A 54,069-nucleotide genomic window follows, 5' to 3' on the forward strand; every position below is an offset into this window, starting at 1 on the left:
CGAGCGCGAGAGCTTCGGCAAGCCCTTGATCGAGCATCAGGCGGTGGCTTTTCGCCTCGCCGATATGCTGACCCAGATCAGCGTGGCGCGGCAGATGGTCTACCATGCCGCCAGCCTGCGCGATGCCGGCGAGCCGGCGCTGGCAGAGGCGTCGATGGCCAAGCTGTTCGCGTCGGAGATGGCCGAGACAGTCTGTTCCCAGGCGTTGCAGACCCTCGGCGGTTATGGCTATCTCAATGACTTCCCTCTGGAGCGCATCTATCGTGATGTGCGGATTTGCCAGATCTACGAGGGCACCAGCGATATCCAGCGCCTGGTGATTGCCCGCAACCTGTAACTGCCAAGGAGTTCTCGACCGTGTCCTATCAAAGCATCCTGCTCGAAACCCGTGACCGCGTGGCGCTGATTACCCTCAATCGCCCCGAAGCCCTCAATGCCCTCAATGGCCAGATGGTCAGCGAGCTCAATCATGCCCTCGACGTGTTGCATGCCGACGCCGGCATTGGCTGCATCGTGCTCACTGGCTCGGCCAAGGCGTTTGCCGCAGGAGCGGATATCAAGGAGATGGCCGAGCGCACTTATCCACAGATCTATCTGGATGATCTGTTCGTCGAGGCCGATCGTGTGGCCAACCGGCGCAAGCCGATCATCGCCGCCGTTTCAGGTTTTGCCTTGGGGGGCGGCTGCGAGCTGGCGATGATGTGCGACTTCATCCTGGCCGCCGATACGGCCCGTTTCGGTCAGCCGGAAATCAAGCTCGGGGTCTTGCCTGGCATGGGCGGCACCCAGCGCCTGACCCGTGCGATCGGCAAGGCCAAGGCTATGGAGCTGTGTCTCACCGGGCGCTTGATGGGGGCCGAAGAAGCCGAGCGCGCCGGGCTGGTAGCGCGGATCGTGCCTCAGGCCGAGCTATTGGAGGAGGCGCTCAAGGTCGCTGCCAGCATCGCGGAAAAATCCCTGCCAGTGGCGATGATGGTCAAAGAGAGCGTCGAGCGCGCCTTCGAGGTCAGTCTGAGTGAAGGGATTCGCTTCGAACGCCGAGTGTTCCACGCGGCGTTTGCGACCGAGGATCAGAAAGAAGGCATGGCGGCGTTCGTCGCCAAGCGCGAGCCGCAGTTCAAGCATCGTTAAAGCAGTGACGCTGGGATGTTCTTGCGGGCGCCTTCGCGGGCAAGCCTTGCTGCCACAGGTTGCACAGTTCCAATTTGTAGGAGCAAGGCTTGCCCGCGAAGAGGCGGTAAGGAGCGCTGATCACCTGACGGCGATCACTCCACCCGCAGTTCGATCGTCTCGCTCAGGCAGTAGCCGAACCCGCGCAACGTCTGCAGCGCATGGGGCGCATTGAGTTGCCCGAGCTTGCGGCGAAGATTGCAGATATGCCGCTCGATCAGCGTGCTGCGGCTTGAATCATTGCTGCCCCACACAGCTTGCTCGATGGCGTCACGGCTGATGGCGCCGTTTTGCCGAGCCAGCAGGATCAGCAGGCGCTGTTCGGTGACCGTCACGGCCACCACGCCACCGTCCCTGCCGCGTCCCAGCAACAAGCGGCTGTTGGATAGCCACAGTTGCTCGGTGGCAGCGCTGGTGTCGCTGCGATGATCGCGGCTGAGGGCTTCCATTCGGGCCTGCAGCTCGAGCAGGCTCAGCGGCCGTGACAGGCACATGTCGGCCCCGGCACGCAGGGTTTCGATACGGGCCTGGCGATCACTGTCGGTCAACAGCACCAACAGCTCCGCTGCGCCGCGATGAGCGACGCACAGCGCCAGTAATTCCGGCCGCAGCTCTATCAGGTCGAGCAGAATAAAGGCATAGCCACCGCCCTTCAGCGCGCGCTCGGCATCCACCGGCTCCGCAGCAGTGACCCGTTGGCCTTCATTGCACAGACCGTGGAGCAACTGCGCGTCCCGGTGTTGCGCGATATACAGCAGGTTCGTGTTCATACCAGCGCCTTGGTCTGCCGACACAACAAGGTCAAACGCGCGCCCCCTTCAGGGCTGGCGCCGACGTCCAGAGTGAATCCATGCAAATTGACGATGGCTGCGACGATCGACAGCCCGAGACCGAAGCCGCTCTGGTTGCTGCTGTCGTCACTGCGGTAGAAGCGCTGGAAGATTGCCTCGCGCTCGGAGGCCGGAATCCCCGGGCCGGTGTCCTCGACATCGATGCGTGTAGCACCCTGTTCGACACTCGCCCGTACCGTGACCACGCCACCCGCGGGGGTGAACTTGATCGAGTTGCTCAGCAGGTTGCCGATGGCTTCGAACAGCAACGCCCGGTCGCCATGCAACTGGGGCACCGAATTGGGCAGTTGCAGTTCCAGCGTCAATTCGCCTTCCTCGGCCAGGGGCAGATAAAAGTCGTGCAGCTCCTGTAACAGCGCCAGGGGATCGAGCTGGACGAAGCCTGAGCGGCGCCGGTGATCCTCGATCTCCGAAATGCGCAGCAAGCCGCGAAAACGCGCCATCAAGGTGTCGGTTTCGCTGATCACCTCGTCGAGCTGTTCGCCCAACTGCGGGTCCCGGTCGTTTTGCTGCTTGATCCGATAGATCTGCGCCCGCAGTCTGGTCAGAGGGGTGCGCAGGTCGTGGGCGATGTTGTCGCACACGCCCTTGACCTCCATCATCAGCCGTTCGATACGGTCGAGCATGGTGTTGACGATGGCGGCCAGGCGGTCCAGTTCGTCGCGCCGGTCCGACAGCGGCAAGCGCTGGGTCAGGTCACCGGCGACGATGGCATCGGCGCTGTCCTGAATCGCGCGGATACGCCGCAGCGGTCGGCGCCGCAGGAAGTGGAAGGCCAGCGCTCCAGGGATGATGGTCAGCGACATGCCCCACAGCAATGCATGGAGGATGATGCGGGTGACGGCGAACAACGAGCCGTTGTCACGCACCAACACCAACCAGCGACCGTCACGGGTCGGCATGGCCACTGCGTCGCAGGCGTCGTCAGGTATGTTGTCGTTGTCCGAGTCGATGCACTTGTCCAGCTCATAGATCTGCCCGTCGAGCGGCAGGCCTTTAGGGATACGCAACAGCTCGCCCGCCAGGGGATTGAGGCGATCGTCGAACAGGCCATAGGCGTCGAAGGCGCGGTCGTCGAAGGTCGAACTGGCGGCCAGCGCATCTTCCAGATCACGGCCCTGAAAGCGCGAGAACAGCTGTTCGCGCTGCATCAGCGAGTGCCGTGCGAGGCTGTCCAGGTAGGTGAACACCTCGTAGTACATGACGCCCATGAGGATGCTCCCCCAGGCCACGAACAGAAAACTGTAGAGCGCCAGCAGCCGGCTGCTGGAGGAGCGCCAACCCTCAGAGGGGTTCGGCAATGACATAGCCAGAACCTCGAACGGTCTTGATCAGAGGCACGGTGCCGGGGGGGTCGATTTTCTTGCGCAGGCGGCCGATATGCACGTCGATGAGGTTGGTACCCGGATCGAAGTGGTAGCCCCAGACTTCCTCGAAAATCATCATGCGAGTGAGGATCTGGCCAGCGTTGCGCATCAGGAATTCGAGCAGCTTGTATTCGGTCGGCAACAAATTCAGCGATTGCTCGCCACGTTTGGCTTCGCGGCTGATCAGGTCGAGTTCCAGGTCGGCGACCTTCAGACCGTTGCTCGGGGCTGCGGTGGTGCTGTTGCGGCGCAGCAGGACTTCAACACGTGCGGCCATTTCGTCGGAGGCGAATGGCTTGGTCAGGTAATCGTCGCCACCGGCACGCAGGCCGCGGACACGTTCGTCGACATCCGACAGGGCGCTGATCATCAGGATAGGCGTGGAGACGCCGATCGTGCGCAGGGTGGTGACGATCGCCAGACCGTCGAGTTCCGGCAGCATGCGGTCCAGGGTGATGACGTCATAGACGCCACTGACCGCTTTGACCAGTCCTTCACGGCCATTGTCGACCCAGTCGACCTGCAGGCCATGGCTACTGAGTTCTGCCACGATTTCCCTGGCAGTTACGGCATCGTCTTCGATGGTCAATACGCGCGTCATGGTGTGATCTACCCAGAGGTTTCGGCTTTAGACACAATCATTGTGCCAACAAATACTGCATGACATTCTGAAGATTGTTTCATATTGACGGCTGAGGCCAAGTGATGCTAGCCCCGATCCCAGGGTTCTGCCGCTCACGGTTATGTATCTGTTTGTATCCTTGACGTTACCCGATAGTGCTCAAGACCTGCGCCGCCAAGCCGATGGACTGTCCGCTAGAACTCTTTTTCCACTCTAGGGATGAACCCACTATGGTCAGCGTTTCGCTCAGCTCCAGTCAGAGTCTATCGACCCTGGCGCTCACCACTACCGCCAAGGCCAAGGCTGCGGCAGAAGACACTACCGCCAGCACCGATGCCACTGCCACATCGTCGACCACGGCGACCGCTGGCGCCAGCGCTGCTACCAAGACTTCCGCCGGCGCGGGCGCAGGTGGGTCTGGTGACTCTTCCAGCACCGATACCACCAGCGATACCGTCAAGCAGCTAAAGCAGCAGATCGCTCAGTTGCAAAAGCAGTTGCAACAAGAGCAGCAGGCCCTGCAAAAGGCTCAGTCCAGCACCCAGAGCGCAGAAGCCAAGGCCGCCGCCGTCGCCCAGGCATCGGCTCAGGTGAGCAGTGTTTCAAGCGAGCTGCAAACCGCCAATGCCGCTTTATTGCAAGCGTTGACGGACGAAGGCAGTAGCACGTCGGGCACGTCGGTCAGCACCACTGCCTGATGTGTCCTTGTGGCGAGGGGCTGGTCCGCGACCAATCTGCCAGGCGCATACAGGGCGTCAGGTGAATAGGTTTCGCGGGCAAGGCCCCCGTGACAGTGAGCGGGCACGCCTGCATCGATCAGCTAGGCTTAGGGCTTCACCTGCCTGGAGGTTCCGATGCTTGCACCTGCTCAGCCTGCCAACGAGTATCAGCGCATTGCGACACTGCGTTCGCTGCAGATTCTCGACACGCCCCCGCAAGAGCGTTTCGACCGCCTGACACGCCTGGCGCGGCGACTGTTCGATGTGCCTATCGCCTTGATCAGCCTGGTCGACAGCAACCGTCAGTGGTTCAAGTCCTGTTCCGGCCTGGGCGTCAGCGAGACCCCGCGAGAAGTGTCCTTCTGTGGCCATGCCATCCTCAATGATCAGATACTGCTGATCCCCGATGCCGGCAGCGATGAGCGTTTTGCCGATAATCCGCTGGTCACCGGTGCCCCCAACATTCGCTTCTATGCCGGCTGTCCGCTGAAAGTCGGCGACGGCAGCAACGTCGGAACCCTGTGCCTGATCGACACCCGCCCGCGCACCCTGGACGCCGAGGAGCGCGAGTTGTTCAAGGACCTGGCGAGCATGGCCGTGCAGGAAATCGAAGCTGTGCGCATCGCGACCATCGATCACCTGACGCACATTGCCAACCGGCGCGGTTTCGAAACCCTGGCTGCGCATTCCTTGAGTATCTGCAAGCGCATGGACACCCCGGCATCGCTGCTGTTTTTCGATCTGAATCAGTTCAAGACGATCAACGAGCGCTTCGGTCCCGGTGAGGGCGATCGCGCTCTGGTGACCTTTTCCGAGGTGCTGGCCTCGGTGGTGCGTGAGATGGACACCATCGGTCGGCTTGGCGCTGACCAGTTCGTTGCGCTGCTGATGGGCTCGGCAGAGCCGGACAGCCGTTTGATCATCGAGCGTTTTCGCGCTGCGCTGGCGGCCCGGAACGAGCATGAGAGGCGGGGTTACGAGATCTGTTGCAGCATGGGCATGACCGCGTATGACCCGGGCCGGCATGTCACCGTGCAAGCTCTGCTCGGTGAAGCCGACTCGGCGATGCTTCAGCAAAAACTGGCGTCACGCAGACGCAACCTCTAGCGAGAGGGCTTGCCCCTAGTTGTGGTTAACGGCCAAGGCAATGTCGCTGGCGGACCCCTGGGGCACACTCTCCTCGCTACAGGTCACTGCGCCTGTCACTCCATCGCCTGGCGTTCGCCATGCTTGTCGAGCTTGTACTGGATCGCTACCGCCGGAGCTTTGGTGCTCTTGCCGGTTTCCATCCAGCTGCGCATGCGCGCGGCATCGGCGAAGTGGGTGTATTTGCCGAAGGCATCGAGGATCACCATCGCCACTGGTCGCCCGGCCATGCTGGTCACCAGCACCAGGCAGTGGCCGGCTTCGTTGGTGAAGCCGGTCTTGGTCAGCTTGATATCCCAGTTGCTCTTGTTCAGCAGGTGATCGGTGTTGTGGAAACCCAGGGTGTAGTTGGGCTTCCTGAAGGCCACGGTCTTTTCCCGGGTGGTACTCAAGTCGCTGAGCATCGGGTAGCGGCGTGCGGCGATCAACAACTTGCTCAGGTCACGTGCGGTCGACACGTTGTGGATCGACAGCCCGGTCGGCTCCACGTAATGGGTGTGATCCATGCCCAGCGAGCGTGCCTTGGCGTTCATGGCGGCGATAAACGCGCTGTAGCCACCTGGATAGTGATGAGCCAGGGTCGCTGCCGCGCGGTTTTCAGACGACATCAGGGCAATCAGCATCATGTCATGGCGGTTGAGCGTGCTGCCCAGCTTGACCCGCGAGAATACGCCGCGCATTTCCGGGGTCTGGCTGATGTCGACGGTCAGGTCTTCGGTCATCGACTGCTTGGCGTCGAGGACCACCATGGCGGTCATCAGCTTGGTCACGGAGGCGATCGGCAGGACCTGGTCGGCTTTGCTCTGGTAGATGACCTTGCTGGTCTGCAAGTCCACCAGCAAGGCACTGCCCGAGGCCAGGTGCAATTGCGCGGGGTCGCGCTGCAGGGAAGCTTCGGTGGCGAGGGCATTCGACGTCACGGCAGCGCCTGTCAGAACCAGCAACAGGCTCAGAATCGAAAGAGATTTTTTCACGTGTAGCGCTCACCTGGAAAAAGTGGGTAATAACAGCAAATGGTTCTGCGTTTCCGGAGCTGATTGCATGAACGGGCTCTGCCCGCGAAGCCCGGAGAGCTTCACGTGCAGAACCCGCTCCTGCAAGGTTCATCGTTGGCGCAAAAAATAGGGTGGTAAAAACCGTTACATTTTATGAGTATGGCCCCACAACTGTCGATTGGCTGTAGAAGTTAAATCTTTTTCATTGAAAACCAAGACAATTGCCGTTTGCAGGGGCCTCGAAGCGTCGATATCGGTAGGCGGTGGCCATAAAAAACCCCGCACTAGGCGGGGCTATGGGTGAGCAGCGGGCCGGAGCGCTCCCCGGCTCGCTGATTACCAGCGTGGTGGGCCGTAGTAGCCGCGCGGGGCGTAGTAGCCCGGTGGTGGCGGCGGTGGTGCATAGTAGACCGGCGCTGGCTGGTAATAGACCGGCTGTGGTGGCGCCTGTACATACACCGGTTGCGGGGCGACATACACCGGGCGCTGTTCGACATACACGGGTGCAGGTCGGGTAGCCACTACTGCACCGACGACCGCTGCGCCGAGTACAGCACCCAATACACCTGCGCCTGCACCGCCGCCGCCCCAGCCGCCGCCACCCCAATGACCACCATACGGGTGTGCAGAGGCTTGGCCGGCGGCAGCGAGAGCGCCGACCAACAAGGCAATTTTGGGAAGATGACGAATCATGATGGTTCCTCGTATTACGACCTGGCGCTTAAGCTCTCTGTGAGTTCAAGGTCCGCCGTACAAACTATGACAGTGAAATTGTAAAAAATTGCGAAAGGGAACGGTAAATATTGTGTAAGGTCCAACGCCGCTACCGCTGACCTGGCGAATCCCCACACAGGAGTATTAGATGTCGACACCACCCAACAAAGACACAGTGCTGTGCATATCGCTCGCCGGACGGCCCGGTACTTTCGGCGTGCGCTTCCACAACCATCTTTATCAACAGTTGGGCCTCAACTACTACTACAAGGCCATGACCACCACGGATCTGCCCGCAGCTGTGGGCGGCATCCGCGCGCTGGGCATCCGTGGTTGCGGCGTATCGATGCCGTTCAAGGAGGCCTGTATCCCTTTGGTCGATGAAATGGACCAGTCGGCAGCGGCGATCCAGTCCATCAATACCCTGGTCAATACCGACGGACGGCTCAAGGCTTACAACACCGACTATATTGCAATTCGTCAGTTGATCGACCTTCACAATCTGGACCCCGACACCTCCTTTGCCTTGCGCGGCAGTGGCGGCATGGCCAAGGCGGTTGCGTCGGCGTTTCGTGATGCGGGCTTCAAGCGCGGGACGCTCATTGCCCGTAACACTCAAACCGGACCGGCGCTGGCGCGCAGTTGTGGCTATGACTGGCGTCACGAGTTGGGGCAGTTGCGCCCGCAGATGTTGATCAACGTCACGCCGGTGGGCATGAGTGGTGGGCCGCAGGTCAATGACCTGGCGTTTCCCCGTGATGCGGTCGAGGCTGCGCAAACAGTATTCGACGTCGTCGCCTTGCCTGCGCAGACACCGTTGGTGTTGCTGGGGCAGGCGCTCGGCAAGCAGGTGGTTACCGGGCTTGAGGTGATTGCCATCCAGGCGTTGGAGCAATTTGTGCTGTACACCGGCGTTCGTCCCAGTGACGAGCAGGTGCGGCTGGCCACGGAGTTCGCGCGGGCGCAGTGAGCCCTGTGGATGCTGAAAACCGTGTGGAAACGAGCTCTGCCCGTGAAGTCTCGAGACGCTTCGCGGGCAGAGCTCGCTCCACAAGCACAGCCAATGATCAGCCTTCCAGCCGTGCCAGCCGCTCTTCAAGGGCGGCAATTCGCGCTTCCAGTTCGTCGATCCGCTCAATGGCCGCCGCGCTGGCCTGCGCGCGTTCCGGGGTGCCTTGGCGCGCGGCCAGCACGGCTTCGATGTCCGCAGGGTCGCCCAGTGCGTGGCAATAGCGGTCCTCGCGTTGCCCCGCCTGGCGCGGTATCAGCACCGCGAGCCCGCGGCCGATCAAGCGTTCGAGCTGGTGCACTACTTGTTCAGTATCTTCGAAGTCATGCAGGCGGTTGCTGCGCGTCAGCAGTTCGCTGACCGTCTGCGGGCCCCGCAGAAACATCAGGCCCATCAGCGTCAATTGCGCAGGCACCAGCTCCAGCGCCTTGTCCAGCCGCTGCTCCCAGCGATCGGCGCGGCTGCCCATGACCAGGCGGGTCATGCCCCGGCCTTCGAGTGCACGCAGGCTTTGCCCGACCTGTCCCTGGGTCAGCTGCATGACGGGCTCGCGGCTGGTCTTCTGATTGCAGGCCAATACCAGCGCATTGAGCGTCAGCGGATAGGTTTCCGGGTTGCTGGCCTGCTTTTCTATCAGCGAGCCCAGAACACGAATTTCAGTACGGTCGAGCTCAATGGTCGTGGTTGCGGTATCGTGTTCGGCGGACATAGCGCGGTTCCTATGCAGTAATGCCCACAGCCTAGGGCCTGACCCCGATAAAATACAAGCGGGGCGGGCGTTTACGTGATTCTCTCGACCTTTCAGGATGCCCCATGACGATCTCCCTTTACGCTGCCTCGATTCCTGTCTTCAAGCAACTGCTCACCGCCCTGGGCGATGTGCTCAACAAGGCCGAAGCCCACGCTACCGCGCGCAAGATCGAGCCCGACGCGCTGTTGCAGGCGCGCCTCTACCCGGACATGTTCCCGCTGATCCGTCAGGTGCAGATCGCCGTCGACTTCGCCAAAGGCGTCTCTGCGCGTCTGGCGGGTGTCGAGGTGCCATCGTTCAGCGATGACGACAAGACCTTCGCTGACCTGCAAGCCAAACTGGCCCAGGTGCTGGGCTTCATCAATGGTCTGGATGCCGCATTGATCGACGGCCAGGAAGCTCGGGAAATCATCACTCGCCCTGGTACCGACAAAGAGAAACGCTTCACCGGCCAAAGCTACCTGCTGAGCTACGGCTTGCCGCAGTTCTTCTTCCACGTCACCACTGCCTACGCCATCCTGCGCCACAACGGCGTCGAGATCGGCAAGCGCGATTTCATGGGCGCGTTCTAAGTCAGCATCAAGGGGTGAATAGCTCGCGGCGCGCGCCCTCGGTGATGGCGACGATGCCGGGGTGTTTCACCTTGCGGTCCACGGCAATCGCATAAAAGGATTCCGTGACCGCATCGGTGTGGCCGATGAGGCGCACGTTGAGGGTGTGACAGACTTCCTCGGCGATTACGCTGGGGGCGATGAACACCCCGCTGCCCGATTGCCCGAAAGCTTGCATCAACGCGCTGTCGTCGAACTCCCCGACAATGCGCGGTTGCACCCGCTGGTCGCCGAACCAGCGGTCCAGGCGGTTGCGTACCACGGTTTCGGCTCCGGGAATCAGCAGCGGCGCACCTTGCAGACAAGCAGGGAAGTCACCCGCGTACTGCGCGACCAAGGCTGGCGTGGCGAAAAAGCTGATACCGCATTCTCCCAGCTTCTGACTGTATCCTTTAATGTCCAGGTGTGCCGGCATGGGGCGGTCGGAAATCACCAGATCCAGGCGCTGGATAGCCAGGTCCGCCAGCAGGCGTTCAAGCTTGTCCTCGCGGCAGGTAATGCGCAGCGGTTCAGCCAACTCCATGGTGGGCGCCAGCAACCGATAGACGATCGATTTAGGCACTACATCGGCGACACCCACGCGAAACAGAATCGGCTGCTCCTTGGGTTGCGCGCGCAGCAGCGCTTCCAGCTCGTTACCCAGTTGAAACATCTGCTCGGCATAGGGTAGGGCCTGGCGCCCGGTATCGGTCAACTCCAGGTGCCGGCCGACTTTCTTGAACAGCTCGGTACCGAAGGTTTGCTCCAGCAGGCTGATCTGGCCGCTGATGGTCTGCGGGGTAAGGTTGAGCTGCTCGCAGGCGCGCACGATGCTGCCTGTCTTAGCGACGACCCAGAAATAATGCAGTTGGCGATAGTTGAGCATCGAAGATTCCAGCGACAGTTCGGTATCCTCGAAGTATAGCGCTTGAAAATACGAATTTTCCTGATGATTCACGCTCATTAGACTGCGTCCTCATCGACCCCCGACATGAGTGCGCATCCGCATGGAATATCTACTTGAATTGGCCACGAGCCCCGCTGCCTGGATTGCTTTGGCCACCCTGGTGGTCATGGAAATCGTATTGGGCATCGACAACCTGATTTTTATCTCGATCCTCACCAACAAGTTGCCCGTAGAGCACCGCACCAAGGCGCGCCGCGTCGGTATCGGCATGGCGCTGATCCTGCGCCTGGGCCTGTTGAGCACCGTGGCCTTTATCGTCCAACTGACGGAGCCGGTGATCGAGGTGCTGGGTCAGGCGTTTTCGTGGAAGGACATGATCCTGATTGCCGGTGGCCTGTTCCTGTTGTGGAAGGCCACGACCGAGATCCATCACAGCGTGGACCCAGTGGCGCAGCAAGAAGCGCATGTGTCGTCCAAGGTGACCATGGGCTTTGCCGCAGCGATCGGACAGATCCTGATGCTCGACCTGGTGTTCTCGATCGACAGCATCGTCACGGCTGTAGGCATGACTCAGCATTTGCCGATCATGATCATCGCCGTGGTTGTCGCGGTATTGGTGATGTTGCTGGCATCGGAACCTTTGGCCCGGTTCATCAATGACAACCCGACCGTGGTGATGTTGGCGCTTGGCTTTTTGATCATGATCGGCATGACGCTGATCGCCGAAGGGTTCGGTGCCCATGTGCCCAAGGGCTACATTTATTGCGCCATGGGCTTCTCGGCTGCTATCGAATGCCTGAACATCTGGGCCCGCAAGGCTCGCGTGCGCAAAGAGCAGAAGCTCGCCAGCGCTTGATCAACAGCGGGTGGGCTAGCCCCGAAAAATCTGTCGGCCACCAGTCATCTAAGGGATTGCTGGTTTTCGGGGCCAATCCCCCTCGCTACACGGATCGGCGGGGAACCATCAATGCAAATGGGCCACCTGATGCCGTGGCTCCCGCTGCGGTCGTGCTTTGAGCTGCGGGCGGGTAACAGGGTGGTGGTGACGGCGGCTGACGCGCAGCACTCCCCACAACATGGCACCGGCTACGGTCAGCCAGGCGCTGATCAACATCAGAATTGTCACTGTCGGGCTCATAAGGGCCTCCTTTGGCCAAACAAACGCGTGCGCTTGTTATAGATGACATTGTAGGCCAGCCCGTGTTTCAGTCCATTGACCAATGGTATGGGGCGCCTGCATTCATATCGGCACAACCTTTAACGGCGAGACACTGTACCGACGGGCGGCGGCCTTCTATGATCAGCGTTCCGCTCGGGCCCTTAGCCGCCCGGCACCCCCATGGATAGAGAGCGCCAGATGTCGTCGGGATCCACGCACAGCACTTCGTTTTACGCACCCTTGTTGACCCTTCTCGTCCTGATCGGCGCCCTCGGTGGGTGCACTAGCACGCCTGCCCCGGGCATGTCCGGCTTGCCGGATCGGGTCGAGCTCAATAGCGTGCCGTATTTCCGCGGCAAGGCTAACCACAGCGGAGCAATGGCCTTGGCTGCGTTGTTGCGCCAGCAAGGTGTAGAGATCACCCCAGGGCTGCTCGACAAGCCGCTGCACCTGCCGGAACAGGCCGACCAGCTCCAGGTCTCGACCCAGAGGGTCGCGCGTGAATACGGCATGGTGGTATATCCGCTCGACGGAAACCTGCGCGCGTTGCTGGCCCAGGTTGCGGCCGGCTACCCGGTGCTGGTGCGTTACACCGAAGGCTCGCTGTTCTGGTCCGAACCGCGCTATGCAGTCCTGGTGGGCTATGACCGCTTCAAAGATAACCTGGTCCTGCGCTCTGCCGAGGAGCGCCGCAAGCTGATGAAATTCTCCGGCTTCGAATCCAAATGGCGCGATGCCGGCAGCTGGGCCGTGCTGATCCAGCGGCCGACGCAACTGCCCGCCGAAGTGGATCGTCAGCGCTGGTTGACGGCGGCCGACGAGTTGGCCAGGACCGGCCAGGAAAGCGAAGCCGCGAAGGCGGTAAAAGCCATCGCCGGTCATTAAGCCAAAGTTGTCGACTCAGACCCCGAACTTGTCCCGCAGGCTGTAATACCAGGCGCCCAAGGCCGTCAACGGCGTGCGCAGCAATTGGCCGCCCGGGAATGGATAGTGGGGCAGGCCGGCGAAGGCGTCGAAGCGTTCGGCCTGGCCGCGCAGTGCTTCGGCGAGCACCTTGCCCGCCAGGTGTGTATAGGTCACGCCATGGCCGCTGCAGCCCTGCGAATAATATATGTTGTCGCCCAGCCGCCCCACCTGGGGCAGCCTCGACAGGGTCAGCAAGAAGTTGCCGGTCCAGGCATAGTCGATCTTGACGTCCTTGAGCTGCGGGAATGACTTGAGCATTTTCGGCCTGACGATTGCCTCGATATTGGCTGGGTCACGGGCGCCGTACACCACGCCACCGCCGAAGATCAGGCGCTTGTCGGCGCTGAGACGATAGTAGTCGAGGAGGTAGTTGCAGTCCTCGACGCAGTAGTCCTGGGGCAGCAAGCTGCGGGCCAGTTCGTCCGAGAGTGGCGCCGTGGTGATCACTTGAGTGCCGCAGGGCATGGACTTGGCCGCCAGTTCAGGAACCAGATTACCCAGATAGGCATTGCCAGCGACGATGACGAATTTCGCTCGCACCTGGCCGCTGGCCGTATGCACCACCGGGTTGGCGCCACGGTCGATGCGCAGCGCTGCGGATTGTTCGAAGATACGCCCGCCCAATGATTCCACAGCAGCGGCCTCGCCGAGGGCCAGGTTGAGCGGATGGATATGGCCGCCGCTCATGTCCAGCAGGCCGCCGACGTATTGCTCGCAATTCACGCTGGCGCGAATGCGCTGTTGATCGAGCAGCTCCAGCTGGGTGTTGCCGTAGCGTTCCCACAAACGCTTCTGGGCTTGCAGATGGTCCATCTGCTTGGCGGTCAGCGCGGCGAAGATCCCGCCGTCCTTGAGATCGCACTCGATGTTGTAGCGCGCCACGCGGTCGCGAATGATGCGTCCCCCCTCGAACGCCATATTGCCCAAGAGTTGTGCCTGGCTGGCACCGACCGTCTTCTCGATGACATCGATGTCGCGACTGTAACTGTTGACGATCTGCCCGCCATTGCGCCCCGATGCGCCAAAGCCGACCCGCGCGGCTTCGAGCACGGTGACCGAAAAGCCATGCTCGAGCAAAAACAGCGCACTGGACAGCCCGGTATAGCCTGCACCGATGATGCATACATCGGTTTCGAGCTGCTCTTGCAGGGGGGGACGTGCAGGGGCGGGGTTGGCCGAGGCCGCGTAGTAGGACTGGGGATAGGGGGTGTTCGTCATCCTGCAACCTCTGTTCTATATTTTTTACGAGTGCACCGATGCTACCTGAGATAAAAATCGACGACCACCGGGGGAGCCGTACCGCTGCACGGAACGAACTAAAAAATACGCTTATTCATAGGCTTAGCCTAAAAAAACGAGTTGACAGCAGCGCACAGATCCGTAGAATGCCGCCTCACAGCAGGCACGTAGCTCAGTTGGTTAGAGCACCACCTTGACATGGTGGGGGTCGTTGGTTCGAGTCCAATCGCGCCTACCAAATAAAATCCGCTCTGCTGGGCGGTGAAAAAAGGGCGACCCGAAAGGGCCGCCCTTTTTTGTCGTGCGCGTTTCGTCCTGCACGGGCAGGAGGACGCTCCCACCCGCAGCGGTCAATCCAGTTCGTTGAGCTGGCGATACTCGTCCCAGTCCATGCCCAGCGCCTCGGCCACTTCCTGATGCACCTCCAGGCGCATGGCCTTGAGTTCCTCAGGCGACTCGGCGACCAGCTCCAGCACCAGTTCCCACGGCTCCTGGCCCTGTTCCTGGGCGGCATCTTCCAGCGCCCACAGCGTCTGCTCCTTTTGTTCCTTTTCGCTCAGAACCTGGATTTCCTCGCGCAGATCGGGGTGCTGCTCGAGAAATCTTTCGAGGGCGATAGCTTGGCGCTGCTGCTTGGGGATCATGCGGGTCTCTCAGGTGTTGGAAGGTCTCGATGGGAAATGATGCCACAGCGCAGCGCCCCGGTTCGAATCCGATGGTGATAAAATCGCCGCTTTATTTTTCCGGGAGAGGGCGTGTGCGCAGATTGACGGCAGTAGCGGCGATGGTGCTGATGGCAGGGTGCGGCAGTGATGTCTCGACGTCCAGCAAGGCCGTGTCCCAGTTGCTGGAGAACCCCGCGTCGGCCAAGTACACCAATGTTCGCGTCACGCCCCAGGGCAATGTCTGCGGGCAGGTGAAGAGCAAGGACGCTGCCGGCAACTTCGGCGGCTTCCAGAGTTACGTAGCGTTGAAAACCGCCGATGGCTTCAAGGCTATTCTCGACAAGGACGGCAACAACGCCGAGGTCCAGGCCGCCTGTGGCCCGTCGTTGCCGCCGGCCCCCGCGGTCGCCGCCTCCGGTGCCACGGCTGGCTGGGAAGTGCAGATCGTCCAGGGCAGCAACATGGGTGCCTTGAGCGACATGACCTCGCGCCTGGTCGAACATGGCTTCATGGCCAGCATTGCCCAGCGCGATGGCGTGACTCAGGTGTACCTCGGGCCCTTCGCCGACAAGGCCGAAGCGGATGCCAAGCGCGCCGAATTGATGGCCTCCCAAGGCATCGAGTCGGTGGTCGTGGCGCACCAGGCGGTCCCTGCCCAATAAGGCTGATTGGGCTGCTGGCGCAGAAGCGGCCCGGTTCTTGAAAGGGATAGAGTTCTGGAACCAGCATCAACCGGCGTGCCCGATCAAGCGGTCATTGACCGCCATCGGCGCGCCCGCTGACGGCCACTGTCGATGTCGTTTGCGCTGATTTGATGCGGTCACTCACCACCTGCGAGGTGAAAATGGCTGCCTACAACCTTCGACAACTGAAATATTTCATCACCACGGTCGAATGCGGCAGTGTGGCCGAGGCCTCACGCAAGCTTTATATCGCTCAGCCGTCGATTTCTACCGCAGTGAAGCATCTGGAAGAAAGTTTCGGGGTCCAGCTGTTCATCCGCCACCATGCCCAGGGTGTGACACTGACTCCGGGAGGCGCGCGTTTCTACCGCAAGGCCCTGGAGCTGCTGCGGGTCGCCCATGAGTTCGAGCAGAACGCCCTGGCCGACAACGAAGTCGTCGGCGGGCAGATCGACATCGGTTGCTTCGAGACCGTAGCGCCGCTGTACCTGCCGCGCCTGATCGCCGGTTTTCGCGATCGCTGGCCGGGGGTGGAAATCCGCATCCGCGACGGTGAACAGCAGGAGCTGGTCCAGGCGCTGACGTCCGGCAGCATCGATCTGGCCATGCTCTACGAGCACGGTCTGGACAGCACCATCGACACGGTACCGCTGATGGCACCGCAACAGCCCTACGCCTTGTTGCCCGAAGGGCATCGTTTTGCCCGGCAGGCCAAGGTGTCGTTGAGCGATCTGGTGCTTGAGCCCATGGTATTGCTGGATGTCTTGCCAAGCCGCAACTACTTCGTGAGTATTTTCGAGGAGCGTGGGCTGACCCCGAACATCCAGTTCAGCTCACCGTCGATCGAGATGGTGCGCGGTATGGTCGGCTGCGGATTCGGCTTCTCGATCCTGGTGACCCGCCCACACTCGCCCTATACCTACGATGGGCACAAGCTGGTCTGCGTGCCCTTGGCCGAGCGGGTCACCAGCTCGGGCCTGTCGGCGGCCTGGCTGCGTCGCGGGCAATTGACCAAGCCGGCGCAGTTGTTCGTCGATCACTGCCGCGAGGTGCTGGCACCCAAGGTGGCCGAGCCCGTGCTGCTGGCCTGATGGCTCATTTATCGCCAGGCACGCCGTAGCTCGGGGCTTTGGCCGGGTCGAGAGCACGCAGGATGTAATCGTCCATTTGCGGGCGATACGCCGCCCAGAGCAGGGCCAGTTGGCCGATGGGATCCTGCGCCGCCCAGTCGATGCGCAGATCGACGATGGGCCAGGTCAATTCCCCCACCACCACTAACGCCGCCGAATGCACCGGGCCGGCTTCGCCACCCGCAGCGAGTGCCGCTTGCAGCGCCGCCAGTAGCCGATCCGCCAGTTGCCCGCAGGTGGTCTCGAAGCCATGCACCAACGCCTCGATCACCGACGCACTGGCCAGCAGGTTACCGGCGCCCACGCACTGCTCGCCCGCCAACGCGCGATGGGTGCCCAGGGTTTCGCTGCCGGTGAAATGCGCGGTGCGGCCCAGGTGATCGATGGCCGACAGCTGTCGGAACGGGTTGAAGCCGTTGTGGATGAGCGTGCGCTCCAGTGCCTGGGTCGGCTCCAGGCCGGACTCCATGTGCTCAAGCACTTGCGGCCCCAGCGCTGGCAGGGTGATGTTCTGCGTTACCACGGCGCCCACACCCGGCCGCAGCCAAGGGCAGCGAGCGCCTACGGCAATGGAGGAGGAGCTGATCGCAATGCCCAACTGACCGGTTTCGGCGCAACGGCCGACGATTGAGAACGTCATCCAGGTTTTCTCTGTTCGCCAGGTGTGCCGTTATTGTGTCCATAGGCGGTGGCGGGCGAAACGAGCTTTTTTGTAGTGCTTGCCACGCTAAAAGGTCGTTAGCGATGAGGGCGGGCTAGCAAAGCTTTTTCCTGCCTTGGGACCATAAAAAACCTACTTTCGCTATCCCCGTTCTCTCAACAGAATGCAGCGACCAGCCACATTTCTGTAGGTATAGCCAACGCCAGGCCAGCACGGGAGAAATGATATTGAGCACGCTGACCCAGCTACCGCACGCATCGCCAGGCCAAGCCCCTGTCCAGTCCGTCAACGGCGCAGCGGTCAAGCTTCGAGTCGAGGGCCTGGGCAAGCGCTATGGCAATATCGACGCCTTGCATGCCCTCGACCTGCAAGTGCGCAGCGGCGAATTGCTGACCCTGCTCGGGGCTTCGGGCTCCGGCAAGACCACACTTTTGCAGATCATCAGCGGCCTGGTCGCGCCCACCAGTGGCCGAATCCTGATCGATGATCGCGACCAGACTCACGCCCCGGCGCACCAGCGCGACATCGGCGTGGTATTCCAGAATTACGCGCTGTTCCCGCACCTGACCGTTGCTCAGAACGTAGGTTTTGCCCTGGAAATGCGCGGTATCTCTCGCGTCGAAGCGCAACAGCGTATCAGCGAGGCCCTGACCATGGTCGGCCTCGACGCCATGCACCAGCGCTTCCCGCGCGAGTTGTCCGGCGGCCAGCAGCAACGGGTCGCGCTTGCGCGTTGCTTCATCTACAAACCGTCACTGATCCTGATGGACGAACCCCTGTCGGCACTGGATCGCAAGCTGCGCGAAACCATGCAGATGGAGATAAAGCGTCTGCATCGTGAAACCGGCTCGACGATCATTTTCGTCACCCACGACCAGGATGAAGCGCTGGCGCTGTCTGACCGCATCTGCATGATGCACAACGGTCGCATCGAGCAGATCGATGATCCGCAGACGATGTACGAGCGCCCGCGCACCCTCGCCGTGGCGCGCTTCATCGGTATTTCCAACGTGCTGGAAGGCAAGGTGCTGCCCGGCAATCGCCTCGACGGCGCCGACGGCAACGTCGCACTGCCCGAGGGCCATGGCGCGCAGGCGAACCAGTCCGGCGCGCTGGTGATCCGCCCCGAACACCTGCATGCAGTGGCCGCCGAGCAGGGCGCCTTGCAGGGGCAAGTCGTCGACTCGGTGTACGCGGGCGTCGAGACCCGTGTGGTGGTACGCCTGGCTTCAGGCAATTTGTTGGTCGTGCGCCGTTCGGGCGGCGATGCGCCATTGACGATCGGCAGTCGAATCGGTCTCGAATGGCTCGCGCAGCACGCTCGCTTTCTTCCCGCGTAAGGCCGTCGTTGTCGCCTGCGTTGGCTTTATCAGCCTGCCAAATCATTCGAAAGTCTATTTATTCGGGGAAGCAGTGATGTCAGATGCCAAGAGTTTTTCGCGCCGCAATGTGATCAAGGGGGCCGGCGTCGCGACCGCCGGCGTGGCGCTTTCCAGCATGTGGAGCGGTAATCGCGCGTTTGGCGCCGAGACCATCACCGTGGCAGACGTTGGCGGCTCGGTCGGCCCAACCCTGCGCAAGGCGTTTTATGATCCCTTTGAAAAGGAAACCGGCATCAAGGTGATCAGCGTCGCCCATGACTCCGATCCGGTGACCCAGTTCAAGCTGCTCGTCGATGCCAAGACCTACATCTGGGACGTCAGCATGGTGACCCAGGACCACGTGGCGCGCCTGACCTCGCCCAAGAACTACCTCGCCGACCTGAACATTCCTGCCGCCAAAGGTCAGGACGTGCTGCCGGGCATGCTCAAGAGCAACTGGCTGGGCTTCTCGGTGTTCGGCATCATCATGGCCTACAACACCAAGACCTACGCGGGCAAAACGCCGGCCACCTGGGCCGATTATTGGGATACCAAGCAGTTTCCGGGGCGCCGCGGCCTGTACAAGAGCCCTTGGGGAACCCTGGAAATGGCCTTGCTCGCCGATGGCGTGGCCGGTAAGGATCTTTACCCGCTGGATGTCGATCGTGCGTTCAAGAAGCTTGACCAGATTCGCGATGATGTCTCCGTCTGGTGGTCCGCCGGCGCGCAGAATACGCAGATCCTGCAAAGTGGCGAAGTCGACATCGCCGATACCTGGACCTCCCGTGGCTACGCCGCCAAAGTCTCCGGCGCTCCTGTGAACATGGTGTTTCAAGGCCTCTATTCGGTAGATGGCTGGTCGATCCCGGTGGGCACCCCCAAGCTCGACCTGGCGCGCACGTTCGTCGAATTCTGCATGCGTCCCGAGCAGCAGGCGGTGTATTCGTCGCTCAGTGCCAATGGCCCGAGCAACAAGCGCGCGTTCGAATTCATGACCCCTGAGCAGGCTGCCGTCCTGCCCAGCTCCCCGGACAACCTCAAGCACCTCACCGAATTGGATTCCACCTGGTGGGGCAGCAACTACGACGCCGTCGTTGCACGCTTTCAGGAATGGATGCTGGGTTGATCCCGGCGTCATCGCCACACGTCCACTGACTCCAGGAACCTGTACATGAGCACCACTCGACACATGGCCTTGGCCACCCTGATCCAGGGGACCGGCGCCCATCCGGCCTCGTGGCTGCAGACCGGTACGCCGGACGATGCTTCCACCAGCATCGAGCATTTTATCTCCATGGCGCAGCTCGCCGAGCGTGGCTGTTTCGACATCTTCTTCATCGCCGACACCCCCGCTGCGCGCACCGACAATCTGTACGCCTGGAAGCGCTTTCCGTTCTTCATGAACGTGTTCGAACCCATCACCCTGCTGTCGGCGCTGGCAGTGGCGACCAAGCACATCGGCCTGGGTGCCACGGCTTCAACCAGCTTCATGGAGCCCTACAACCTGGCGCGCCAATTCGCTTCCCTCGATCACCTCAGCCACGGCCGCGCGGCCTGGAACGTGGTCACCAGCGCCAATGACTACGCGGCGCGCAACTTCGGCCTCGACAAGCTGCCGCCCCACGCTGAACGCTATGATAAGGCCAAGGAATTCATGGAAGTGGTCGAGGCGCTCTGGGACACCTGGGAAGACGATGCCTTCGTCCATGACAAGGCCAATGTCCTGAACTTCCTGCCTGAAAAACAACACGCGGTGCACCACGACGGCAAGTACTTCAATGTCCACGGTGCGCTTAACATCGCCCGCGCACCGCAGGGCAAGCCGGTCATCATCCAGGCCGGTGCTTCGGAAACCGGCAAGGACTTCGCGGCGAAAACCGCTGAAGTGGTATTCGCCTCCGATCCGACCGTGGACAAGGGCAAGGTCTTCTACGACGATCTCAAGAGCCGGGTAGTCAAGTTCGGGCGTTCTCCTGACGAACTGAAGATTCTCACCGGTCTGTCGGTAGTCATCGGCGCGACCCCTGAAGAGGCAGAAGCCAAGTACCAGCACCTGCAAAACATGATTCATCCCGACGTCGGCCGCATGCGCCTGGCCCAGGACCTGGAAACCGATCTGTCCGATCTGCCGCTGGACGAGCCGATTCCGGAAGAGCGGATCCCGGCGACGTCGAATTTCCATCGCGCATACTTCGATTACATCGTCAACATGATCCGCGTTGAGAAGCTGACCCTTAGGGAAATGTGCATGCGCTACGAGCGTGGCAACGTGACCTTCCGTGGGACCGCCGTGCAGGTGGCCGATCACATGCAGGAATGGCTCGACGGCGGTGCGGCGGACGGCTTCATGATGATTTTCCATACCATGCCGGGCGGCATGCAGGACTTCGTCGAGCAGGTCGTGCCCTTGCTGCAGGAGCGCGGGCTGATGAAGCGCGAATACACCGGCAAGACCCTGCGTGACCACCTGGGCCTGGCGCGGCCTGCCAATCGGCACGTTTGAATCCACCTGCAGGAGGTCGCTATGACTGAGCTGGCGATACAAACCGTAGGGTCCAAGGCCCCTCGGGCACCCTGGCATGCGTTGAGCGCGATCTGGCTGGCAGTCCCGGGCGTGGTGTTTCTCGCTGCGTTTCTACTGTATCCATCGTTCCAGTTGCTGGTGGTCAGTCTTCAGGATCCACGCAGCGGCGCGTGGACCCTGGCCGCGTTCAACAAGGTGTTCGCCGGTGGTGTGTATACCCGCACGCTGGGCGTGACGTTTTCAATCGCCTTGCAAACCACCTTCTGGTGCATGCTTGCGGGCTATCCGCTGGCGTACTGGCTGGCCCGCATGAGCCCCAGGCGCCAGCGGATATCGGCGTTGTTCGTGCTGCTGCCGTTCTGGACCAGCGCGCTGGTGAAGAACTTTGCCTGGCTGGTGTTTCTAGGGCGCAACGGTGTGATCAACGATTTGCTGGCGGTCATGGGATTTACCCATGGCGAGCTGTTGTTTCAGCGTGCCACCGTAGTGTTCTCGATGGTTCATACTCTGTTGCCGCTGGCCGTGGTGGTGATGCTGCCGATCATGAATCAAATCGATCGACAGCTGAGCCAGGCAGCGGATACGTTAGGAGCCAGCGCACCGCAACGCTTCTGGCGGATCTATCTGCCGTTGTCGATGCCGGGGGTGGCGGCGGCCGGTTTGCTGGTGTTCATCAGCGCGCTGGGTTTTTTCATTGCTCCAACCTTGCTGGGTGGGGCGAAGGACACCATGCTCAGTCAGTTGATCATCGTGCAGATCAATCAACTGCAGAACTGGCAGATGGGCGCGGCCATCGCGGTGATGCTGGTACTGGCAGCGCTGGCCACTTGCTTCATCTATGACCGGACTTTCGGCCTGTCGACCTTGTCCGGTGCTTCCAGTGACCGCCATCAGCGTGACGGCCTGACGCGCCGACTGGGGCTTGGGTTAGCGGCGATCATGGGTAATCTGTGCGACGGCCTGGCGCGGGCCTGGTTGCGGCTGTTCGGCGCACGCGACGCGGGCTGGATCCTGTCGAGCTATGCCTGGTTGGTCATGGCGGTCCTGATCGTGCCGATCCTGGCCTTTGTGCCTATGGCCTTCACTTCATCGAATTTCCTCACCTTCCCGCCGTCAGGCCTGAGCTTCAAGTGGTTCGCTCAATACCTGCAGTCGCCGCTGTGGGTGGGGGCGACCCTGCGCTCATTCGGTATCGGCATCGTTACCGCGCTGATCACGGTAATGCTCGCCACCCTGGCGGCGTTCGGCCTGGCCCGTAGCCGCAGTCGCCTGGGTGGCGTGGCGTTTCTGCTGTTCATGACGCCGATGATCGTGCCACCTATCGTCATCTCGGTGTCGCTGTTTTATTTGTTCGCGCACATGTCACTGGTCGCCACCAATCTGGGGATCATCATCGGACACACCGTGATTGCCTTGCCCATGGCCTTCGTGGTGTTACTGGCGACGTTCAAGCACTATGACTGGCGTCTCGATCAGGCTGCCGCTACTCTGGGCGCCGCGCCGTGGCGAGTGTTCTGCAAGGTGACGTTGCCGTTGATCAAGGGTGGGCTGTTCGCCGGCCTGGTGACGGCGTTCCTGCAATCGTTCGAAGAACTGACCGTGGCGATGTTCATCGGCGGCGGGCTCAAGACCACGCTGCCCAAGCAAATGTGGGACGATATCCTGCTGCAGGTGACGCCGACGCTCGCTGCCGCTTCGGTGGTGGTACTGTTGATCGTCTGTGTGCTGTTCTCCCTCATGGAATATTTCCGTCCTGCCGATCATCAAGCGAGTGCATCGTGACTGAACAACTGATTGAAACCCCACAGGTAGCCATCGCTACCTTTCGTGATGCCATGGCCCGTCTGGGAGCTGCCGTGCACGTGGTCACCAGCAATGGGCCGGCTGGGGAAACCGGTTTTACCGCTACGGCGGTGTGCAGCGTGACCGATACGCCGCCGACTTTGGTGGTGTGCCTGAACCGCAATGCCTCGGCGTATGCCGCTGTGGTGCAGAACGGCGTGCTGTGCGTCAACACCCTGGCATCGCAGCAGCAGGAGATCTCGCAGGTATTCGGGGGCAAGACATCCATGGCCGAGCGCTTCGCCAAAGGGCAGTGGACCACCTTGCAGACCGGATCACCGGTACTGCACGGAGCCATTGCCAACTTCGACTGCCGGATAGTGCAGACCTTGCAGGTGGGTACTCATGACCTGTTGATCTGTGAGGCAGTGGCGATCCTCTGCGAGGCCGATTCACCCGGCCTGCTGTACGTGGACCGCAACTATCATGCGGGGCCTGCCGGTCAGTGAGCGTGCTTGCTGCCCCCGGACTTGGTCGGCTCGGCCCTGGGCTTTGACTTGGCGGCGGCAGCGCGTTGGCGCTTCTCGTGGGCGATACAGCCATCCAGGTAGGTCTTGCTGACCACGGCAGGTTTGACGCGGCTTTTGCTGGCAAATGTCTGGTTAGTGATGCCCACCGCCATTTTGCTCATCGCGGGATTGGGGTATTTTTTCTCCAGCAAGTGCTTGCGTGTGCTGTAAAGCGTCTTGCCACTGAGTTTTGCCTGCTGCGCCTGAGCGGCGATACCCGCCCCCCATTTGCACAGTTTGAGATCGGCAGGGGCGATGTCCTTCGCTTCGGCTGAAGCCATGGCCCCTAGGCACAACAGCGTTGCGCCCAGCAATACTGTAAAACGCATGCATCCCTCCTAGTTTTTTCCGACCGCCAGAGTATTGGTGAACTGCGCTTGCATAAAGATCGGCGCGTGGTCCGACACGGTCTTGCGCGCCTTCTCGTGGGTCATGCCAAGGAACGCCGGGTAGTTGAAGATCTGCGTACTCTTCACTTTTATCGGGCTGTCGTTGGCAACGATGATGTTGTCGTACAGATTGGCGAACTTGCCATCCTTGACCGATAGCGTGCTGGCGCCGTCAGTGACCAGTGGCGAAGCGCGGGTGCGGATATCAGCCCAGGCCGGCGATGTGGGTTTGGTGTTGAAGTCGCCCATCAACAGAATTGCTGGCTTTTTGGTATAGGTCTGGCCGAGCCAGTCCCAGTAGTCACCCAAGGCGGTAATTTCCTTGGAGCGGTCCTTGGTGGATTTGCCGTAGACGATATGCACGGTGGCGGCAACGAACGCGCTTTTATCCGCCGTGGATTTGAAGCGGGCCGAGAAGGGCTCTCGGGCGAACAGATCGCGACGGTCAATGTAAGTGGTCGCGCCGTCCAGGTAGGTCACTGCACTGTCGCGCCAGACGAAACCGTACATTTCCTTGTATGAACTGCGCCCTGAGGCATCCGACGCGAGCATCGACCATTTCTCGTGGGTGACTTGCTCCAGGGCATTCTTGAGGGCGAGCAGGCCCTCTTCGCTCATTACTTCCTGGACCGCGAGAAAGTCCACGTGCTGGGCGACCTTGGCAATACTGGGGATGTCCTTGTTGGGGCGGACACTGAGATGCTCGAGGTTCCAGGTGCCGATTCGTACATCGGCGAAGGCTTGGGCAGACAGGGTCAGCAGCATCAGCGCTGCCAGGAAAATCTTTTTCATGGTTATCCGAAAAGCGGGAGGGTATTGACGGGCCGTATCGTTGAAGGCGTGTTTCAGTCTTCCTTGGGAACGGTCCAGAACAGCTGTACACCGCCGTCATCGCGGTGGGCGAGGGTGACGTTGTCGTTTTCAGCGATCTCTTCCAGCAGGTTGCCCCAGTCGTCGTCGGACTCTTGCGGTAGCTTGAAGATCAGCGCGCTTTTGGATTTTTGCGCGTTGGTGCCGTTGATGATTTTTTGTATGCGGGTGCCCATGACTGCAAAAGAGCTGAGAGCGGGGGCTGCAGAAGTTTTCGCCACGAAGCGGCTCCTTGGGTTGCTGTATGTGTATACAGTATTTCACTGCAGAACTTTTCGCAACAGGGAGGAGGGCAACAAGCGCCTCAGACAGCGATTTTGTAATTTTGCTGCAGGAGTTGGGCAAAAAATACAGGGTGAACAAGGAGATAGGGAAAATCGAGGAGTAGCGCCTGGCGCTCGCATGGGCGGGCGCCAGATGGCGGGAGGGCTCAGCTCGCGTGAGAGACTTCACCCGAGGTTTGGGTGTGGGGCACGTGCTGTTGGGCGAAATAACGTTCGAAGTGCTTGCCGACAAACAAGTGCGCGGCCTCGATACCAAGCTCACGAATCAGCAGGTCGATACCGATGATCGCCAGTTCTTCGGGGTTGCCCGGGCTGTAGTTGGACTGCCCCTGAGGCCACGTCGCATCGATTCGGGAGTGTATGGTTACGTTTGCCATGGGGTTCTCGCAGTGCCTGCTGTGCGTGGCGGTGCCTTGTGGCCGAGGCCTTGGGGCGCTGGGTGGCGTGGCGCGGCCATGCCGATCCGATGGGTGCAGTAAACCATTTTGCGCAAGGTTTCGCACCTGCACGTGGGCATCACGCCGACGACATGCCACACTTGGGGCTTTTCGAATTCAGGGAAACTGTCGTGCAGATCGATCTCAAAGAGCCTGACCAATTTACCGAGTCGGCGGTCCGTCTATTGATCGCCAGCGGCCAGGATTCGGTACACAACCAGCTGCGGGTCAGTTCGGCGGGGATGGCCTATCTTTCTGTCGATGCGATAGGTGGGGCGGCGATCGAAGGATTGTGCTTTCGCTTTGAGACCTGGTCGGCGGGGTCCGGCTGTGTCGGTGAGGTTGCGGCGTGTGATGAGGTATGGGTGCGGCAGATCTTCAACGCGCTGCGTGAGCACTGGACCAATCCCGGGCAAGACTACATCGATGTCTATTGAGTTCTTGCGGGGTTGGTAAACATCCTGACACGATTGCGCCGTCATGCAAGGCGTCTATCTCGGGCAAAATTGGGGCCTTTTGCAACATGACGGCAGTGATGTTGTCGCACGAAAGGCAAATTTCACTCTAGGAGGCTTCATGCCCTGCATGCGCGTTTCATCCCTTCCCTTGCTCGCGGTACTGGCGTTGGCTGGCTGCTCTACTGGGGGTGCCGACAAGTCGCCGGCTGCCGATCCTGCATCCGCGCCGGTCGTAGCGACTGATGGCCGCTGCGATTCCGACCTGGCAAAATTCGCCGTGGGCCAGATGGCCAGTTCGGCTTTGCTGCAACAGGCTCAGCAACGCTCGGGAGCGCAAACGGCACGTATTCTTCGGCCTGGGGACATCATGACTTTGGAGTATCGCTCGGAGCGCTTGAATCTCAATGTCGACGCTCAGGGCGTGGTGGCGCGCGTCAACTGCGGTTGATCGAAAGACCGGCATTTGAAGGGTTTTAGGTAAATTACAAGCATAAAAAAACCCGTCCGAAGACGGGTTTTTTCAGTTTCGGGGAGATTACTCGCCGCGAACCTGAGCAGCCTGCATACCTTTCTGACCTTTCTCGGCCACGAAGGAAACAGTCTGGCCTTCTTTCAGGCTTTTGAAACCGTCGGATTCGATAGCTTTGAAATGAACGAACAGGTCGTCACCGCCACCTTGAGGAGTGATGAAGCCGAAGCCTTTCTCATCGTTGAACCACTTTACGGTGCCGGTTTGGCGATTAGACATGGTGAATCTCCAAGAAACATAATATTCAGTAGTGCTGTGCTGCTCAGGCCAACTGGGCACACCGAGCTATCATAGTCTAAATGCCGGCTGTGTAGCTCCCTGAATGCAGTATTTGCGAAGCGTAATCACTCTGTCGGCATCTGGGTTTTGCGAATAGCCCTTATTTTACAGGGGGTTGACGATCGACCGAGGGTGAAAAAAAACCCGTAAATTATTTAAAAAAAATCTCTCCAGGGCAGTTTTTTGTCTGCAATCGGGCGCAAAAAGCCATTTTTGCGCCCGATGCGGGCTATTTTTGTACTTGGCAGGCGCTCACGGCAGCCATCATTCTGCCCTGCAACTCTTCGCTGGGGGCGGTCGGCCCCGTCAACGCTTTTATGTCAGCATCGCTGAGTTTCTTGGCGATGGCATCGGCGCTGCAGGTGCAATGCTGCTTGGCGATGGCGGCAGATACGTGCTGGCCAGCGGTGTCCTCGCACTGTTTCAGGAAAGTGTCCTTGGTGCCCGCTGGCCACGTGCCCGCCTGGGCGCTGGCGAATGGCAGAATGGCGGCGAGGGCGGTCAGGGTGATGAGGGACTGAAGACGCATGCGAAGTGCTCCTTGTTATCGATAAGGATGGTGAGGATTATTCAACACATCAGAACCAGGCAGTGGCGCGCAAGTTCACCGTGCGGCGGCTTTTTGCACTGTTGTGGCGCCTTGTAACAACACCTGCGCGCAATCCGCGCCTCTATCTATGCTAGGATGGCCTCCCGCAACGCTCTGGGGCGCCGCAAGGCACCGTTCTGTTGCGGGCTTAACCCTTTTTCGCACCATCCAGTCACTCTGGTTCGTACTCGTTGGGCTTGGCGACAACTGCCACTGTGAGGCAGGCGTTTGCCATCAAGCAGGCCCGATGCGGATCTTGTACTGGCTCATCCCAACCCACGTGACCTTTGGTAGGGGTCACCACTAGGAGAGGAGGCGCCATGCCCACCATTACTCTTCCCGACGGTAGTCAACGTTCGTTCGACCACGCAGTGTCTGTTGCAGACGTTGCCGCTTCCATTGGCGCCGGTCTGGCCAAGGCCACCGTTGCCGGCAAGGTCGACGGCAAGCTGGTCGATGCCTGTGATCTGATCCAGGGCGATGCCAGCCTGCAGATCATCACGCCGAAGGACCAGGAGGGGCTGGAGATCATTCGCCACTCTTGCGCTCACCTGGTTGGCCATGCGGTCAAGCAGCTGTATCCGACCGCCAAGATGGTCATCGGCCCGGTCATCGACGAAGGCTTCTATTACGACATCGCCTTCGAGCGCCCTTTCACCCCCGACGACATGGCCGCTATCGAAGCGCGCATGCGCGAGCTGATCGATCACGACTACGACGTGATCAAGAAGGTCACCCCGCGCGCCGAAGTCATCGAAGTGTTCAAGGCGCGTGGCGAAGAGTACAAGCTGCGCCTTGTCGAAGACATGCCCGATGAGCAGAACATGGGCCTGTACTACCACGAAGAATACGTCGACATGTGCCGCGGTCCGCACGTGCCGAACACCCGTTTTCTCAAGTCGTTCAAGTTGACCAAGCTGTCCGGCGCCTACTGGCGCGGCGACGCCAAGAATGAACAGCTGCAACGCGTCTACGGCACTGCCTGGGCGGACAAGAAGCAGCTGGCCGCTTACATTCAGCGCATCGAAGAAGCCGAAAAGCGTGATCATCGCAAGCTGGGCAAGCGCCTGAACCTCTTCCATCTCCAGGAAGAAGCGCCAGGCATGGTGTTCTGGCATCCTCAAGGCTGGACGGTGTACCAAGTGCTTGAGCAGTACATGCGCAAGGTGCAGCGTGAAAACGGCTACCTCGAGATCAAGACCCCGCAAGTGGTCGATCGCAGCCTGTGGGAGCGCTCCGGGCACTGGGCCAACTACGCCGAGAACATGTTCACGACTGAGTCCGAGAGCCGCGACTACGCCATCAAGCCGATGAACTGCCCTTGCCACGTGCAGGTGTTCAATCAGGGTCTGAAGAGCTACCGCGAGCTGCCGTTGCGCTTGGCCGAGTTCGGCGCCTGCCACCGCAACGAGCCTTCAGGCGCGCTGCACGGCATCATGCGTGTGCGTGGCTTCGTCCAGGACGACGCCCACATCTTCTGCACCGAAGAGCAGATGCAATCCGAATCGGCGGCGTTCATCAAGCTGACCATGGAGGTCTATTCCGATTTTGGTTTCAAGGACATTCAGCTCAAGCTGTCTACTCGCCCTGAAAAGCGCGTTGGTTCCGATGAATTGTGGGATCGCGCCGAGTCGGCATTGGCCGCTGCGCTGGATCATGCTGGCCTGCCGTACGACCTGCAGCCCGGCGAGGGCGCCTTCTACGGCCCGAAAATCGAATTTTCGCTGAAGGATTGTCTCGGTCGAGTGTGGCAGTGCGGTACACTGCAGCTCGATTTCAACTTGCCGATCCGTCTGGACGCCGAATACGTGTCCGAAGACAACAGCCGCAAGCATCCTGTGATGCTGCACCGTGCGATCCTCGGATCGTTCGAGCGCTTCATCGGTATCCTGATCGAGCACTACGAAGGTGCATTCCCGGCCTGGCTGGCGCCGACTCAGGCGGTGATCATGAATATCACTGATAAACAAGCCGATTTTGCCCTGTCCGTGGAAAAAAATCTGACGGAAAGCGGTTTTCGTGCCAAGTCTGACTTGAGAAATGAAAAGATCGGCTTTAAAATCCGCGAGCATACTTTGCTCAAGGTTCCGTATCTCCTGGTCATCGGAGATCGTGAAGTTGAAACGCAAACTGTCGCTGTGCGTACCCGTGAAGGCGCAGACCTGGGCTCCATGCCCGTCGCCCAATTCACCGAGTTCCTCGCACAAGCGGTTTCCCGGCGTGGTCGCCAAGATTCGGAGTAATTACTATTAAGCGTGAAATGAGACAAGATAAACGAGCTGCACCGAAGGCCCCGATCAACGAGAATATCTCGGCACGCGAGGTTCGGTTAATTGGCGCTGACGGCGAGCAGATTGGCATCGTCTCGATTGATGAAGCGCTTCGTATCGCTGAAGAAGCGAAGCTGGATCTGGTAGAGATTTCTGCCGACGCGGTACCGCCTGTCTGTCGTGTGATGGACTACGGCAAGTCGATCTTCGAGAAAAAGAAGCAGATCGCCGCGGCGAAGAAAAACCAGAAGCAGATTCAGGTTAAAGAAATCAAGTTTCGTCCAGGGACGGAGGAAGGGGATTACCAGGTAAAACTTCGCAACCTGGTACGTTTCCTGAGTGATGGGGACAGGGCCAAGATTTCCTTGAGATTTCGCGGTCGTGAGATGGCGCATCAGGAGCTGGGCATGGAACTGCTCAAGCGGGTCGAACAAGATCTGCTGGAGTACGGTTCCGTTGAACAGATGCCGAAGATGGAAGGACGCCAGCTGATCATGGTCATCGCCCCCAAGAAAAAGAAATAACCACCAGGGCACGGCAGGCCTTGCGGTTATGTTTATCAACTGAATGCGGAGTATCCGAACATGCCAAAGATGAAGACTAAAAGCGGTGCAGCTAAGCGGTTTTTGAAAACCGCCAACGGCATCAAGCACAAGCACGCTTTCAAGAGCCACATCCTGACCAAAATGTCGACCAAGCGTAAGCGTCAATTGCGCGGAAGCAGCCTGCTGCATCCGTCTGACGTTGCAAAAGTCGAGCGCATGCTGCGCCTTCGTTAATTTTTGGTTAAGAATAGAGGAATTTACTCATGGCTCGTGTAAAGCGTGGCGTCATTGCCCGTAAGCGTCACAAAAAGATTCTGAAACTGGCTAGAGGTTACTACGGCGCTCGTTCGCGCGTATTCCGTGTAGCCAAACAAGCGGTCATCAAGGCAGGCCAATACGCCTACCGCGACCGTCGTCAGAAAAAACGTCAGTTCCGCGCTCTGTGGATCGCTCGTATCAACGCTGGTGCTCGTGTTAACGGTCTGTCCTACAGCCGTTTCATCGCTGGCCTGAAAAAAGCTTCCATCGAGATCGACCGTAAGGTTCTGGCTGATCTGGCTGTGAACGAAAAAGCGGCGTTTGCTGCGATTGTCGAGAAAGCTAAAGCCACCTTGGCCTAAGTACCCACGACAATCACTGGCGAGCGCTTCGGCGCTCGGCGGTGTTAAACGTCATAAATAGGGGAAGAGCCTTTAGCTCTTCCCCTATTTTGTATCTGGAGTCTGTACATGGAAAACCTGGATGCGCTGGTCTCTCAAGCTCTGGAGGCCGTGCAACACGCTGAAGACATCAATGCCCTGGAGCAGATCCGGGTTCAATTCCTCGGCAAGAAGGGCGAGCTGACTCAGGTGATGAAGACCCTGGGCAATTTGCCGGCAGATGAGCGTCCGAAAGTCGGCGCGCTGATCAACGATGCCAAGGAACGTGTCACAGAAGTCCTTAACACGCGAATGGCTGCGTTCGAAGAAGCCGAGCTGAGTGCCAAGCTCGCTGCCGAGCAGATCGACGTGACCCTGCCGGGCCGCGGTCAGACCTCTGGTGGTCTGCATCCGGTGACCCGTACCCTCGAGCGTATCGAGCAGTTCTTCACTCACATTGGCTACGGCATTGCCGAAGGCCCTGAGGTCGAAGACGACTACCACAACTTTGAAGCGCTCAACATCCCAGGCCATCACCCGGCCCGTGCGATGCATGACACTTTCTATTTCAATGCCAACATGTTGCTGCGTACCCACACCTCTCCGGTGCAGGCGCGGACCATGGAATCGCAGAAGCCGCCGATCCGGGTCGTGTGCCCAGGTCGCGTGTACCGTTGCGACTCGGATATTACCCACTCGCCGATGTTCCATCAGGTCGAGGGACTGCTGATCGACCGCGATATCAATTTCGCGGACTTGAAAGGCACCATCGAAGAATTCCTGCGGGTGTTCTTCGAAAAGGAACTGGCGGTGCGTTTCCGTCCGTCCTTCTTCCCCTTCACCGAGCCTTCGGCTGAAGTCGATATCCAGTGCGTGATGTGCAGTGGCAAAGGCTGCCGGGTCTGCAAACAGACCGGTTGGCTCGAAGTCATGGGCTGCGGCATGGTGCACCCGAATGTGCTGCGCATGTCCGGTATCGACCCTGAAGAGTTCCAGGGGTTTGCTTTCGGTATGGGCGCCGAACGGCTGGCCATGCTGCGTTACGGCGTCAATGACTTGCGCCTGTTCTTCGACAACGACTTGCGGTTCCTCGCGCAATTTCGCTAGCCGTAACGAATCTTTCAGGAGAGCAGGATGAAATTCAGTGAACAATGGCTGCGTGGCTGGGTAAGCCCGCAAGTGTCCCGGGACGAGCTGGTGGCGCGTCTGTCCATGGCCGGCCTGGAGGTCGATAGCGTGACCCCGGCCGCGGGCGTTTTCAGTGGTGTGGTGGTCGGCGAAGTGCTTTCAACCGAGCAGCACCCCGATGCCGATAAATTGCGTGTGTGCCAGGTCAGCGATGGCGCCGAGACGTTCCAGGTCGTGTGCGGAGCGCCCAATGTGCGCCCGGGCCTGAAAATTCCGTTCGCCAAGATCGGTGCCGAGCTGCCAGGCGACTTCAAGATCAAGAAGGCCAAGCTGCGTGGTGTCGAGTCCAACGGCATGCTTTGCTCGCAGTCCGAGCTGCAAGTGGGCGAGGGCAATGACGGTCTGATGGAGCTGCCGGTCGATGCACCGGTGGGCGAAGATTTGCGGGTGTACCTGCAGCTTGACGACGTTAGCATCGAGGTCGACCTGACCCCGAACCGCGGCGACTGCCTGTCCTTGGCAGGCCTGGCCCGTGAAGTCGGCGCCTTGTACAACTCGCCTGTAACTCGTCCAGTGGTGGCCACTGTGGCCCCGGTCAGCGACGAAGTCCGCTCCGTTGAAGTCGTCGCACCAGCCGCGTGCCCGCGATTCCTCGGCCGTGTGATCCGCAACGTCGATCTGGCCAAGCCTACGCCCCTGTGGATGGTCGAGCGTCTGCGCCGTAGCGACGTGCGCAGCATCGATGCCGCGGTCGACATCACCAACTACGTGATGCTCGAGCTCGGCCAGCCAATGCACGCCTACGACCTCGCCGAAATCGACGGCGGTATTCGGGTGCGTATGGCAGAAGAGGGCGAGAAGCTGGTCTTGCTCGACGGCCAGGAAGTCACCCTGCGCAGCGATACCCTGGTCATCGCCGACCATAGCCGTGCTCTTGGCATCGCTGGCGTGATGGGTGGTGAGCACAGCGGTACCTCGGGCAAGACCCGGGACATCTTCCTTGAGTGCGCCTTCTTCGAGCCGATTTCCGTCGCCGGCAAGGCTCGTTCCTACGGGCTGCACACCGATGCCTCGCATCGTTTCGAGCGTGGCGTCGATTCGCAACTGACCCGTGAAGCTATGGAGCGCGCCACTGGCCTGCTGCTGGAAATCACGGGTGGTGAGCCTGGTCCGATCATCGAAGTGGTCAGCGAAAGCCACTTGCCAAAGATCGAGCCTGTGCTGCTGCGCGCCGAACGCGTCAGCCAGATGCTCGGCATGGAGTTCCCGGCCGCAGATATCGAACGCCACCTGAAGGGCCTGGGTTTGACCCTTGCTTCTCAGGGTGAAGGCCAATGGCTCGTCGGCGTACCAAGCCATCGTTTCGATATCAGCCTGGAAGTCGATCTGATCGAAGAGCTGGCCCGTCTGCACGGTTACAACCACCTCCCGGTCCGTTATCCGCAAGCGCGTTTGGCCCCGCAAGCCAAAGCAGAAGCTGCTGGCGACTTGCCGCTGCTGCGCCGCCTGTTGGTTGCGCGTGGCTATCAGGAAGCAATCACTTATAGTTTCATCGATCCGAAGTGGTTCGAGCTGTTCAACCCAGGCGTGGAACCGCTGCTGTTAGCGAACCCGATCTCTGCCGACATGGCGGCGATGCGCTCGTCGCTGTGGCCGGGTCTGGTCAAGGCATTGCAGCACAACCTCAATCGTCAGCAGGATCGTGTGCGGCTGTTCGAGAGTGGCCTGCGCTTTGTGGGCCAGCTCGAGGGCCTCAAGCAAGAGCCGATGCTGGCCGGTGTGGTCTGCGGTTCGCGTCTGCCGGAAGGCTGGGCGCAAGGTCGCGATGGCATCGATTTCTTCGATGTGAAGGCGGATCTGGAAGCGGTGCTCGGCTTTGCCGGTGCACTGGATGAATTCACCTTCACGCCCGGCAAGCACCCAGCACTGCACCCCGGCCAGACCGCTCGTATCGAGCGTGACGGCCGCGAAGTTGGCTATCTGGGCGCACTGCATCCAGAGTTGGTGAAGGGGCTGGGGCTGGATCGTCCGGTATTCCTGTTTGAAGTGATATTGGCTGAAGTGGCTGTGGGCCGGCTGCCGAAATTCCATGAACTTTCGCGCTTCCCGGAAGTGCGTCGTGACCTGGCGCTCGTAGCTGATCGCGATGTGCCAGCCAGCGCGGTACTGGATGTGATTCGTGAAAAGGCCGGTGAATGGCTGACAGACCTCAGGCTGTTTGACGTCTACCAGGGTAAAGGTATTGATCCGCATAGAAAAAGCCTTGCAGTTGGCTTGACCTGGCAGCATCCATCGCGCACTCTTAATGACGATGAGGTGAACTCCACGACGCAAGACATCCTCACCTCGCTCGAACAAAGGTTGAACGCCACGTTAAGGAAGTAGCGCATGGGGGCTCTGACGAAAGCTGAAATGGCGGAACGTCTTTATGAGGAGCTGGGCCTGAATAAACGGGAGGCCAAGGAATTGGTCGAACTGTTTTTTGAGGAAATCAGGCACGCTCTCGAAGATAACGAGCAAGTCAAATTGTCCGGTTTCGGCAATTTTGACTTGCGCGACAAACGCCAGCGGCCTGGCCGCAATCCAAAAACGGGAGAAGAAATCCCGATCACGGCTCGCCGTGTGGTCACCTTTCGTCCAGGGCAGAAGTTGAAGGCCCGAGTTGAGGCATATGCTGGAACCAAGTCATAACGACGAACTCCCGCCGATCCCTGGCAAGCGCTACTTCACCATTGGTGAAGTTAGCGACTTGTGTGCGGTCAAGCCCCACGTACTGCGGTACTGGGAGCAGGAATTCCCTCAGCTCAACCCGGTAAAGCGCCGCGGCAACCGCCGGTATTATCAGCGCCAGGATGTGTTGATGATCCGTCAGATCCGTGGTTTGTTGTACGAACAGGGTTTCACCATCGGCGGTGCTCGTTTGCGCTTGTCGGGTGATGAAGCCAAGGACGACAGCAATCAATACAAGCAACTGATCCGCCAGACCATCTCGGAACTTGAGGATGTGCTGTCGGTGCTGAAGAAATAAATCCGGAAAAAATCCTTCCATATTTCAAATGGTTAAGGTATATTTTTCGCGCTTTCAGTGGTTTGGGAGCGGCTTTGGAGCTAAGGTTTCAGGGCTTGATTGTAAGAGTTACGCTCGGTCGGGGCGTAGCGCAGCCCGGTAGCGCACTTGCATGGGGTGCAAGGGGTCGAGTGTTCGAATCACTCCGTCCCGACCATTTAATTCAATGACTTAGCCCAACCTTCACCGGTTGGGCTTTTTCATGCCTGCGGTTTTTGAGCGAGTAGTCTAAGCACCCTGTGGTTCGTCAAGGTCTACGCAGTATCAAATCCAACCTCACTTAAACATACCAGTTGGCCAACCTGGCATCCGCCTGGCTTCGGCTTCCCTGGCAAAAACCTATCGCGCCGGCGCGATTGTGAATGCTGGAAGTATATGCTGCTGGAGTTCGTCGATCACCTCCAGGGCCGGTCGGCGTGTGGGTTTGAGGTTCAGTGCAACGTGATTGATCCCGGCCTCCCGTTGACGGGCGAAGAAGTCCTTCAGTGCATGCCGACCGCCGCGCAGCAATCGTCCCGTTTGTAGAGGCGCGTCAGCATTGGTGTCCAGATCGAACATGGCGCCATAGCCAAACGGAACAAATCCTCGCGAAGATGTCACTTCTCGCCAATGCGGGACGGCCTCTGGCATGCGCAGCGGATCCCCGTGCCAAATCCAAGCATCGACATTCTCCGCCAGCCACTCCAGGCTTTGGCCAGCACGGCCTATGGCAATGACAGGGATACGCGGAGCAGCTGGCTTTGGTACAAGATCGATATCCCCCCTTAGCTCGCCAAAATGTTCAGTCTTGAGGCGTGGGAACGACTCTGAAGTCAGGGTTTTGATGAGCGCTACTGCCTCTTGGTAGCGCTGTACGCGGCTCGAGAAGTCGACGCCGAACGCGGGGTACTCCGTTGCGCGGTCACCCGAGGCCATGCCCGCGAGGAAGCGGCCACCTAATAGTTGATCCGCCGTGGCGAGCTGTTTGGCTGTGATAATCGGCTCGCGTAATGGGCTGACGATGCCGGCAGTGCCGACCGCAATCCTGCCGGTCAGTGCGGCTAACCAACCGGCATACACCAATGGGTCGAGAACTTGGCCAGTGTCCCCGAAAGATGGATCGTAAAACGGCACGTCGCGCAGCCACAGTGCCGCCGCATCGCTCTGGTCAAGGCGCTGCACTATCTCCGCCTGGTCCGCCAGGTTCGGGAAGGGGCTGTCTGGATATCCACAGGCGGGAGAGATAAATCCAATGGTCAACTCGCCGGGCTGGAAGGTGCGGCTAAACGTTGTATGGTTCGCCAGGTCATGGGATTGATTGTTCTGAACCATCAGTCGTACTCCATTTTGCAAACAGGTCGCACTATTCTAATGATGAGCCGAACGCCAATTTCCGACCTTTTGGATCGAGAATGGTGAAAAAACTTCCCCAATAGCCGGCCGCGGACATATCGCCACCTTCATTTATTGAAGTCCTCCAGCGCCGTTATCGAGTCAATTCATGCCCAAATGGCACGCGAAACCCCGAGGCGTTGCGGTGACCGCCGCCGCCGTATTGGCTGGCGACTTCAGAGACGTCGACGCCTTGGTCGGTACTTCGCAATGAAAACGATCGCCCCTCGGGCCCATCCGAGTAGCACGCGGCAAAGGCCTCGCCGGCGGTCATGATGTTCCCTGCATCGCTGGCGAACATGCCGGGGATATTGGCGACGGGCACGTCATGCCCGCCGATCACCATCCGCCGCTGAGTGCTCCGTATCAGGTCGGTTACCGTTTTCTGGCGCTGGCGCTCGATGGCCACACCGTCCGAGAGCAGGCTGCTGACCTCGTCGGCAAATAGCCCATCCCAAATCTCGAAATCCTGTGGGTAGCTGAACAGGTTCGCGAGTATTTCGCGGGTGCCTGCCAGCTCAAACCGCCAAAGGTCCCGATCCTCGATATGATTGATCAGGGCAGGGCGCGGCTGACCGGGGAAGAAGAAGTCCCAGGCCAGGCCAGCGCCGGATCGGTTCATGTCGAACAGCGCGTGCAGGCGGCCGTCGCGGTGTTGCTGGTACGATTCGTGCGATGGCCCCGCGCTCGGTACGTCTTGCAGGGCGGCCTGTGCTGTCTTGTGGTGGTCGAGCACCAGCACTGACTCGGCAACATCTGCCATGGCGGTCAGTATTTCGAGGTTGAACGAAAAGTCGACGATGATCACGCGCTTGCCGGTGGCGTCTGGCGCAGGCGCGCCGTGCTTGGCCGCGTGGAAGTCGATGTCGGCACCTAGGGCTTCGCGCACGACCCAGGCGGCGCCGAAGCCGTCGGCGCAGTTGCCATGATAAATGCAAAGGTAGTGCGGTTGATCTTGTGGCATGAGGTTCCTTGTCCGGCAGGTGGCCGGCGGGCTCGAGTGTAAGGGGTAGACGGTTATACCGGCGATGCAATACCTTCAGCTGACGCAGCTTATAGGGGATCGAACTGCGATGTTCGTGTTGCTGGGTATTACCCTCTGGGCCATTGCTCTATTTATGCTGGTAATTCACTTCGAAGCCTCGGCCGCCGCGTTGTTCATGTTCGGCCTCGCGATGATGTGGCCCGCCATCTTCTACGGCAAGCAGGGCAATAAGCGCTTCGCTGGCTGGTACCAGTCCCTGAAGATTCTGTTGAGCAGTTGGCACTGATGGCTGTTGAGTTTCGTGCCATCCATCAAGTTGTCCGAAGCGCCAGTCAGGCTTGAAGGTCCGCCATACGACGCCTCTGGTCAGCTCCAGTCTCGGTCGACAGGCGTGACCACTGGCAGACGCTGCAATCAAGCGTGATAAGGTGACCCCATCTGAATATCTTCGGGGACCGCCGAATGCCTTACGAGTTAGATGGCCGCCTGGTAATCGGCGTGGCCTCGAGTGCCGTATTCAACCTGCTGGAATCCGACGCGATTTTCAAAAGTGAAGGCGAGGAGAAGTACCGAAAGTTCCAGGAGACGAACCTCGACAACCCTCTGCCCAAGGGCATCGCATACCCCTTCATCAAGCGTTTGCTGTCCCTCAATGACCTCTCGCCTGACCCGGCCGATCCGCTGGTGGAAGTCGTGCTGCTGTCCAAGAATGACCCCGATACCGGGCTGCGAGTCATGAAGACCATCGAGCATTATGGCCTGCCCATGACTCGGGCTATTTTCATGCAGGGCCAATCACCTTATGAATACATCCCGGCGCTCAACATTGCGTTGTTCTTGTCGGGCGACAAGGCCGATGTCGAGGCTGCGATCAAGGCCGGGCATCCCGCCGGGCAAATGCTCGACTCCAAGTTCGATGATGACGAAGACGACCAGACGTTGCGGATTGCCTTCGACTTCGACGGTGTATTGGCAGGGGACGAATCGGAGGCGGTCATGCAGACCGCTGGCCTCACTGAATTCCATGCTCATGAAGTCAAGAACGTCATGCAGCCCCATCACCCAGGGCCGCTGAAAGAGTTCATGGTGCGGATTGCCAAAATTCAGTCTGTGGAAGAGGCGCATAAAAAGAATAATCCCGGCTACAAGAACCGGATCCGCGTCTCTATCGTCACCGCACGCAACGCGCCCTCCCATGAGCGTGCCATGAACACGCTCAAGAGCTGGGGCGTGATGGCCAACGATGCGTTCTTTCTGGGGGGGATCGAGAAGGGCAGGGTACTGGGTGTTCTTAAACCGCACATTTTCTTCGATGACCAATCAGGGCATCTCAAGTCCGCCAGTGCGGTTGCGCCATCGGTGCATGTACCGTTCGGGATCACCAATCAGGCTGCACTCGGGCCGTCTGTTGCTGAAGCGCCCGAGCGCATCGAGGACGCCCTCTAACGGGTCAAGATGCCTGCATTGGCAACGGCGCGCTCACTTCTGATCCTCGTCGCCTTTGCCAGACAGGCTTTTGCCCGTGAACAACACCATCAGTACCCCGGCGACCAGCACGATCCCGGCGATCAACGTATAGAGCTGCCGATCCGCCATAAGCGAGACGTTGCTGATGCGGGCACCATCGGCCGTCGCTAGGGTGGTGTCCATCATGAACGCCGCGATCATGGCGATCACGCCGACGACGGTAAGAATCAAACCAAGGCCGCGCATGGCATCTGTTCCTCAAAGGTGAGGCGCGATTCTACCACTCTCGCCATCCGCTTTGATGGCTCAGCTATGTTTACCCGCCGCAACGCTAGGCTCGACCAAGCTCAAATGCCAGCCGTTGTCGTCATGCTGATAGATCGCAACAAGGCTGCCACTTTCTTTGTGCAGCGTGCCATTTTTGCCCGGAACATTCACCGAAAAATCGGCGATGGAATAACCGCCTGCGCCCGTGACGTGGACCTCTTTGATAGTGATCTGGTGACCCTGCGCGCCAGACTTGAAGCGGTCGACATAATAGTCATGCAAGGCCTTTTGCCCCCGAACCAGCGGGCCGGATGGCGACACAAGCACGCCATCACTCGCATAGAGAGAAGCCATGGCGTCCGGGTTTTTGGCTGCATAGTTGGAATCATAACTGTGGCCAAGGCTCACCGCAGCGTTCATCAGTTCCGTTTGGTCAGCATCTGCAGCATAAGCCGAGGACGATGCGGCGAGGGCAGTAAACAATGCGGCAGAAACACAGGTCGGGATTTTCATCTGTCAAACTCCATTTATTATGTGAGTCGATATTTGCCTGCTGAACTGCTTTGCATAGCAGGTTGCTATGTTGTGAGGTGAGGTCAATCTAGCAGTGACCTTTGCTCGATTGGATGTAGATTGTTTTATACAGTTGAAGTGAATGGTCCCCATTGCTAGCGGTCCCGGATAGCAGCCCGCACTACCGGGACGCGCTCCCCAGGCTCAATCCAAAAGCAGCACCACTCCTCCATCCCGCCTCAGGTTTACCCCCAGCCCGCCGATACCACCTCCAGACGACCCCAATAATCAGAAAAACCATCGCGCTCCCAGCGATAAAGTCAGTACCACCTTCTTGCCGCCACCATTTCGCACAAGCCTCAAGCCTTCGGACGGTTTTCCATGAAAAGAACCTTGCGTTTCAGCCACAAGATCCTCATTGCCGCTGCCCTGATCGTCGCCGTAGCCTTCGCCCTGTTCACCAGCTACAACGACTACCTGCAGCGCAACGCCATCCGCAAGGACCTGGAAAACTATCTGCATGAAATGGGCGGCACCACGGCCAACAACATCAGCAACTGGTTCGATGGGCGCATCTTGCTGGTCCAGAACCTCGCGCAGAACATCGGCCTCAACCCCGAGCCTGGCAACGTGGTCCAGTTACTGGAACAAAAGGCCCTGACCTCGAGCTTTCTGTACACCTATCTGGGCACCACCGAGGGCACCTTTACCATGCGGCCCGACGAGGCGATGCCGGCCGGGTATGACGCGCGCACACGCCCCTGGTATCAGGCGGCCAAGGGCACCGGGCCAGCGCTGACCGAACCCTACGTGGACGCGGCCTCGGGCAAGCTGATCATTACCGTGGTTTCGGCCGCCAACAAGGGCAGCCAGGCCCTGGGCGTGGTGGGTGGCGACTTGTCGTTGGAACGCGTGGTGCAGATCATCAACTCGCTGGACTTCGGCGGCATGGGCTATGCGTTTCTGGTCAGCGCCGACGGCAAGGTGCTGGTGCACCCGGACGGCAAACTGGTGATGAAGACCCTCACCGATCTTTACCCTAAAAACACGCCACGCATCGGCACTGATCTGAGCGAGGTCGAAGTGGACGGCAAGACTCGTCTGGTGACCTTCGCCCAGATCAAGGGCCTGCCATCCGTGGACTGGTACGTGGGCATTTCGGTGGACAAGGACAAAGCCTATTCGATGCTCAGCGAGTTCCGCACCTCGGCGATCATCGCGACCGTCGTGGCGGTGATTTTCATCATCGCGCTACTGGGGATGCTGATTCGCGTACTCATCCAGCCCTTGAACACCATGACCCGGGCCATGGAAAACATCGCCGACGGTGAGGGCGATCTGACGCGCCGGCTGACGATCCACAGCCAGGACGAGTTCGGCGTGCTCGGCACCGCGTTCAACCGCTTCGTAGAGCGCGTGCATGGCTCGATTCGCGAAGTCGCGTCGGCCACCGAGCACGTCAACGAGGTGGCGTTGCGCGTTGTCAGCGCTTCCAACTCGTCGATGGTCAACTCCGATGAGCAGGCCAACCGCACCAACAGCGTCGCGGCCGCGATCAACGAGCTGGGTGCGGCCGCCCAGGAAATCGCCCATAACGCCGCGCTCGCTTCGCAACAGGCGAGTTCCGCGCGCGAGTTGGCGCAAGAAGGCCAGCAAGTAGTCGATCAGAGTATCCAGGCGATGACGCGCTTGTCCGATCTGATCAGCACCTCCAGCGGCCATATCGAGATGCTCAACAGTAAAACCGTGAACATCGGCCAGATTCTCGAGGTGATCACCAGTATTTCTCAGCAGACCAACCTGCTGGCCCTGAACGCCGCGATCGAGGCCGCGCGGGCAGGTGAGGCCGGTCGTGGTTTCGCCGTGGTCGCCGACGAGGTGCGCAACCTTGCACACCGCACCCAGGAATCGGCGCAGCAGGTGCAGGGCATGATCGAAGAGCTGCAAGTCGGCGCCCGGGCGTCGGTGAGCACCATGGGCGAAAGCCAGCGACACAGTCAGGACAGCGTCGGTATCGCCAACCAGGCGGGCGAGCGGCTGAGCAGCGTGACCCTGCGCATTGGCGAAATCGATGGCATGAACCAATCGGTCGCCACCGCGACCGAGGAACAGACGGCAGTGGTGGACGCGATCAATATGGATATCAGCGAGATCAACATGCTGAATCAGGAGGGGATGGAAAACCTGCAATCGACGCTGCGCGCCTGCGCGGATCTAGAACAGCAGGCCACGCGGTTGAAACAGTTGGTGGGCAGTTTCAAGATCTGACGGCGACATGCAACCAAAGATGCCGCGATCAACGCGGCATCTTTCATTCAAGCCTTAGCGATAACGCTCGAGCCAATGCGCATACGGCGCCGGCAACGTCCAGGAAGCCTTGTCCACCCCCAGCTCCTTGGCGGCGAAATACGGCCAGTGTGGATCCGCCAGATGCGCCCGGCCAACCGACACCAGGTCCAGATGCCCAGCCTCGATGGCTTCGTGGGCCAGCTGCGGCGTACCGAAGCCCCACGCCGAAGTCACCGGCAGAGCCGCCTCGCGACGCACGCGCTCGGCAATCGGCCCCATGAACGCGGGTCCCCAGGGGATGTTGGTCTCGGGAATGGTGAAGCCCACGCTGACGCTCAACAAGTCCAGGCCACCGGCCTTGAAGCGGCGAGCCAGTTCAATGGACTCGGTCAAGGTCTGCTCATCGCGGCCGTCGTACTCGAGTACGCCAAAACGCGCGGTCAGGGGCAGGTTCTCCGGCCACACTTCACGAACGGCGGCGAGGGTTTCAAGCAGGAAGCGGCTGCGGTTTTCAAAGCTGCCACCGTACTCATCGGTACGCTGGTTGGAGTGCTCGGAAAAGAAGCTCTGGCCCAGATAGCCGTGGGCGAAGTGCAGTTCGATCCATTCAAAGCCGGCATCGCGGGCACGGCGGGCGGCATCGACGAAGTCCTGGCGCACGCGAGCGATGTCTTGCAGGGTCATTTGCTGTGGGACTTTCGGCAGGTTGGCACCGAACGCGATCGCCGAGGGGGCGATGGTCTGCCAGCCACGGGGATCGCTCTCAGCGATGTGATCGTCGCCTTCCCAAGGGCGGTTGGCGCTGGCTTTACGGCCGGCGTGGGCGATCTGAATGCCCGGCACGGAGCCTGCGGCCTTGATCGCCTTGACCACGGGGACAAAAGCCTGGGCCTGTTGGTCATTCCAGATGCCGGCGCAGCCTGGGGTGATCCGGCCTTCCGGGGACACAGCAGTCGCTTCGACCACTACCAGGCCTGCGCCGCCACGGGCCAGACCGGCGAGATGCACATGGTGCCAATCGTTGATCACGCCGTCGTCGGCCATGTATTGGCACATCGGCGGAATCGCGATGCGATTGCGTAGGGTGATGTCCTTCAGGGTGAAGGGCTCGAACAATGCGGACATAGGAAAACTCCAGGCAGGTTTTGATTCGCTTGTTCGATAGTATTCGAAATATGGCTTTAATTGAAACCCCTCGCTATCATCCGACTATGCGAGCCCTCAAACATCCCCCGCCATCCGATTTCGTCCTCGAGCGTCTGCTGTACGCCCTGAGTGATCCCGTGCGCATGGGAATCGTCCGCTGTCTGGCCGCAGTGCCTGAGGCGTCGTGCGGCGAGCTGGATGGTGGACGGCCCAAATCCAGCGTGTCCCATCACTTTCGGGTATTGCGCGATGCCGGCCTGGTGCAGACGCGCAATGTCGGCACCACGCACATGAACTCGCTGCGGTCCGAGGAGTTGAATGCTCGGTTTCCCGGATTGCTGGACTGCATCCTGGCGCAGTCCTGATCCGCGCATCGACCGGCATGTTCGATACACAAACGTGCGCCGCGCGTCCGAAAACCTTTATGCCAATTCCATCGCTGTGCCTTCGGGCCCGCGCGCACTTGTCTAGTCCGCGCGCCTTCCTAGTCGCCACATTCATCGTAGATGTCGGCTAGATACCTGCAATATGCCGGCTTTATCCGTCAAGAAACTGTTATCTCGCGTTCATCTGCGGGTCATCGGACTGCCACACGCTCTCTCTAAGGTCACTCGCACTGCAGCCCGCCATGGACCGGTTGCACCGCTCGGCGATTGGCCGTGGCAAGCCTCCAGACCACAAGACAGAGAAGCCCATGAACGCAGCCATTCATGTCGACCGCTTGAACAAGACCTTTGCACGCAAGACCGCCCTGGTCGACCTTGCATTGTCTATACAACCCGGAGAAATGGTCGCGCTGATCGGCGCCTCGGGTTCAGGGAAATCCACCTTGCTACGCCACCTGGCGGGCCTCGCCTGTTGTGACCGCCGCAATGGCGGCACGGTGCAAGTGCTGGGCCGAGACGTACAGACATCCGGACGCTTGAACAGCCAGGTACGCCGCCTGCGCGCCGACATCGGCTACATCTTCCAGCAGTTCAACCTGGTCAACCGCCTCAGCGTACTGGACAACGTGCTGCTCGGCTGCCTGGGCCGCATGCCGCGCTGGCGGGGCACCCTCGGGCTGTTCAATGCCGAGGAAAAACAGCGCGCCATGGAGTCGCTGGCCCGCGTCGGCCTGGCCGATCTGGCCCAGCAACGGGCCTCGACCCTATCCGGTGGCCAGCAACAACGGGTGGCGATCGCCCGAGTGCTGACTCAACGCGCCGAGGTCATTCTGGCAGACGAGCCCATCGCTTCGCTGGATCCGGAGTCGGCGCGCAACGTCATGGAGATCCTCGCCGATATCAATCGCCGCGACGGCAAGACCGTGGTCGTCACCCTCCATCAAGTCGACTACGCGGTGCGCTATTGCCCGCGTGCCGTGGCCCTCAAAGGCGGGCGCATTCATTACGACGGCAAGGGCGATGCGCTCAGCAGTGAGTTTCTCAATGAGCTGTACGGCGCCGACGTCGAGACCAGCCTGCTGGTCGCCGATCAAGCCCGCAACGCTGGCAAACCGCCGCGGCTGGTACTGGCCCAGGCCTGATTGCAGCCCCTCTCTCATCTTTGGATTCAGGAGCACTCGATGTTCAACCGTATCGGTCGCGCGTTCGCCTCTGCCGCCTTGCTCGCCAGCTGTTTGCTGGGTACCGCGCAAGCCGACGACAAGGTCATCAACTTCGGCATCATGTCCACCGAGTCTTCGCAAAACCTGAAAAGCATCTGGCAGCCGTTCATTGACGACATGTCGAAAAAGACCGGTCTCAAGGTCAACGCCACCTTCGCCTCCGACTATGCCGGCCTGATTCAGGGCATGCGCTTCAACAAGGTCGATGTGGCGTGGCTGGGCAACAAGGCGGCCATGGAGGCCGTCGACCGCTCGGGCGGTGAAATCTTCGCCCAGACCGCCGCCGCCAATGGCGCGCCGGGCTACTGGAGCCTGATCATCGCGCGCAAGGACAGCCCGATCAACTCGGTCGACGACATGCTCAAGCATGCCAAGGAGCTGACGTTCGGCAACGGTGATCCGAACTCGACGTCCGGTTACCTGGTGCCCGGCTACTACGTGTTCGCCAAGAACAACGTCGACGCCGCCACCGCGTTCAAGCGCACCCTCAACTCCAGCCACGAAGTCAACGCCTTGAGCGTCGCCAAGGGCCAACTCGACGTTGCCACCTTCAACACTGAAAGCTGGGACCGCCTGGCCGTGACCCAGCCTGACAAGGCCGCGCAGCTTAAAGTGATCTGGAAGTCGCCGATCATTCCGGCCGACCCGATGGTATGGCGCAAATCGATGCCGGACGACGACAAGAACAAGATCCGCGAATTCTTCGCCACCTACGGTGATACCGACGAAGAAAAGGCCGTGTTGAAGAACATGCAGATGGGCAAGTTTCTCAAGTCCTCCGATGACCAGTTGCTGACCATCCGCCAGTTGGAACTGTTCAAGCAGAAGTCCGAAGTCAGCGCCAGCACCACCCTCGATGCCAACGAAAAAACCGCTCGCCTCAAAGCCATCGACGACGGCCTGACCAAGCTTCAGGACCGCATCTCGGATCTGGAGAAACAAGGCAACGCCAAAGCCGGCTGAACCCGACCGCGCGGTGCTGCGGCGCCGCGCTCGAGGGGCTTTCATCCACAACCAGCAAACGGGATCGTTCATGACTACGCATGCTGCATACGCTGAAGCGGCCGGCACCCGCGGCTGGGGCCGCTACCTGGGCTGGGGCCTGTTCGTCGCCATGATGGCCTGGGCCTGGCACGGCGCTGAAATGAACCCGATAGCGCTATACCGCGACTCGGGAAACATGGCGACCTTCGCCGCCGACTTCTTTCCGCCGGACTTCCACGAGTGGCGCTCGTACCTCAAGGAAATGATCGTCACCGTGCACATTGCGCTGTGGGGCACCTTGCTGGCCATCGTCTGTTCGGTACCGCTGGGCGTGCTGTGCGCCGACAACATCACCCCGTGGTGGATTCACCAACCGCTGCGCCGGGTCATGGATGCGTTTCGTTCGATCAACGAAATGGTCTTCGCGATGCTGTTCGTGGTTGCCGTGGGGCTTGGGCCTTTCGCCGGTGTGCTGGCGCTGTGGATCAGCACCACCGGGGTGCTTGCCAAGCTGTTCGCCGAAGCGGTGGAAGCGATCGATCCGGGCCCGGTCGAGGGTGTGCGCGCTACCGGTGCCAGTGCGTTGCAGGAAGTGATCTACGGGGTGATCCCGCAAGTACTGCCGTTGTGGATTTCCTACGCGCTGTATCGCTTCGAGTCCAACGTGCGCTCGGCCACGGTGGTGGGGATGGTCGGCGCGGGCGGTATCGGGGTGATTCTGTGGGAAAACATCCGCGCCTTCGAGTTCGTTCAGACCTGCGCCGTGTTGCTGGTGATCATCTTCGTGGTGAGCGTCATCGACATCGTTTCGCAACGCCTGCGCAAGCAGTTCATCTAGCGTTTTTACCGACGGGAGAGGGTGTGAACCCTTTTTTTAGCCATGAACTTGTCTAGACAAGAACCGATGTACCAAGCGCTTGCGGATACGTTACGCAGCGAGTTGAGCCGTTTCAGCGCGGGCGACTACCTGCCTGCGGAAATCCAGTTGGCGGCGCGTTTTGCGGTCAATCGCCACACCGTGCGCCGCGCGGTCGACGAGCTGGTGCGTGAGGGCAGCCTGTTGCGTCGTCAAGGCAAAGGCACTCAGGTGTTGGGCCGGCCGCTGGTGTATCCGGTGTCCGCCGACAGCGCCTACAGTCAGTCGCTGTCGGCCCAGGGCCATGGCGTCGAAGCGATCCTGTTGCAGCGGCGCCAATGCGTGGCGACGCGCGAAGAGGCCGAGCAGCTCGGTCTCCCGGAACAGGCGCCCCTGATCGAACTGCAAACCCTGCGCCGCCTTGACGGCCAGCCGGTCAGCCTGATTCGCCACCGCTACTGCGCCTCCCGCACTGAACTGCTGGCCGACTATCAGGGCGGATCGGTGCGTCAGTTTCTGGCAGCGCGGGCGCTGGCCTTGACCCGCACCTTCAGCCTGATCGGCGCTCGTTTGCCCAGCCGCGAAGAGGCCAGCGTATTGCTGATGCCGCGTCATCTTCCGGCCCTCACCGTTCTGACTCTTTCCCGCGACACCGACGGCCATCCCGTGGAGCTTGCGCAGTCCACCAGCCGCTGCGACCGCTTCCAGTACCAGATCGTCACATGATGGAGATGCCTCTGATGCCCGTCTCATCCGCTGTCCCGTCCACCACCGCCGAGCAACACCTGCGCCAGTACTGGATCGGCGTGCTGTCCCGCGCTCGAGCCGCCGATTTCACCGCGCATGAGCCGGCCTTGCGCGATGCCGAATACCAACTGATCCGCGCGCCGGAGATCGGCATGACCCTGGTTCGCGGGCGTATGGGCGGCAGCGGTGCGCCGTTCAATGTCGGCGAAATGAGCGTCACCCGATGCGTGGTGCGCCTGGCCGATGGCCGGACCGGCTACAGCTATCTGGCCGGACGCGACAAGCCCCGCGCCGAACTGGCCGCACTGGCCGATGCCCACCTGCAAGGCCCGCAACAGGCGCGCTGGATAAGCGAGCTGATCGAACCCCTGGCGCGTGCTCACGCTGCGCGCCGAGCCCGGCAAGAAGCCGAAACCGCAGCGACCAAAGTGGAGTTTTTCACCCTGGTCAGAGGAGAAAACTGATGACTGCCACTCTTTTACAGCCCGCATTCGCCGACCCCGTGCTCGACGCTCAGCGCAGTTTTCGCGCCGCCCTCAAGGCCCTGGCGGGCCCCGGCGTGGCGCAACAGCTGCCAGCCGCGCAGTTGCCGCCCCACCTGCAAGGCCTGGCGGCTGCCAGCCACGGCTTGTGCCTTGCGCTGTTGGACATCGACACGCCGTTGTGGCTCGCGCCGAGTTTCGACACCCAGGCGATCCGCGCCAACCTGACTTTCCATTGCGGCTGCCCCATCGTCAGCGACCGGCAAAACGCGCGCTTCGCACTGCTCGACGACAGCCAACTGCATGATCTGAGCGGCTTCGACCTAGGCAACGACCGTTACCCCGATCAGTCCTGCACGCTGCTGGTCCAACTGTCGAGCCTTGAGGGCGGACGCCAGCTGGCCTGGCGCGGCCCGGGTATCCAGAACGAAAACCCGGTGGCGCTGCCTCTGACTGAAGCGTTCTGGCAGGAACGTGAAGCGCGTAACGACTTCCCCCGCGGCATCGACATGTTCTTTATCGCTGGCAATCGATTACTGGGCCTGCCGCGCAGCACCCAGGTCGCGTTTGCGGGAGGTGCCTGATGTACGTTGCCGTCAAGGGTGGCGAACAGGCCATCGACAATGCCCATAAGGTGCTGGCGAAGAAGCGTCGGGGTGACACCTCGGTCGCCGAACTCGACGTCGAGCAAATCCGTCAGCAACTGCCACTGGCCGTGGCCCGGGTCATGACCGAGGGCTCGCTGTACGACGAGCAGTTGGCAGCGCTGGCCATCAAGCAGGCCGCGGGCGATCTGGTCGAAGCGATCTTCTTGCTGCGCGCCTACCGCACGACCTTGCCGCGCTTTACCGCCAGCCTGCCCATAGACACCGCAGACATGCTGCTGACCCGGCGTCTGTCGGCCACCTTCAAGGACGTGCCGGGCGGTCAACTGCTTGGCCCGACGTTCGATTACACCCACCGTCTGCTCGACTTCAGCCTGCTGGCCGAGGGTGAATACCCTGGCCCGCAGTTGCAGGAAGATGCCACCCAGGCCCCCTGTCCTCGGGTGTTGGGCTTGCTCGCCCGCGAAGGCTTGATCAAGGAAGAGGTCGACAACGGTGCAGCCATTGCCGACATCACCCGCCAGCCGCTGGAATACCCGGCCAGCCGCGCGCAACGCCTGCAGGCGCTAGCTCGGGGCGATGAAGGATTCCTGCTGGCGCTGGGCTATTCGACCCAGCGCGGCTATGGCCGCAATCACCCGTTTGCCGGTGAGATTCGCATCGGCGAAGTCGAGGTGTGGATCGAGCCTGAAGAGCTTGGCTTTGCGGTGGCCATCGGCGCCATCGAAATCACCGAGTGCGAGATGGTCAACCAGTTCGTCGGCTCTGGCAGCGAGCCGGCGCAGTTCACTCGCGGTTATGGCCTGGCGTTCGGGCATGCCGAGCGCAAGGCCATGGGCATGGCGCTGGTCGACCGTTCGCTGCGTGCCGAGGAGTACGCCGAAGAAATCCAGTCGCCTGCGCAGCAGGAAGAATTCGTGCTGGCCCATTGCGACAACGTCGAGGCCGCGGGGTTTGTCTCGCACCTCAAGCTGCCGCACTACGTCGATTTCCAGTCCGAGCTCGAACTGATCCGCAAACTGCGCAAGCCCTTCAAGGAGCATGGCCAATGAATGCTGCCACCCAACCTCGCCCGGGGCGCGACGAGGCGTACAACTTCGCCTACCTGGACGAACAGACCAAACGCATGATCCGGCGCGGCTTGCTCAAGGCCGTGGCGATCCCCGGTTATCAAGTGCCCTTCGGTGGCCGAGAAATGCCCTTGCCCTATGGCTGGGGCACCGGCGGCATGCAACTGACGGCGGCGATATTGGGGGCCGATGACGTGCTCAAGGTCACCGATCAAGGTGCCGACGACACCACCAACGCCGTGTCGATTCGCCGCTTCTTTGCCCGCACCGCAGGGGTGGCGACCACCGAGCGTACGGCGCAAGCGACGATCATCCAGACCCGTCACCGCATCCCGGAAATGCCCTTGAGCGCCGACCAGATCATGGTCTATCAAGTGCCCAACCCCGAGCCGCTGCGCTTTATCGAACCGCTGGAAACCGAAACCCGGACCATGCACGCGCTCAACGACTACGGAGTGATGCACGTCAAACTCTATGAGGACATCGCCACTTTCGGCCACATTGCCACCGCCTATGCCTACCCGGTGACGGTGAACGATCGCTATGTGATGGACCCGTCGCCCATCCCCAAATTCGACAACCCCAAACTGCACATGAGCCCGGCGTTGATGCTGTTCGGCGCCGGCCGCGAGAAGCGCCTGTATGCCGTGCCGCCGTACACCAAAGTCGCCAGCCTGGACTTTGAAGACCATCCCTTCGAAGTGCAGAAATGGCAACACGACTGCGCCATTTGTGGCAGCCACGAATCGTTCCTCGACGAGCTGATTCTCGACGATCAGGGCACTCAGCGTTTCGTCTGCTCGGATACCGATTACTGCGCCCAGCGCGTCAGCCAGGGGAGTGATAGCCAATGATCGCGGCCCGTGCAATACATCAGGTGACAGCCACCGACCGCGCCACCGATCGGGCGCAACCCCTGCTCAAGGTGCGCGGTCTGGGCAAGTTGTATGGCCCGCAACAGGGCTGTCAGGATGTCACGTTCGAGCTGTATCCGGGCGAGGTGCTGGGCATCGTCGGCGAGTCGGGCTCCGGCAAGTCGACCTTGCTGTCGTTGCTCAGTGGCCGCTGCCCGCCGGATGCCGGCGTCATCGATTACCGGCGCAGCGATGGCCAATGGCTGGATCTGTACAGCGCCAGTGAGGCCGAGCGGCGCACCTTGCTGCGCACCGAATGGGGTTTTGTCGAGCAGAACCCCCGTGACGGCTTGCGCATGGCGGTCTCGGCGGGCGCCAACATCGGCGAGCGGCTGATGGCCCAAGGCGTGCGCAACTATCAGGCGCTGCGTGCTGCGGGGCTGGATTGGCTGAACCAGGTCGAGATCGACCCCGCGCGGATCGATGATCTGCCACGGAGCTTTTCCGGCGGCATGCAACAGCGTTTGCAGGTGGCGCGCAACCTGGTGTCCGGGCCGCGTCTGGTGTTCATGGACGAGCCGACGGGTGGCCTGGATGTGTCGGTGCAGGCGCGCCTGCTCGACCTGATGCGCGGCCTGGTGCGCGAGCTGGACCTGGCTGTGGTGATCGTCACTCACGACCTGGCCGTGGCGCGGCTGCTGGCGGATCGGCTGATGGTGATGCGTCGCTCGCGCGTCGTCGAGACCGGGCTGACCGATCAGATCCTCGACGACCCGCAACACCCTTATTCGCAGCTGCTGGTGTCCTCGGTCCTGCAACCCTGATCCGCTCATTGGAGTGCCTTTCATGAACACGCTGATCGAGGTCCGTGACCTCTCGAAAACCTTCACCTTGCACCCGCAGAACGGCGTGGTGCTCAGGGTGTTGCGCGGCCTGAACTTCTCGGTGCGCGAGGGCGAATGCCTGGTGTTGCAGGGGCAGTCCGGCGCCGGCAAAAGCACGCTGCTGCGCACGCTGTACGGCAACTATCTGCCTGCAGGCGGCAGCATTCGCATCCAGCACCAAGGCCAATGGCTCGAACTGGTGGGCGCCGAGCCCCGGCAGGTGCTGGCGGTGCGGCAGCAGACACTGGGCTATGTCAGTCAGTTCTTGCGAGTGATCCCACGGGTCTCGACCCTGGATGTGGTCATGGAACCGGCGCTGGCTCGCGGCGTACAGCGTGCCGATGCCGTGGCCCGTGCCGAGCACCTGCTGGCACGCCTGAATATCCCGCAGCGCCTGTGGCAATTGGCGCCGGGGACCTTTTCGGGTGGCGAGCAACAACGCGTCAATATCGCCCGGGGCTTCATGGTGCCATGGCCGCTGATGTTGCTCGATGAACCCACCGCCTCGCTGGACGATGGCAACCGCCAGGTGGTGCTGGCGCTGATCAATGAAGCCAAGGCCGCTGGCGCTGCGGTGATCGGTATTTTCCACGACCGCCAGGCCCGCGAAACGGTAGGCGACCGGCATCTGGACATGACCCCGGCACAGTTGACTGCCAAGGAGTTGCTCGAATGCTGAACGAACAGATTCTCACCAATGCGCGCATCGTTACCGCTGATCGGGTGTTCAACGGCACGGTGGTGCTGCGTGATGGCCTGATCAGTGAAGTCGACACCCGCCGCAGTCGCCTGCCCGGTGCGCAGGACCTCAACAACGATTATCTGCTGCCCGGCCTGGTGGAATTGCACACCGACAACCTGGAAAAACACTTGAGCCCGCGCCCCGGCGTGGACTGGCCTTCGGCGTCGGCGGTGATGAGCCACGACGCGCAGATCATCGCGGCCGGCATCACCACGGTGTTCGACGCGCTGTCCATCGGCGACGTCAACCCGAAGGGCAAGCGCATGCAGCAACTGCCGAGCATGGTCGAGGCCATTGCTGCGGCCAATGCGGCGGACATGACCCGCGCCGAGCATCGTCTGCATCTGCGCTGTGAAGTCTGCCATCCGGACACCCTCAGCGTGTTTCGCGATCTGGTGGAACAGCCATTGGTGCAGTTGGTGTCGGTGATGGACCATTCGCCGGGTCAACGTCAATTCGCGTTGGAGTCCAAATACCGCGAGTACTACATGGGCAAGTACCACATGAGCGGCGAGCAGATGGACGACTTTATCGTCGAGCAAGTGGCCAACTCCAAGACCTACAGCGACCGTTATCGTCGAGCCATTGTCGACATCTGCCTGGCGCGTGGGCTGTCGGTGGCCAGTCATGATGATGCGACGCTCGAGCATGTCGAGGAATCGGCCGGGTATGGCATGTCCATCGCCGAGTTCCCGACCACGCTGGAGGCCGCACAGGGCTGTCGACGTTTGGGCATGAGCGTGTTGATGGGCGCGCCGAATATCGTGCGCGGCGGCTCGCATTCAGGCAACATCGCGGCGGCCAGTCTGGCCCGGGAAGGGCTGCTGGATATTCTGTCGAGCGACTATTATCCGGCGAGCCTGTTGCAGGCGGCGTTCACCCTGTCGGCGCAACTCGAAGACGATGGCCAGGGCGCAGGTTTGGCGCGGGCGGTGGCGACGGTCAGCAGCGCTCCGGCCAAGGCCGCGGGGCTCAATGATCGCGGCGAAATCCGCGTCGGTCAGCGCGCCGATCTGATCCATGCTCGGGCCCACGGCACGCTGCCAGTGGTGCAACAGGTCTGGCGGCAAGCGAAGAGGGTGTTCTGATGGCAGGCAGGTTGATCTATCTCATCGGGCCGTCCGGTTCGGGCAAGGACAGCCTGCTCGATGCGGCGCGGGAGGCACTGGCCGAGCGCGGCTGTCGGATCGCGCGGCGGGTCATCACCCGTTCGGCTGAAGCGGCCGGCGAGGCCGCGCAAGCGGTCGACGTCGAGCGGTTTTTGCAGATGCAGGCGCAAGGCGCGTTCGCCCTCAGCTGGTTCGCCAACGGCCTGCATTACGGTATCCCCATCGCCATGGATGACTGGTTGGCCAGTGGCCAGGACGTGCTGGTCAATGGCTCGCGTGGGCATCTGTCGCTGGCGCGCGGGCGCTATCCCGACCTGCGGGTGGTGCTGCTCAGCGTGGAGCAGTCGGTATTGCGTCAACGCTTGCTGGCGCGAGGCCGTGAATCAGTGGACGAGATCGATGCGCGGCTAGCGCGTAATGCGCAGTTCACCTCGCAGTTGCTCGGCGCAGATCCGGGGGTGGTGATGCTGGATAATTCCGGGGTGTTGACCGGGACCGTCGCGCGTTTGCTTCACCATATCGATCGCGAGGGCATATGCGCCTGACGTTGCTCGGCACCGGCGATGCCCGGCAGGTACCGGTGTACGGCTGCCAGTGCCAGGCTTGTCGGGCGGCGCGCGATGATGGGCGTTGGCGGCGGTTGCCATGCTGTGCATGGGTGGAGTGTGGGGATCAACGCTGGCTGATCGACAGCGGCCTGACCGATCTCACTGAACGCTTTGCGCCGCGCAGCCTGAGCGGCATTCTGCAGACCCACTATCACGCCGATCATGCCCAGGGCTTGCTGCATCTGCGCTGGGGCCAAGGGCTGGTGATCCCCGTGCACGGGCCGGTGGATTCCGAGGGCCTGGCGGATTTGTACAAACATCCGGGGATTCTGGATTTCAGCCAGCCGTTTTCGGCGTTTGAGACACGCCAGTTTGGCGATTTGCGCGTTACCGCATTGCCTCTGGTGCATTCCAGGCCGACGCTGGGCTATTTGCTGGAGGGGGGTGGGCGCTGTATTGCTTACCTGACGGACACGGT

64 protein-coding genes and 2 tRNA genes (2 of these 66 only partly in view) are annotated in these 54,069 nt (G+C 60.6%); 44 read left to right on the plus strand and 22 right to left on the minus strand.

Annotated features, from left to right (window positions below; translation table 11 throughout):
• Both LIX93_RS08725 and LIX93_RS08730 read left to right on the plus strand, forming a co-directional pair.
• On the plus strand, positions 1-337 hold the end of the coding sequence (locus LIX93_RS08725) for an acyl-CoA dehydrogenase (RefSeq protein ID WP_226503594.1). The gene continues 791 nt to the left of window position 1, outside the view; 337 of the gene's 1,128 nt are visible here — the last part of the coding sequence; its start codon lies beyond the left edge, outside the window; its stop codon occupies positions 335-337.
• 20 nt (positions 338-357) lie between these two features.
• Positions 358-1,131 carry an enoyl-CoA hydratase gene (locus tag LIX93_RS08730; RefSeq protein ID WP_226503595.1) on the plus strand — a complete coding sequence of 258 codons (774 nt, stop codon included), beginning with the start codon at positions 358-360 and terminating at the stop codon, positions 1,129-1,131.
• 134 nt (positions 1,132-1,265) lie between these two features.
• Here the strand turns inward: LIX93_RS08730 and LIX93_RS08735 are convergent, their stop codons facing one another.
• Genes LIX93_RS08735 through LIX93_RS08745 form a run of 3 tightly spaced genes read right to left on the minus strand, consistent with a single transcriptional unit; the run spans position 1,266 to position 3,989 of the window.
• Positions 1,266-1,940, minus strand: coding sequence for a response regulator transcription factor (locus LIX93_RS08735; RefSeq protein ID WP_226503596.1), 675 nt, complete (start codon positions 1,938-1,940; stop codon positions 1,266-1,268).
• Entirely contained in the window at positions 1,937-3,328 is a 1,392-nt protein-coding gene (locus tag LIX93_RS08740; protein ID WP_226503597.1) for a HAMP domain-containing sensor histidine kinase, read from the minus strand. The genes LIX93_RS08735 and LIX93_RS08740 overlap by 4 nt, the downstream gene beginning before the upstream one ends.
• A complete protein-coding gene (locus tag LIX93_RS08745) occupies positions 3,306-3,989 on the minus strand; it encodes a response regulator transcription factor (protein WP_226503598.1) in 684 nt (227 codons plus the stop codon). The genes LIX93_RS08740 and LIX93_RS08745 overlap by 23 nt, the downstream gene beginning before the upstream one ends.
• 251 nt (positions 3,990-4,240) lie before the next feature.
• Here LIX93_RS08745 and LIX93_RS08750 point away from each other — a divergent pair, with 251 nt between their 5' ends.
• Both LIX93_RS08750 and LIX93_RS08755 read left to right on the plus strand, forming a co-directional pair.
• The gene (locus LIX93_RS08750) at positions 4,241-4,708 is read left to right on the plus strand and encodes a hypothetical protein (RefSeq protein WP_226503599.1); all 468 of its coding nucleotides are present in this window, start codon (positions 4,241-4,243) and stop codon (positions 4,706-4,708) included.
• Between the two features lie 156 nt (positions 4,709-4,864).
• Positions 4,865-5,836, plus strand: a complete 972-nt coding sequence (locus LIX93_RS08755) for a sensor domain-containing diguanylate cyclase (protein WP_226503600.1) — start codon at positions 4,865-4,867, stop codon at positions 5,834-5,836.
• A 95-nt stretch (positions 5,837-5,931) separates the two neighbouring features.
• On the opposite strand, the gene pbpG is transcribed toward LIX93_RS08755, so the two are convergent.
• Together pbpG and LIX93_RS08765 are read right to left on the minus strand one after the other, a co-directional pair.
• Positions 5,932-6,849, minus strand: coding sequence for a D-alanyl-D-alanine endopeptidase (pbpG, locus tag LIX93_RS08760; protein WP_226503601.1), 918 nt, complete (start codon positions 6,847-6,849; stop codon positions 5,932-5,934).
• Between the two features lie 357 nt (positions 6,850-7,206).
• A complete protein-coding gene (locus LIX93_RS08765; RefSeq protein ID WP_226503602.1) occupies positions 7,207-7,563 on the minus strand; it encodes a hypothetical protein in 357 nt (118 codons plus the stop codon).
• A gap of 169 nt (positions 7,564-7,732) precedes the next feature.
• On the opposite strand from LIX93_RS08765, the gene LIX93_RS08770 reads away from it, so the two are divergent.
• Positions 7,733-8,554: a shikimate 5-dehydrogenase gene (locus LIX93_RS08770; protein WP_226503603.1), complete on the plus strand. Its 822-nt coding sequence runs from the start codon at positions 7,733-7,735 to the stop codon at positions 8,552-8,554.
• Between the two features lie 97 nt (positions 8,555-8,651).
• Here the strand turns inward: LIX93_RS08770 and LIX93_RS08775 are convergent, their stop codons facing one another.
• The gene (locus LIX93_RS08775; protein WP_226503604.1) at positions 8,652-9,302 is read right to left on the minus strand and encodes a DUF480 domain-containing protein; all 651 of its coding nucleotides are present in this window, start codon (positions 9,300-9,302) and stop codon (positions 8,652-8,654) included.
• A 104-nt stretch (positions 9,303-9,406) separates the two neighbouring features.
• Between LIX93_RS08775 and LIX93_RS08780 the strand changes: the two genes are divergently transcribed.
• Positions 9,407-9,916: a DUF1993 domain-containing protein gene (locus tag LIX93_RS08780; protein ID WP_226503605.1), complete on the plus strand. Its 510-nt coding sequence runs from the start codon at positions 9,407-9,409 to the stop codon at positions 9,914-9,916.
• A 7-nt stretch (positions 9,917-9,923) separates the two neighbouring features.
• Here the strand turns inward: LIX93_RS08780 and nhaR are convergent, their stop codons facing one another.
• Entirely contained in the window at positions 9,924-10,820 is an 897-nt protein-coding gene (gene nhaR, locus LIX93_RS08785; RefSeq protein ID WP_226503704.1) for a transcriptional activator NhaR, read from the minus strand.
• 121 nt (positions 10,821-10,941) lie between these two features.
• Between nhaR and LIX93_RS08790 the strand changes: the two genes are divergently transcribed.
• The gene (locus tag LIX93_RS08790; protein WP_226503606.1) at positions 10,942-11,697 is read left to right on the plus strand and encodes a TerC family protein; all 756 of its coding nucleotides are present in this window, start codon (positions 10,942-10,944) and stop codon (positions 11,695-11,697) included.
• Positions 11,698-11,805: 108 nt separating this feature from the next.
• Here the strand turns inward: LIX93_RS08790 and LIX93_RS08795 are convergent, their stop codons facing one another.
• On the minus strand, positions 11,806-11,979 hold the full coding sequence (locus LIX93_RS08795; protein ID WP_226503607.1) for a hypothetical protein: 174 nt from the start codon (positions 11,977-11,979) through the stop codon (positions 11,806-11,808).
• A 324-nt stretch (positions 11,980-12,303) separates the two neighbouring features.
• On the opposite strand from LIX93_RS08795, the gene LIX93_RS08800 reads away from it, so the two are divergent.
• A complete protein-coding gene (locus LIX93_RS08800) occupies positions 12,304-12,885 on the plus strand; it encodes a peptidase C39 family protein (RefSeq protein ID WP_226503705.1) in 582 nt (193 codons plus the stop codon).
• A gap of 15 nt (positions 12,886-12,900) precedes the next feature.
• On the opposite strand, the gene LIX93_RS08805 is transcribed toward LIX93_RS08800, so the two are convergent.
• Entirely contained in the window at positions 12,901-14,184 is a 1,284-nt protein-coding gene (locus tag LIX93_RS08805) for an FAD-binding oxidoreductase (protein WP_226503608.1), read from the minus strand.
• 182 nt (positions 14,185-14,366) lie between these two features.
• On the opposite strand from LIX93_RS08805, the gene LIX93_RS08810 reads away from it, so the two are divergent.
• A tRNA-Val gene (locus LIX93_RS08810) sits at positions 14,367-14,443 on the plus strand.
• Between the two features lie 112 nt (positions 14,444-14,555).
• Here the strand turns inward: LIX93_RS08810 and LIX93_RS08815 are convergent.
• A complete protein-coding gene (locus LIX93_RS08815; RefSeq protein ID WP_226503609.1) occupies positions 14,556-14,849 on the minus strand; it encodes a DUF6388 family protein in 294 nt (97 codons plus the stop codon).
• Positions 14,850-14,962: 113 nt separating this feature from the next.
• On the opposite strand from LIX93_RS08815, the gene LIX93_RS08820 reads away from it, so the two are divergent.
• Positions 14,963-15,532 carry an SPOR domain-containing protein gene (locus LIX93_RS08820; protein WP_226503610.1) on the plus strand — a complete coding sequence of 190 codons (570 nt, stop codon included), beginning with the start codon at positions 14,963-14,965 and terminating at the stop codon, positions 15,530-15,532.
• 182 nt (positions 15,533-15,714) lie between these two features.
• Positions 15,715-16,644: a LysR family transcriptional regulator gene (locus LIX93_RS08825; protein WP_226503611.1), complete on the plus strand. Its 930-nt coding sequence runs from the start codon at positions 15,715-15,717 to the stop codon at positions 16,642-16,644.
• Positions 16,645-16,648: 4 nt separating this feature from the next.
• Here LIX93_RS08825 and LIX93_RS08830 read toward each other — a convergent pair whose 3' ends face one another.
• On the minus strand, positions 16,649-17,323 hold the full coding sequence (locus LIX93_RS08830) for a DUF1028 domain-containing protein (protein ID WP_226503612.1): 675 nt from the start codon (positions 17,321-17,323) through the stop codon (positions 16,649-16,651).
• A 341-nt stretch (positions 17,324-17,664) separates the two neighbouring features.
• Between LIX93_RS08830 and LIX93_RS08835 the strand changes: the two genes are divergently transcribed.
• The 5 genes from LIX93_RS08835 (at position 17,665) to LIX93_RS08855 (ending at position 23,520) form a co-directional block, all read left to right on the plus strand.
• Positions 17,665-18,684: an ABC transporter ATP-binding protein gene (locus LIX93_RS08835; protein ID WP_226503706.1), complete on the plus strand. Its 1,020-nt coding sequence runs from the start codon at positions 17,665-17,667 to the stop codon at positions 18,682-18,684.
• Between the two features lie 76 nt (positions 18,685-18,760).
• Positions 18,761-19,831 (plus strand): extracellular solute-binding protein, encoded by a 1,071-nt coding sequence (locus LIX93_RS08840; RefSeq protein WP_226503613.1) that lies wholly within the window; start codon positions 18,761-18,763, stop codon positions 19,829-19,831.
• Between the two features lie 45 nt (positions 19,832-19,876).
• Complete coding sequence (locus LIX93_RS08845; RefSeq protein ID WP_226503614.1) at positions 19,877-21,208, plus strand: LLM class flavin-dependent oxidoreductase; 1,332 nt, start codon at positions 19,877-19,879, stop codon at positions 21,206-21,208.
• A gap of 21 nt (positions 21,209-21,229) precedes the next feature.
• The gene (locus tag LIX93_RS08850; RefSeq protein WP_226503615.1) at positions 21,230-23,011 is read left to right on the plus strand and encodes an ABC transporter permease subunit; all 1,782 of its coding nucleotides are present in this window, start codon (positions 21,230-21,232) and stop codon (positions 23,009-23,011) included.
• A 53-nt stretch (positions 23,012-23,064) separates the two neighbouring features.
• Positions 23,065-23,520: a flavin reductase gene (locus tag LIX93_RS08855; RefSeq protein WP_226503707.1), complete on the plus strand. Its 456-nt coding sequence runs from the start codon at positions 23,065-23,067 to the stop codon at positions 23,518-23,520.
• On the opposite strand, the gene LIX93_RS08860 is transcribed toward LIX93_RS08855, so the two are convergent.
• From LIX93_RS08860 to LIX93_RS08875, 4 genes are all read right to left on the minus strand, one after another.
• Positions 23,514-23,909 (minus strand): hypothetical protein, encoded by a 396-nt coding sequence (locus LIX93_RS08860; protein ID WP_226503616.1) that lies wholly within the window; start codon positions 23,907-23,909, stop codon positions 23,514-23,516. The genes LIX93_RS08855 and LIX93_RS08860 overlap by 7 nt on opposite strands.
• Before the next feature lie 9 nt (positions 23,910-23,918).
• A complete protein-coding gene (locus LIX93_RS08865) occupies positions 23,919-24,761 on the minus strand; it encodes an endonuclease/exonuclease/phosphatase family protein (RefSeq protein WP_226503617.1) in 843 nt (280 codons plus the stop codon).
• Between the two features lie 53 nt (positions 24,762-24,814).
• Positions 24,815-25,015, minus strand: a complete 201-nt coding sequence (locus tag LIX93_RS08870) for a DUF1654 domain-containing protein (protein WP_226503708.1) — start codon at positions 25,013-25,015, stop codon at positions 24,815-24,817.
• A gap of 254 nt (positions 25,016-25,269) precedes the next feature.
• A complete protein-coding gene (locus LIX93_RS08875) occupies positions 25,270-25,500 on the minus strand; it encodes a hypothetical protein (protein WP_226503618.1) in 231 nt (76 codons plus the stop codon).
• 191 nt (positions 25,501-25,691) lie between these two features.
• On the opposite strand from LIX93_RS08875, the gene LIX93_RS08880 reads away from it, so the two are divergent.
• Together LIX93_RS08880 and LIX93_RS08885 are read left to right on the plus strand one after the other, a co-directional pair.
• Positions 25,692-25,997, plus strand: coding sequence for a hypothetical protein (locus LIX93_RS08880; protein WP_226503709.1), 306 nt, complete (start codon positions 25,692-25,694; stop codon positions 25,995-25,997).
• Positions 25,998-26,136: 139 nt separating this feature from the next.
• Positions 26,137-26,466, plus strand: coding sequence for an I78 family peptidase inhibitor (locus LIX93_RS08885; RefSeq protein ID WP_260524731.1), 330 nt, complete (start codon positions 26,137-26,139; stop codon positions 26,464-26,466).
• Positions 26,467-26,553: 87 nt separating this feature from the next.
• Here LIX93_RS08885 and LIX93_RS08890 read toward each other — a convergent pair whose 3' ends face one another.
• Together LIX93_RS08890 and LIX93_RS08895 are read right to left on the minus strand one after the other, a co-directional pair.
• Entirely contained in the window at positions 26,554-26,766 is a 213-nt protein-coding gene (locus tag LIX93_RS08890) for a cold-shock protein (protein ID WP_003234260.1), read from the minus strand.
• Positions 26,767-27,055: 289 nt separating this feature from the next.
• Entirely contained in the window at positions 27,056-27,355 is a 300-nt protein-coding gene (locus LIX93_RS08895) for a hypothetical protein (protein ID WP_226503619.1), read from the minus strand.
• A 380-nt stretch (positions 27,356-27,735) separates the two neighbouring features.
• On the opposite strand from LIX93_RS08895, the gene thrS reads away from it, so the two are divergent.
• From thrS to LIX93_RS08940, 9 genes are all read left to right on the plus strand, one after another.
• Complete coding sequence (gene thrS, locus LIX93_RS08900) at positions 27,736-29,658, plus strand: threonine--tRNA ligase (RefSeq protein ID WP_226503620.1); 1,923 nt, start codon at positions 27,736-27,738, stop codon at positions 29,656-29,658.
• Complete coding sequence (infC, locus tag LIX93_RS08905; protein WP_226503711.1) at positions 29,658-30,209, plus strand: translation initiation factor IF-3; 552 nt, start codon at positions 29,658-29,660, stop codon at positions 30,207-30,209. The genes thrS and infC overlap by 1 nt, the downstream gene beginning before the upstream one ends.
• Before the next feature lie 60 nt (positions 30,210-30,269).
• Positions 30,270-30,464, plus strand: a complete 195-nt coding sequence (gene rpmI, locus LIX93_RS08910) for a 50S ribosomal protein L35 (protein WP_002553160.1) — start codon at positions 30,270-30,272, stop codon at positions 30,462-30,464.
• Positions 30,465-30,493: 29 nt separating this feature from the next.
• Positions 30,494-30,850 (plus strand): 50S ribosomal protein L20, encoded by a 357-nt coding sequence (rplT, locus tag LIX93_RS08915; RefSeq protein WP_226503621.1) that lies wholly within the window; start codon positions 30,494-30,496, stop codon positions 30,848-30,850.
• A gap of 108 nt (positions 30,851-30,958) precedes the next feature.
• Positions 30,959-31,975 (plus strand): phenylalanine--tRNA ligase subunit alpha, encoded by a 1,017-nt coding sequence (gene pheS / locus LIX93_RS08920; RefSeq protein ID WP_226503622.1) that lies wholly within the window; start codon positions 30,959-30,961, stop codon positions 31,973-31,975.
• Positions 31,976-32,002: 27 nt separating this feature from the next.
• Positions 32,003-34,381 (plus strand): phenylalanine--tRNA ligase subunit beta, encoded by a 2,379-nt coding sequence (gene pheT / locus LIX93_RS08925; RefSeq protein WP_226503623.1) that lies wholly within the window; start codon positions 32,003-32,005, stop codon positions 34,379-34,381.
• A gap of 3 nt (positions 34,382-34,384) precedes the next feature.
• Entirely contained in the window at positions 34,385-34,687 is a 303-nt protein-coding gene (gene ihfA / locus LIX93_RS08930; protein WP_002553164.1) for an integration host factor subunit alpha, read from the plus strand.
• The gene (locus LIX93_RS08935; protein ID WP_226503624.1) at positions 34,668-35,024 is read left to right on the plus strand and encodes a MerR family transcriptional regulator; all 357 of its coding nucleotides are present in this window, start codon (positions 34,668-34,670) and stop codon (positions 35,022-35,024) included. The genes ihfA and LIX93_RS08935 overlap by 20 nt, the downstream gene beginning before the upstream one ends.
• A gap of 119 nt (positions 35,025-35,143) precedes the next feature.
• A tRNA-Pro gene (locus LIX93_RS08940) sits at positions 35,144-35,220 on the plus strand.
• 182 nt (positions 35,221-35,402) lie between these two features.
• Here the strand turns inward: LIX93_RS08940 and LIX93_RS08945 are convergent.
• Together LIX93_RS08945 and LIX93_RS08950 are read right to left on the minus strand one after the other, a co-directional pair.
• Complete coding sequence (locus LIX93_RS08945) at positions 35,403-36,374, minus strand: LLM class oxidoreductase (protein ID WP_226503625.1); 972 nt, start codon at positions 36,372-36,374, stop codon at positions 35,403-35,405.
• A gap of 154 nt (positions 36,375-36,528) precedes the next feature.
• On the minus strand, positions 36,529-37,398 hold the full coding sequence (locus LIX93_RS08950) for a DHHA1 domain-containing protein (protein WP_226503626.1): 870 nt from the start codon (positions 37,396-37,398) through the stop codon (positions 36,529-36,531).
• A 109-nt stretch (positions 37,399-37,507) separates the two neighbouring features.
• Here LIX93_RS08950 and LIX93_RS08955 point away from each other — a divergent pair, with 109 nt between their 5' ends.
• Together LIX93_RS08955 and LIX93_RS08960 are read left to right on the plus strand one after the other, a co-directional pair.
• Positions 37,508-37,705, plus strand: a complete 198-nt coding sequence (locus LIX93_RS08955; protein ID WP_226503627.1) for a hypothetical protein — start codon at positions 37,508-37,510, stop codon at positions 37,703-37,705.
• A gap of 176 nt (positions 37,706-37,881) precedes the next feature.
• Positions 37,882-38,865, plus strand: coding sequence for a 5'-nucleotidase (locus LIX93_RS08960; RefSeq protein WP_226503628.1), 984 nt, complete (start codon positions 37,882-37,884; stop codon positions 38,863-38,865).
• Between the two features lie 33 nt (positions 38,866-38,898).
• On the opposite strand, the gene LIX93_RS08965 is transcribed toward LIX93_RS08960, so the two are convergent.
• Both LIX93_RS08965 and LIX93_RS08970 read right to left on the minus strand, forming a co-directional pair.
• Complete coding sequence (locus LIX93_RS08965) at positions 38,899-39,132, minus strand: hypothetical protein (RefSeq protein WP_226503629.1); 234 nt, start codon at positions 39,130-39,132, stop codon at positions 38,899-38,901.
• 60 nt (positions 39,133-39,192) lie between these two features.
• Positions 39,193-39,666 carry a DUF4440 domain-containing protein gene (locus LIX93_RS08970; RefSeq protein ID WP_226503630.1) on the minus strand — a complete coding sequence of 158 codons (474 nt, stop codon included), beginning with the start codon at positions 39,664-39,666 and terminating at the stop codon, positions 39,193-39,195.
• Positions 39,667-40,047: 381 nt separating this feature from the next.
• Between LIX93_RS08970 and LIX93_RS08975 the strand changes: the two genes are divergently transcribed.
• Complete coding sequence (locus LIX93_RS08975) at positions 40,048-41,934, plus strand: methyl-accepting chemotaxis protein (protein ID WP_226503631.1); 1,887 nt, start codon at positions 40,048-40,050, stop codon at positions 41,932-41,934.
• Positions 41,935-41,988: 54 nt separating this feature from the next.
• Here LIX93_RS08975 and LIX93_RS08980 read toward each other — a convergent pair whose 3' ends face one another.
• A complete protein-coding gene (locus tag LIX93_RS08980; protein WP_226503632.1) occupies positions 41,989-43,080 on the minus strand; it encodes an NADH:flavin oxidoreductase/NADH oxidase in 1,092 nt (363 codons plus the stop codon).
• Positions 43,081-43,130: 50 nt separating this feature from the next.
• Between LIX93_RS08980 and LIX93_RS08985 the strand changes: the two genes are divergently transcribed.
• From LIX93_RS08985 to phnP, 14 genes are all read left to right on the plus strand, one after another.
• The gene (locus LIX93_RS08985) at positions 43,131-43,466 is read left to right on the plus strand and encodes a helix-turn-helix domain-containing protein (protein ID WP_226503633.1); all 336 of its coding nucleotides are present in this window, start codon (positions 43,131-43,133) and stop codon (positions 43,464-43,466) included.
• A gap of 329 nt (positions 43,467-43,795) precedes the next feature.
• Positions 43,796-44,629, plus strand: a complete 834-nt coding sequence (phnC, locus tag LIX93_RS08990; protein WP_226503634.1) for a phosphonate ABC transporter ATP-binding protein — start codon at positions 43,796-43,798, stop codon at positions 44,627-44,629.
• Between the two features lie 39 nt (positions 44,630-44,668).
• Positions 44,669-45,673: a phosphonate ABC transporter substrate-binding protein gene (phnD, locus tag LIX93_RS08995; RefSeq protein ID WP_226503635.1), complete on the plus strand. Its 1,005-nt coding sequence runs from the start codon at positions 44,669-44,671 to the stop codon at positions 45,671-45,673.
• 70 nt (positions 45,674-45,743) lie between these two features.
• The gene (gene phnE, locus LIX93_RS09000; protein ID WP_226503636.1) at positions 45,744-46,532 is read left to right on the plus strand and encodes a phosphonate ABC transporter, permease protein PhnE; all 789 of its coding nucleotides are present in this window, start codon (positions 45,744-45,746) and stop codon (positions 46,530-46,532) included.
• Between the two features lie 42 nt (positions 46,533-46,574).
• A complete protein-coding gene (gene phnF / locus LIX93_RS09005) occupies positions 46,575-47,276 on the plus strand; it encodes a phosphonate metabolism transcriptional regulator PhnF (RefSeq protein WP_226503637.1) in 702 nt (233 codons plus the stop codon).
• Between the two features lie 14 nt (positions 47,277-47,290).
• Positions 47,291-47,761, plus strand: coding sequence for a phosphonate C-P lyase system protein PhnG (gene phnG, locus LIX93_RS09010; protein WP_226503638.1), 471 nt, complete (start codon positions 47,291-47,293; stop codon positions 47,759-47,761).
• Positions 47,761-48,363, plus strand: a complete 603-nt coding sequence (gene phnH / locus LIX93_RS09015) for a phosphonate C-P lyase system protein PhnH (RefSeq protein ID WP_226503639.1) — start codon at positions 47,761-47,763, stop codon at positions 48,361-48,363. Before phnG ends, phnH begins: the two co-directional genes overlap by 1 nt.
• The gene (locus tag LIX93_RS09020; protein ID WP_226503640.1) at positions 48,363-49,436 is read left to right on the plus strand and encodes a carbon-phosphorus lyase complex subunit PhnI; all 1,074 of its coding nucleotides are present in this window, start codon (positions 48,363-48,365) and stop codon (positions 49,434-49,436) included. The genes phnH and LIX93_RS09020 overlap by 1 nt, the downstream gene beginning before the upstream one ends.
• Positions 49,433-50,308, plus strand: coding sequence for an alpha-D-ribose 1-methylphosphonate 5-phosphate C-P-lyase PhnJ (locus tag LIX93_RS09025; protein WP_226503641.1), 876 nt, complete (start codon positions 49,433-49,435; stop codon positions 50,306-50,308). Before LIX93_RS09020 ends, LIX93_RS09025 begins: the two co-directional genes overlap by 4 nt.
• The gene (phnK, locus tag LIX93_RS09030) at positions 50,305-51,132 is read left to right on the plus strand and encodes a phosphonate C-P lyase system protein PhnK (RefSeq protein ID WP_226503642.1); all 828 of its coding nucleotides are present in this window, start codon (positions 50,305-50,307) and stop codon (positions 51,130-51,132) included. Before LIX93_RS09025 ends, phnK begins: the two co-directional genes overlap by 4 nt.
• A 22-nt stretch (positions 51,133-51,154) precedes the next feature.
• Entirely contained in the window at positions 51,155-51,871 is a 717-nt protein-coding gene (phnL, locus tag LIX93_RS09035) for a phosphonate C-P lyase system protein PhnL (RefSeq protein WP_226503643.1), read from the plus strand.
• On the plus strand, positions 51,865-53,022 hold the full coding sequence (locus LIX93_RS09040) for an alpha-D-ribose 1-methylphosphonate 5-triphosphate diphosphatase (RefSeq protein ID WP_226503644.1): 1,158 nt from the start codon (positions 51,865-51,867) through the stop codon (positions 53,020-53,022). The genes phnL and LIX93_RS09040 overlap by 7 nt, the downstream gene beginning before the upstream one ends.
• Positions 53,022-53,588, plus strand: a complete 567-nt coding sequence (gene phnN, locus LIX93_RS09045; RefSeq protein WP_226503645.1) for a phosphonate metabolism protein/1,5-bisphosphokinase (PRPP-forming) PhnN — start codon at positions 53,022-53,024, stop codon at positions 53,586-53,588. The genes LIX93_RS09040 and phnN overlap by 1 nt, the downstream gene beginning before the upstream one ends.
• Positions 53,579-54,069, plus strand: the 5' portion of a protein-coding gene (phnP, locus tag LIX93_RS09050; protein ID WP_226503646.1) for a phosphonate metabolism protein PhnP. The gene runs 259 nt beyond the window's last position; 491 of the gene's 750 nt are visible here — the first part of the coding sequence; it begins with the start codon at positions 53,579-53,581; the stop codon falls past the right edge of the window. The genes phnN and phnP overlap by 10 nt, the downstream gene beginning before the upstream one ends.

This window comes from Pseudomonas sp. MWU16-30317, assembly GCF_020515695.1.
In the GTDB taxonomy this organism is placed as follows: Bacteria; Pseudomonadota; Gammaproteobacteria; order Pseudomonadales; family Pseudomonadaceae; genus Aquipseudomonas.

Coding starts and splice junctions, on each gene's coding strand:
- LIX93_RS08735 (WP_226503596.1), bottom strand. CDS start 1,940: ATGAACACGAACCTGCTGTATATCGCGCAACACCGGGACGCGCAGTTG.
- LIX93_RS08740 (WP_226503597.1), bottom strand. CDS start 3,328: ATGTCATTGCCGAACCCCTCTGAGGGTTGGCGCTCCTCCAGCAGCCGG.
- LIX93_RS08745 (WP_226503598.1), bottom strand. CDS start 3,989: ATGACGCGCGTATTGACCATCGAAGACGATGCCGTAACTGCCAGGGAA.
- LIX93_RS08750 (WP_226503599.1), top strand. CDS start 4,241: ATGGTCAGCGTTTCGCTCAGCTCCAGTCAGAGTCTATCGACCCTGGCG.
- LIX93_RS08755 (WP_226503600.1), top strand. CDS start 4,865: ATGCTTGCACCTGCTCAGCCTGCCAACGAGTATCAGCGCATTGCGACA.
- LIX93_RS08765 (WP_226503602.1), bottom strand. CDS start 7,563: ATGATTCGTCATCTTCCCAAAATTGCCTTGTTGGTCGGCGCTCTCGCT.
- LIX93_RS08770 (WP_226503603.1), top strand. CDS start 7,733: ATGTCGACACCACCCAACAAAGACACAGTGCTGTGCATATCGCTCGCC.
- LIX93_RS08775 (WP_226503604.1), bottom strand. CDS start 9,302: ATGTCCGCCGAACACGATACCGCAACCACGACCATTGAGCTCGACCGT.
- LIX93_RS08780 (WP_226503605.1), top strand. CDS start 9,407: ATGACGATCTCCCTTTACGCTGCCTCGATTCCTGTCTTCAAGCAACTG.
- nhaR (WP_226503704.1), bottom strand. CDS start 10,820: ATGCTCAACTATCGCCAACTGCATTATTTCTGGGTCGTCGCTAAGACA.
- LIX93_RS08790 (WP_226503606.1), top strand. CDS start 10,942: ATGGAATATCTACTTGAATTGGCCACGAGCCCCGCTGCCTGGATTGCT.
- LIX93_RS08795 (WP_226503607.1), bottom strand. CDS start 11,979: ATGAGCCCGACAGTGACAATTCTGATGTTGATCAGCGCCTGGCTGACC.
- LIX93_RS08800 (WP_226503705.1), top strand. CDS start 12,304: ATGTCCGGCTTGCCGGATCGGGTCGAGCTCAATAGCGTGCCGTATTTC.
- LIX93_RS08805 (WP_226503608.1), bottom strand. CDS start 14,184: ATGACGAACACCCCCTATCCCCAGTCCTACTACGCGGCCTCGGCCAAC.
- LIX93_RS08815 (WP_226503609.1), bottom strand. CDS start 14,849: ATGATCCCCAAGCAGCAGCGCCAAGCTATCGCCCTCGAAAGATTTCTC.
- LIX93_RS08825 (WP_226503611.1), top strand. CDS start 15,715: ATGGCTGCCTACAACCTTCGACAACTGAAATATTTCATCACCACGGTC.
- LIX93_RS08830 (WP_226503612.1), bottom strand. CDS start 17,323: ATGACGTTCTCAATCGTCGGCCGTTGCGCCGAAACCGGTCAGTTGGGC.
- LIX93_RS08840 (WP_226503613.1), top strand. CDS start 18,761: ATGTCAGATGCCAAGAGTTTTTCGCGCCGCAATGTGATCAAGGGGGCC.
- LIX93_RS08845 (WP_226503614.1), top strand. CDS start 19,877: ATGAGCACCACTCGACACATGGCCTTGGCCACCCTGATCCAGGGGACC.
- LIX93_RS08850 (WP_226503615.1), top strand. CDS start 21,230: ATGACTGAGCTGGCGATACAAACCGTAGGGTCCAAGGCCCCTCGGGCA.
- LIX93_RS08855 (WP_226503707.1), top strand. CDS start 23,065: ATGGCCCGTCTGGGAGCTGCCGTGCACGTGGTCACCAGCAATGGGCCG.
- LIX93_RS08860 (WP_226503616.1), bottom strand. CDS start 23,909: ATGCGTTTTACAGTATTGCTGGGCGCAACGCTGTTGTGCCTAGGGGCC.
- LIX93_RS08865 (WP_226503617.1), bottom strand. CDS start 24,761: ATGAAAAAGATTTTCCTGGCAGCGCTGATGCTGCTGACCCTGTCTGCC.
- LIX93_RS08870 (WP_226503708.1), bottom strand. CDS start 25,015: ATGGGCACCCGCATACAAAAAATCATCAACGGCACCAACGCGCAAAAA.
- LIX93_RS08875 (WP_226503618.1), bottom strand. CDS start 25,500: ATGGCAAACGTAACCATACACTCCCGAATCGATGCGACGTGGCCTCAG.
- LIX93_RS08885 (WP_260524731.1), top strand. CDS start 26,137: ATGCCCTGCATGCGCGTTTCATCCCTTCCCTTGCTCGCGGTACTGGCG.
- LIX93_RS08890 (WP_003234260.1), bottom strand. CDS start 26,766: ATGTCTAATCGCCAAACCGGCACCGTAAAGTGGTTCAACGATGAGAAA.
- LIX93_RS08895 (WP_226503619.1), bottom strand. CDS start 27,355: ATGCGTCTTCAGTCCCTCATCACCCTGACCGCCCTCGCCGCCATTCTG.
- thrS (WP_226503620.1), top strand. CDS start 27,736: ATGCCCACCATTACTCTTCCCGACGGTAGTCAACGTTCGTTCGACCAC.
- rpmI (WP_002553160.1), top strand. CDS start 30,270: ATGCCAAAGATGAAGACTAAAAGCGGTGCAGCTAAGCGGTTTTTGAAA.
- rplT (WP_226503621.1), top strand. CDS start 30,494: ATGGCTCGTGTAAAGCGTGGCGTCATTGCCCGTAAGCGTCACAAAAAG.
- pheS (WP_226503622.1), top strand. CDS start 30,959: ATGGAAAACCTGGATGCGCTGGTCTCTCAAGCTCTGGAGGCCGTGCAA.
- pheT (WP_226503623.1), top strand. CDS start 32,003: ATGAAATTCAGTGAACAATGGCTGCGTGGCTGGGTAAGCCCGCAAGTG.
- ihfA (WP_002553164.1), top strand. CDS start 34,385: ATGGGGGCTCTGACGAAAGCTGAAATGGCGGAACGTCTTTATGAGGAG.
- LIX93_RS08935 (WP_226503624.1), top strand. CDS start 34,668: ATGCTGGAACCAAGTCATAACGACGAACTCCCGCCGATCCCTGGCAAG.
- LIX93_RS08945 (WP_226503625.1), bottom strand. CDS start 36,374: ATGGTTCAGAACAATCAATCCCATGACCTGGCGAACCATACAACGTTT.
- LIX93_RS08950 (WP_226503626.1), bottom strand. CDS start 37,398: ATGCCACAAGATCAACCGCACTACCTTTGCATTTATCATGGCAACTGC.
- LIX93_RS08955 (WP_226503627.1), top strand. CDS start 37,508: ATGTTCGTGTTGCTGGGTATTACCCTCTGGGCCATTGCTCTATTTATG.
- LIX93_RS08960 (WP_226503628.1), top strand. CDS start 37,882: ATGCCTTACGAGTTAGATGGCCGCCTGGTAATCGGCGTGGCCTCGAGT.
- LIX93_RS08965 (WP_226503629.1), bottom strand. CDS start 39,132: ATGCGCGGCCTTGGTTTGATTCTTACCGTCGTCGGCGTGATCGCCATG.
- LIX93_RS08970 (WP_226503630.1), bottom strand. CDS start 39,666: ATGAAAATCCCGACCTGTGTTTCTGCCGCATTGTTTACTGCCCTCGCC.
- LIX93_RS08975 (WP_226503631.1), top strand. CDS start 40,048: ATGAAAAGAACCTTGCGTTTCAGCCACAAGATCCTCATTGCCGCTGCC.
- LIX93_RS08980 (WP_226503632.1), bottom strand. CDS start 43,080: ATGTCCGCATTGTTCGAGCCCTTCACCCTGAAGGACATCACCCTACGC.
- LIX93_RS08985 (WP_226503633.1), top strand. CDS start 43,131: ATGGCTTTAATTGAAACCCCTCGCTATCATCCGACTATGCGAGCCCTC.
- phnC (WP_226503634.1), top strand. CDS start 43,796: ATGAACGCAGCCATTCATGTCGACCGCTTGAACAAGACCTTTGCACGC.
- phnD (WP_226503635.1), top strand. CDS start 44,669: ATGTTCAACCGTATCGGTCGCGCGTTCGCCTCTGCCGCCTTGCTCGCC.
- phnE (WP_226503636.1), top strand. CDS start 45,744: ATGACTACGCATGCTGCATACGCTGAAGCGGCCGGCACCCGCGGCTGG.
- phnF (WP_226503637.1), top strand. CDS start 46,575: ATGAACTTGTCTAGACAAGAACCGATGTACCAAGCGCTTGCGGATACG.
- phnG (WP_226503638.1), top strand. CDS start 47,291: ATGCCCGTCTCATCCGCTGTCCCGTCCACCACCGCCGAGCAACACCTG.
- phnH (WP_226503639.1), top strand. CDS start 47,761: ATGACTGCCACTCTTTTACAGCCCGCATTCGCCGACCCCGTGCTCGAC.
- LIX93_RS09020 (WP_226503640.1), top strand. CDS start 48,363: ATGTACGTTGCCGTCAAGGGTGGCGAACAGGCCATCGACAATGCCCAT.
- LIX93_RS09025 (WP_226503641.1), top strand. CDS start 49,433: ATGAATGCTGCCACCCAACCTCGCCCGGGGCGCGACGAGGCGTACAAC.
- phnK (WP_226503642.1), top strand. CDS start 50,305: ATGATCGCGGCCCGTGCAATACATCAGGTGACAGCCACCGACCGCGCC.
- phnL (WP_226503643.1), top strand. CDS start 51,155: ATGAACACGCTGATCGAGGTCCGTGACCTCTCGAAAACCTTCACCTTG.
- LIX93_RS09040 (WP_226503644.1), top strand. CDS start 51,865: ATGCTGAACGAACAGATTCTCACCAATGCGCGCATCGTTACCGCTGAT.
- phnN (WP_226503645.1), top strand. CDS start 53,022: ATGGCAGGCAGGTTGATCTATCTCATCGGGCCGTCCGGTTCGGGCAAG.